This window comes from Sphingopyxis sp. 113P3, from assembly GCF_001278035.1.
GTDB lineage: Bacteria > Pseudomonadota > Alphaproteobacteria > Sphingomonadales > Sphingomonadaceae > Sphingopyxis.
In genome coordinates, this window is record NZ_CP009452.1 from 4,212,401 (window position 1) to 4,267,099 (window position 54,699).

60 protein-coding genes and 1 tRNA gene (2 of these 61 only partly in view) are annotated in these 54,699 nt (G+C 64.7%); 31 read left to right on the forward strand and 30 right to left on the reverse strand.

Annotated elements, in window-relative coordinates; genetic code table 11:
* Nucleotides 1–524, reverse strand: partial view of a ParB/RepB/Spo0J family partition protein gene (locus LH20_RS20345; protein ID WP_053555792.1) — the start only. The gene continues 1,522 nt to the left of window position 1, outside the view; only the first 524 of its 2,046 coding nucleotides appear in the window; its start codon is at nt 522–524; its stop codon lies beyond the left edge, outside the window.
* Between the two features lie 457 nt (nt 525–981).
* Here LH20_RS20345 and LH20_RS20350 point away from each other — a divergent pair, with 457 nt between their 5' ends.
* From LH20_RS20350 to LH20_RS23125, 4 genes are all read left to right on the forward strand, one after another.
* Entirely contained in the window at nt 982–1,227 is a 246-nt protein-coding gene (locus LH20_RS20350) for a FitA-like ribbon-helix-helix domain-containing protein (protein ID WP_200905405.1), read from the forward strand.
* The gene (locus LH20_RS20355; protein ID WP_053555794.1) at nt 1,224–1,646 is read left to right on the forward strand and encodes a type II toxin-antitoxin system VapC family toxin; all 423 of its coding nucleotides are present in this window, start codon (nt 1,224–1,226) and stop codon (nt 1,644–1,646) included. The genes LH20_RS20350 and LH20_RS20355 overlap by 4 nt, the downstream gene beginning before the upstream one ends.
* An 82-nt stretch (nt 1,647–1,728) precedes the next feature.
* A complete protein-coding gene (locus tag LH20_RS23120) occupies nt 1,729–1,974 on the forward strand; it encodes a hypothetical protein (protein WP_144423624.1) in 246 nt (81 codons plus the stop codon).
* Nucleotides 1,975–1,992: 18 nt separating this feature from the next.
* Entirely contained in the window at nt 1,993–3,678 is a 1,686-nt protein-coding gene (locus LH20_RS23125; protein ID WP_083455520.1) for a recombinase family protein, read from the forward strand.
* Here LH20_RS23125 and LH20_RS20370 read toward each other — a convergent pair.
* A tRNA-Arg gene (locus LH20_RS20370) sits at nt 3,649–3,725 on the reverse strand. The two genes, LH20_RS23125 and LH20_RS20370, sit on opposite strands and share 30 nt — an antisense overlap.
* A gap of 442 nt (nt 3,726–4,167) precedes the next feature.
* Between LH20_RS20370 and LH20_RS20380 the strand changes: the two genes are divergently transcribed.
* A complete protein-coding gene (locus tag LH20_RS20380) occupies nt 4,168–5,205 on the forward strand; it encodes a YeiH family protein (protein WP_053556412.1) in 1,038 nt (345 codons plus the stop codon).
* A gap of 30 nt (nt 5,206–5,235) precedes the next feature.
* Here LH20_RS20380 and LH20_RS24230 read toward each other — a convergent pair whose 3' ends face one another.
* Nucleotides 5,236–6,063: a zinc-ribbon domain-containing protein gene (locus tag LH20_RS24230; protein ID WP_053555797.1), complete on the reverse strand. Its 828-nt coding sequence runs from the start codon at nt 6,061–6,063 to the stop codon at nt 5,236–5,238.
* Nucleotides 6,064–6,229: 166 nt separating this feature from the next.
* On the opposite strand from LH20_RS24230, the gene ftsE reads away from it, so the two are divergent.
* From ftsE to LH20_RS20405, 4 genes are read left to right on the forward strand one after another with little or no spacing between them, the layout of a single operon-like run.
* On the forward strand, nt 6,230–6,958 hold the full coding sequence (gene ftsE / locus LH20_RS20390) for a cell division ATP-binding protein FtsE (RefSeq protein ID WP_200905406.1): 729 nt from the start codon (nt 6,230–6,232) through the stop codon (nt 6,956–6,958).
* Between the two features lie 4 nt (nt 6,959–6,962).
* A complete protein-coding gene (locus LH20_RS20395; RefSeq protein WP_053555799.1) occupies nt 6,963–7,868 on the forward strand; it encodes a cell division protein FtsX in 906 nt (301 codons plus the stop codon).
* On the forward strand, nt 7,865–8,395 hold the full coding sequence (locus LH20_RS20400) for a YdcF family protein (protein ID WP_053555800.1): 531 nt from the start codon (nt 7,865–7,867) through the stop codon (nt 8,393–8,395). The genes LH20_RS20395 and LH20_RS20400 overlap by 4 nt, the downstream gene beginning before the upstream one ends.
* A gap of 9 nt (nt 8,396–8,404) precedes the next feature.
* Nucleotides 8,405–9,133 (forward strand): lysophospholipid acyltransferase family protein, encoded by a 729-nt coding sequence (locus LH20_RS20405; protein ID WP_053555801.1) that lies wholly within the window; start codon nt 8,405–8,407, stop codon nt 9,131–9,133.
* Between the two features lie 72 nt (nt 9,134–9,205).
* Here LH20_RS20405 and LH20_RS20410 read toward each other — a convergent pair whose 3' ends face one another.
* Nucleotides 9,206–10,108, reverse strand: coding sequence for a prephenate/arogenate dehydrogenase family protein (locus tag LH20_RS20410; protein WP_053555802.1), 903 nt, complete (start codon nt 10,106–10,108; stop codon nt 9,206–9,208).
* An 8-nt stretch (nt 10,109–10,116) separates the two neighbouring features.
* Complete coding sequence (hisC, locus tag LH20_RS20415) at nt 10,117–11,232, reverse strand: histidinol-phosphate transaminase (protein ID WP_053555803.1); 1,116 nt, start codon at nt 11,230–11,232, stop codon at nt 10,117–10,119.
* Between the two features lie 79 nt (nt 11,233–11,311).
* On the opposite strand from hisC, the gene metX reads away from it, so the two are divergent.
* The 3 genes from metX to metW are packed head-to-tail and all read left to right on the forward strand — an operon-like array spanning nt 11,312 to nt 13,453.
* Nucleotides 11,312–12,436: a homoserine O-acetyltransferase MetX gene (gene metX, locus LH20_RS20420; RefSeq protein WP_053555804.1), complete on the forward strand. Its 1,125-nt coding sequence runs from the start codon at nt 11,312–11,314 to the stop codon at nt 12,434–12,436.
* Nucleotides 12,433–12,882 (forward strand): hypothetical protein, encoded by a 450-nt coding sequence (locus LH20_RS20425; RefSeq protein ID WP_053555805.1) that lies wholly within the window; start codon nt 12,433–12,435, stop codon nt 12,880–12,882. Before metX ends, LH20_RS20425 begins: the two co-directional genes overlap by 4 nt.
* Nucleotides 12,866–13,453, forward strand: a complete 588-nt coding sequence (metW, locus tag LH20_RS20430) for a methionine biosynthesis protein MetW (RefSeq protein ID WP_053555806.1) — start codon at nt 12,866–12,868, stop codon at nt 13,451–13,453. The genes LH20_RS20425 and metW overlap by 17 nt, the downstream gene beginning before the upstream one ends.
* Nucleotides 13,454–13,465: 12 nt before the next feature.
* Here metW and LH20_RS20435 read toward each other — a convergent pair whose 3' ends face one another.
* Nucleotides 13,466–14,119, reverse strand: a complete 654-nt coding sequence (locus tag LH20_RS20435; protein ID WP_053555807.1) for a TetR/AcrR family transcriptional regulator — start codon at nt 14,117–14,119, stop codon at nt 13,466–13,468.
* Nucleotides 14,120–14,333: 214 nt separating this feature from the next.
* On the opposite strand from LH20_RS20435, the gene LH20_RS20440 reads away from it, so the two are divergent.
* The gene (locus LH20_RS20440) at nt 14,334–16,658 is read left to right on the forward strand and encodes a TonB-dependent receptor (RefSeq protein ID WP_053555808.1); all 2,325 of its coding nucleotides are present in this window, start codon (nt 14,334–14,336) and stop codon (nt 16,656–16,658) included.
* 48 nt (nt 16,659–16,706) lie between these two features.
* Here the strand turns inward: LH20_RS20440 and LH20_RS20445 are convergent, their stop codons facing one another.
* The 5 genes from LH20_RS20445 to hemC are packed head-to-tail and all read right to left on the reverse strand — an operon-like array spanning nt 16,707 to nt 21,640.
* Nucleotides 16,707–17,840, reverse strand: a complete 1,134-nt coding sequence (locus LH20_RS20445; protein ID WP_053555809.1) for a CaiB/BaiF CoA transferase family protein — start codon at nt 17,838–17,840, stop codon at nt 16,707–16,709.
* A 1-nt stretch (nt 17,841) separates the two neighbouring features.
* Nucleotides 17,842–19,038 carry an acyl-CoA dehydrogenase gene (locus tag LH20_RS20450; RefSeq protein ID WP_053555810.1) on the reverse strand — a complete coding sequence of 399 codons (1,197 nt, stop codon included), beginning with the start codon at nt 19,036–19,038 and terminating at the stop codon, nt 17,842–17,844.
* A gap of 42 nt (nt 19,039–19,080) precedes the next feature.
* Complete coding sequence (locus LH20_RS20455) at nt 19,081–19,986, reverse strand: mitofilin family membrane protein (RefSeq protein ID WP_053555811.1); 906 nt, start codon at nt 19,984–19,986, stop codon at nt 19,081–19,083.
* 26 nt (nt 19,987–20,012) lie between these two features.
* Nucleotides 20,013–20,696, reverse strand: coding sequence for a uroporphyrinogen-III synthase (locus LH20_RS20460; protein ID WP_053555812.1), 684 nt, complete (start codon nt 20,694–20,696; stop codon nt 20,013–20,015).
* The gene (hemC, locus tag LH20_RS20465) at nt 20,693–21,640 is read right to left on the reverse strand and encodes a hydroxymethylbilane synthase (protein WP_053555813.1); all 948 of its coding nucleotides are present in this window, start codon (nt 21,638–21,640) and stop codon (nt 20,693–20,695) included. Before hemC ends, LH20_RS20460 begins: the two co-directional genes overlap by 4 nt.
* A 97-nt stretch (nt 21,641–21,737) precedes the next feature.
* Between hemC and tsaD the strand changes: the two genes are divergently transcribed.
* The 3 genes from tsaD (at nt 21,738) to LH20_RS20480 (ending at nt 25,400) form a co-directional block, all read left to right on the forward strand.
* Entirely contained in the window at nt 21,738–22,772 is a 1,035-nt protein-coding gene (tsaD, locus tag LH20_RS20470; protein WP_053555814.1) for a tRNA (adenosine(37)-N6)-threonylcarbamoyltransferase complex transferase subunit TsaD, read from the forward strand.
* Nucleotides 22,769–23,764 carry an NAD(P)H-dependent glycerol-3-phosphate dehydrogenase gene (locus tag LH20_RS20475; RefSeq protein WP_053555815.1) on the forward strand — a complete coding sequence of 332 codons (996 nt, stop codon included), beginning with the start codon at nt 22,769–22,771 and terminating at the stop codon, nt 23,762–23,764. The genes tsaD and LH20_RS20475 overlap by 4 nt, the downstream gene beginning before the upstream one ends.
* A 154-nt stretch (nt 23,765–23,918) precedes the next feature.
* Entirely contained in the window at nt 23,919–25,400 is a 1,482-nt protein-coding gene (locus tag LH20_RS20480) for a lipopolysaccharide biosynthesis protein (RefSeq protein WP_083455521.1), read from the forward strand.
* Here the strand turns inward: LH20_RS20480 and LH20_RS20485 are convergent, their stop codons facing one another.
* Entirely contained in the window at nt 25,401–25,664 is a 264-nt protein-coding gene (locus tag LH20_RS20485; protein WP_053555817.1) for a hypothetical protein, read from the reverse strand.
* Nucleotides 25,665–25,720: 56 nt separating this feature from the next.
* On the reverse strand, nt 25,721–26,719 hold the full coding sequence (locus LH20_RS20490; RefSeq protein WP_053555818.1) for an adenosine kinase: 999 nt from the start codon (nt 26,717–26,719) through the stop codon (nt 25,721–25,723).
* 107 nt (nt 26,720–26,826) lie between these two features.
* On the opposite strand from LH20_RS20490, the gene LH20_RS20495 reads away from it, so the two are divergent.
* Both LH20_RS20495 and LH20_RS20500 read left to right on the forward strand, forming a co-directional pair.
* Nucleotides 26,827–27,507, forward strand: a complete 681-nt coding sequence (locus LH20_RS20495; protein WP_053556413.1) for an EI24 domain-containing protein — start codon at nt 26,827–26,829, stop codon at nt 27,505–27,507.
* On the forward strand, nt 27,504–27,908 hold the full coding sequence (locus LH20_RS20500) for a hypothetical protein (protein ID WP_053555819.1): 405 nt from the start codon (nt 27,504–27,506) through the stop codon (nt 27,906–27,908). Before LH20_RS20495 ends, LH20_RS20500 begins: the two co-directional genes overlap by 4 nt.
* Before the next feature lie 31 nt (nt 27,909–27,939).
* On the opposite strand, the gene queG is transcribed toward LH20_RS20500, so the two are convergent.
* Entirely contained in the window at nt 27,940–28,992 is a 1,053-nt protein-coding gene (gene queG, locus LH20_RS20505) for a tRNA epoxyqueuosine(34) reductase QueG (RefSeq protein ID WP_053555820.1), read from the reverse strand.
* A gap of 65 nt (nt 28,993–29,057) precedes the next feature.
* Here queG and LH20_RS20510 point away from each other — a divergent pair, with 65 nt between their 5' ends.
* The 4 genes from LH20_RS20510 (at nt 29,058) to msrB (ending at nt 33,209) form a co-directional block, all read left to right on the forward strand.
* Nucleotides 29,058–30,008: an ABC transporter ATP-binding protein gene (locus tag LH20_RS20510; RefSeq protein ID WP_053555821.1), complete on the forward strand. Its 951-nt coding sequence runs from the start codon at nt 29,058–29,060 to the stop codon at nt 30,006–30,008.
* Nucleotides 30,005–31,273, forward strand: coding sequence for an ABC transporter permease (locus LH20_RS20515; protein WP_053555822.1), 1,269 nt, complete (start codon nt 30,005–30,007; stop codon nt 31,271–31,273). Before LH20_RS20510 ends, LH20_RS20515 begins: the two co-directional genes overlap by 4 nt.
* 148 nt (nt 31,274–31,421) lie before the next feature.
* Entirely contained in the window at nt 31,422–32,678 is a 1,257-nt protein-coding gene (locus LH20_RS20520) for a cytochrome P450 (RefSeq protein WP_053555823.1), read from the forward strand.
* Nucleotides 32,679–32,723: 45 nt separating this feature from the next.
* Nucleotides 32,724–33,209 carry a peptide-methionine (R)-S-oxide reductase MsrB gene (gene msrB / locus LH20_RS20525; RefSeq protein ID WP_053555824.1) on the forward strand — a complete coding sequence of 162 codons (486 nt, stop codon included), beginning with the start codon at nt 32,724–32,726 and terminating at the stop codon, nt 33,207–33,209.
* On the opposite strand, the gene LH20_RS20530 is transcribed toward msrB, so the two are convergent.
* The 9 genes from LH20_RS20530 to LH20_RS20570 all read right to left on the reverse strand — a co-directional run bounded on the left by LH20_RS20530 (nt 33,190) and on the right by LH20_RS20570 (nt 43,187).
* Entirely contained in the window at nt 33,190–35,010 is a 1,821-nt protein-coding gene (locus tag LH20_RS20530; protein WP_144423626.1) for a hypothetical protein, read from the reverse strand. The genes msrB and LH20_RS20530 overlap by 20 nt on opposite strands.
* Entirely contained in the window at nt 34,998–35,429 is a 432-nt protein-coding gene (locus LH20_RS20535) for a GtrA family protein (protein WP_053555826.1), read from the reverse strand. Before LH20_RS20535 ends, LH20_RS20530 begins: the two co-directional genes overlap by 13 nt.
* A gap of 6 nt (nt 35,430–35,435) precedes the next feature.
* Nucleotides 35,436–36,962 carry an NAD(P)/FAD-dependent oxidoreductase gene (locus LH20_RS20540; protein ID WP_053555827.1) on the reverse strand — a complete coding sequence of 509 codons (1,527 nt, stop codon included), beginning with the start codon at nt 36,960–36,962 and terminating at the stop codon, nt 35,436–35,438.
* A 105-nt stretch (nt 36,963–37,067) separates the two neighbouring features.
* The gene (locus tag LH20_RS20545) at nt 37,068–38,024 is read right to left on the reverse strand and encodes a ParB/RepB/Spo0J family partition protein (RefSeq protein WP_053555828.1); all 957 of its coding nucleotides are present in this window, start codon (nt 38,022–38,024) and stop codon (nt 37,068–37,070) included.
* Nucleotides 38,025–38,807 (reverse strand): ParA family protein, encoded by a 783-nt coding sequence (locus tag LH20_RS20550; protein WP_053555829.1) that lies wholly within the window; start codon nt 38,805–38,807, stop codon nt 38,025–38,027.
* 2 nt (nt 38,808–38,809) lie between these two features.
* A complete protein-coding gene (rsmG, locus tag LH20_RS20555; protein WP_321164223.1) occupies nt 38,810–39,481 on the reverse strand; it encodes a 16S rRNA (guanine(527)-N(7))-methyltransferase RsmG in 672 nt (223 codons plus the stop codon).
* 120 nt (nt 39,482–39,601) lie between these two features.
* A complete protein-coding gene (mnmG, locus tag LH20_RS20560) occupies nt 39,602–41,473 on the reverse strand; it encodes a tRNA uridine-5-carboxymethylaminomethyl(34) synthesis enzyme MnmG (RefSeq protein WP_053555830.1) in 1,872 nt (623 codons plus the stop codon).
* 89 nt (nt 41,474–41,562) lie between these two features.
* On the reverse strand, nt 41,563–42,867 hold the full coding sequence (gene mnmE, locus LH20_RS20565) for a tRNA uridine-5-carboxymethylaminomethyl(34) synthesis GTPase MnmE (RefSeq protein WP_268796122.1): 1,305 nt from the start codon (nt 42,865–42,867) through the stop codon (nt 41,563–41,565).
* Nucleotides 42,868–42,890: 23 nt separating this feature from the next.
* Nucleotides 42,891–43,187, reverse strand: coding sequence for a DUF6489 family protein (locus LH20_RS20570; protein ID WP_053555832.1), 297 nt, complete (start codon nt 43,185–43,187; stop codon nt 42,891–42,893).
* Nucleotides 43,188–43,291: 104 nt separating this feature from the next.
* Here LH20_RS20570 and LH20_RS20575 point away from each other — a divergent pair, with 104 nt between their 5' ends.
* Genes LH20_RS20575 through LH20_RS20585 form a run of 3 tightly spaced genes read left to right on the forward strand, consistent with a single transcriptional unit; the run spans nt 43,292 to nt 45,985 of the window.
* Nucleotides 43,292–43,990, forward strand: coding sequence for a dienelactone hydrolase family protein (locus LH20_RS20575; RefSeq protein ID WP_053555833.1), 699 nt, complete (start codon nt 43,292–43,294; stop codon nt 43,988–43,990).
* A 35-nt stretch (nt 43,991–44,025) separates the two neighbouring features.
* Complete coding sequence (locus tag LH20_RS20580; RefSeq protein WP_053556415.1) at nt 44,026–44,385, forward strand: nuclear transport factor 2 family protein; 360 nt, start codon at nt 44,026–44,028, stop codon at nt 44,383–44,385.
* 7 nt (nt 44,386–44,392) lie between these two features.
* Nucleotides 44,393–45,985, forward strand: coding sequence for an FMN-binding glutamate synthase family protein (locus tag LH20_RS20585; RefSeq protein ID WP_053555834.1), 1,593 nt, complete (start codon nt 44,393–44,395; stop codon nt 45,983–45,985).
* Here the strand turns inward: LH20_RS20585 and LH20_RS20590 are convergent.
* Nucleotides 45,982–46,368, reverse strand: coding sequence for a DUF1489 family protein (locus LH20_RS20590; RefSeq protein ID WP_235527050.1), 387 nt, complete (start codon nt 46,366–46,368; stop codon nt 45,982–45,984). The two genes, LH20_RS20585 and LH20_RS20590, sit on opposite strands and share 4 nt — an antisense overlap.
* Nucleotides 46,369–46,450: 82 nt before the next feature.
* A complete protein-coding gene (locus LH20_RS23130; protein WP_083455522.1) occupies nt 46,451–46,942 on the reverse strand; it encodes a MerR family transcriptional regulator in 492 nt (163 codons plus the stop codon).
* A 154-nt stretch (nt 46,943–47,096) separates the two neighbouring features.
* Here LH20_RS23130 and LH20_RS23135 point away from each other — a divergent pair, with 154 nt between their 5' ends.
* Nucleotides 47,097–47,264, forward strand: a complete 168-nt coding sequence (locus LH20_RS23135; protein ID WP_083455523.1) for a YegP family protein — start codon at nt 47,097–47,099, stop codon at nt 47,262–47,264.
* Between the two features lie 71 nt (nt 47,265–47,335).
* Here the strand turns inward: LH20_RS23135 and LH20_RS20600 are convergent, their stop codons facing one another.
* The 5 genes from LH20_RS20600 to hemE all read right to left on the reverse strand — a co-directional run bounded on the left by LH20_RS20600 (nt 47,336) and on the right by hemE (nt 51,289).
* Nucleotides 47,336–48,058 carry a TerC family protein gene (locus tag LH20_RS20600; RefSeq protein WP_083455524.1) on the reverse strand — a complete coding sequence of 241 codons (723 nt, stop codon included), beginning with the start codon at nt 48,056–48,058 and terminating at the stop codon, nt 47,336–47,338.
* Nucleotides 48,055–48,348 carry an antibiotic biosynthesis monooxygenase family protein gene (locus tag LH20_RS20605; protein ID WP_053555836.1) on the reverse strand — a complete coding sequence of 98 codons (294 nt, stop codon included), beginning with the start codon at nt 48,346–48,348 and terminating at the stop codon, nt 48,055–48,057. The genes LH20_RS20600 and LH20_RS20605 overlap by 4 nt, the downstream gene beginning before the upstream one ends.
* A 10-nt stretch (nt 48,349–48,358) precedes the next feature.
* Entirely contained in the window at nt 48,359–49,615 is a 1,257-nt protein-coding gene (gene rho / locus LH20_RS20610; RefSeq protein WP_053555837.1) for a transcription termination factor Rho, read from the reverse strand.
* 192 nt (nt 49,616–49,807) lie between these two features.
* Nucleotides 49,808–50,257, reverse strand: a complete 450-nt coding sequence (locus LH20_RS20615; RefSeq protein ID WP_442800441.1) for a CopD family protein — start codon at nt 50,255–50,257, stop codon at nt 49,808–49,810.
* A gap of 3 nt (nt 50,258–50,260) precedes the next feature.
* Nucleotides 50,261–51,289 (reverse strand): uroporphyrinogen decarboxylase, encoded by a 1,029-nt coding sequence (gene hemE, locus LH20_RS20620; protein WP_053555838.1) that lies wholly within the window; start codon nt 51,287–51,289, stop codon nt 50,261–50,263.
* 339 nt (nt 51,290–51,628) lie between these two features.
* On the opposite strand from hemE, the gene LH20_RS20625 reads away from it, so the two are divergent.
* The 5 genes in view from LH20_RS20625 to dnaQ are tightly spaced (at most 19 nt apart) and all read left to right on the forward strand, a layout consistent with a single transcriptional unit that may run on beyond the window.
* Nucleotides 51,629–52,441, forward strand: coding sequence for a pyruvate, water dikinase regulatory protein (locus LH20_RS20625; RefSeq protein WP_053555839.1), 813 nt, complete (start codon nt 51,629–51,631; stop codon nt 52,439–52,441).
* Entirely contained in the window at nt 52,438–53,037 is a 600-nt protein-coding gene (locus LH20_RS20630; protein WP_083455525.1) for a Maf family protein, read from the forward strand. Before LH20_RS20625 ends, LH20_RS20630 begins: the two co-directional genes overlap by 4 nt.
* A complete protein-coding gene (locus LH20_RS20635) occupies nt 53,034–53,849 on the forward strand; it encodes a shikimate dehydrogenase family protein (protein WP_053555840.1) in 816 nt (271 codons plus the stop codon). The genes LH20_RS20630 and LH20_RS20635 overlap by 4 nt, the downstream gene beginning before the upstream one ends.
* Nucleotides 53,846–54,469 carry a dephospho-CoA kinase gene (coaE, locus tag LH20_RS20640; protein WP_083455526.1) on the forward strand — a complete coding sequence of 208 codons (624 nt, stop codon included), beginning with the start codon at nt 53,846–53,848 and terminating at the stop codon, nt 54,467–54,469. Before LH20_RS20635 ends, coaE begins: the two co-directional genes overlap by 4 nt.
* Nucleotides 54,470–54,488: 19 nt before the next feature.
* A protein-coding gene (gene dnaQ / locus LH20_RS20645; protein WP_053555841.1) for a DNA polymerase III subunit epsilon crosses the window boundary here: on the forward strand, nt 54,489–54,699 show its start. 491 nt of this gene lie beyond the right edge of the window; 211 of the gene's 702 nt are visible here — the first part of the coding sequence; it begins with the start codon at nt 54,489–54,491; its stop codon lies beyond the right edge, outside the window.

Here is a 54,699-nt window from a genome sequence, read left to right on the forward strand (position 1 = left end):
ACCTGCAACAGCTTCGGGGAAACCGCGCCAAGGCGCAGCCGCTGCTTGACCACACCCGCCGACACGCCGAACCGCGCACCGATCTCTTCCGCGCCCCAGCCCTTGCCGTCCGCAAGCTCGCGGAAGCGCTCGAACTGGTCGGCAGGGTGCATCGGGGTACGGGTCACGTTCTCGTCCAGACTGATCTCGGACGGGTCATTGGCCGTGTCCAGCCAGCAGCGCACCGGCTCGGACTTCTTGATCTGCTTGCGCTTGGCACGCAGCAGCATCGCCAGCCTCCGGCCTTCGCCAGCGGTGACGAGATAGTAGCCGGTCGGCGTCCCGTCCTCCTTTACCTCCGGCTCCACGACAAGGTTCTGGATCAGCCCCTTGTGCTGAATCGAAGCGGACAGCGCCTCGATGGCGGCTTCTCCGTGCGGCACCTTGCGCGCATTTTTGGGGGACTTCTTGAGCTTGGCGAGCGGCACGAAAATCTCGACGGCCGACACAGCCTCGGCGGTTACGGTTTCGGTAACAGCGTTCATCACACTTCTCCTTCAAACCGCACTCGCCCCGGAATGGGGTGGGCGGCGAAGGAGCGGACCGGCAGGCCCGCCGGCGGAGCCGGGCAGCATCCGCAGGACCGGAACGCAGAGGAGGTAAGCGCGGCTTGCCGCGCGTTGCGGCCCGGCGCGGCGGGCCTAGAGGGGAGCGGCGCCCACCCCACCGACGGGGAGAGCTACAACGACGCGATCGGGCCGGCGAACGCCTCGGCCCGATCTCCGCAGCATGGAAGGACCGCAATCCGCGAGCGGATTGGCCGACCGGCGCGCCAGCGCCGCGCCGCCATGCTGATCGTCACCCGGCAGGGACGAGACCCGCAGGGGCTCGGTCGAAGCGGAGCGCAGATAGAGCGGCGGTCCCGAAGGGAGGCGCCAACTCCAATCTTGCAATTTTTTCCTTCATCGACTAATGTGCAGTCAATGACTTATGGAGTTGCATATGGCCGTCATGACGATCCGAAACATCGACGATGCGATCAAAAATCGTCTGCGGCTGCGCGCTGCGATGCACGGCCGATCAATGGAAGACGAGGCCCGCGACATCCTGCGTTCGGCGCTGTCGACGGAAATCCCGCGGCCTCGCAATCTGGGCCAGGCCATCCATGAACGCTTCGCCGAGCTGGGCGGCGTCGATCTGCCTGACCTTCCCCGTGAGCCGATCCGGGCGGTGGACTTCGGCGAATGATCGTCCTCGACACAAACGTCATTTCCGAACTGATGCGGCGCGAGCCTGACGCGAGGGTTATGGCGTGGATCGCCGAGCAGCCGATGGCGGGCGTATTCACGACGACGCTGACGCAGGCGGAAATCTTCTACGGCCTGGCGCTGCTTCCCAAGGGACGCCGCCGCGATGACCTGCTGGCGGCAGCGCGCCCGATGTTCGACGTCGATCTGGCTGGCCGCGTCCTGCCGTTCGACACCGAAGCGGCCCTTGCCTATCCCGAGATCGCCGCCGGGCGGAAACAGGGTGGCAAGCCGATCAGCCAGATTGACGCGCAGATTGCCGCCATCGTTCGGTCGCGCGGCGCGCGACTGGCGACTCGTAACGTCCGCGATTTCGCCGATTGCGGGATCACGGTCGTCGATCCGTGGGGCGAAGCATGACGCTCGCCGCCGCACGCCCCTATCTACGCTTCGCCGCGCGAGAGGCTTTGCGCGGGATGCGGATGCGGGGCAGCCTGCCGCGATGGCCCTTCCTCGCAAGCTCCGCCGCCGCACGCCTCGTCGCTGGGCCGAATGCCCGGATGACCTGCTCGATTACACCAATCGCGTCGCGCCGCGTCGGGCTTCGCGCCGGTCGCGCGAGGATGACGGGCCCATCATCGTCACCGATGACTGGCCGGAGCAGGTTCCGATCGGCGACGCGGAGTTGCGCGCGATCGAAGGCTACATGCGGCAAGAGCTGGACAAGCTGTTCGGACCATTGCCGTGAAGTGAGGAGTAAAGCGTCATGACCAGCGCCGCCTTGCGACGAAATGAGGATGAGGCGCCGGTCGTCGCGTCCGCTCGCGCCGCACTTTACCTGCGCGTCTCGACCGGCCGGCAGGCGGAGAGCGACCTGTCCATCCCCGACCAGCGCCGCCAGATCGAAGGCTACTGCCTTGCGCGCGGCTGGGAGGTTTCGGCCGAGTTCGTCGAGCCGGGCAACTCCGCGACCGACGATCGCCGGCCGGCTTTTCAAGCGATGATCGACGCCGCGATGGCCAAGCCGCCCGCCTTCACCGTCATCGTCGTCCACAGCTTCTCGCGGTTCTTCCGCGATCAATTCCAGTTCGAGTTCTACGTCCGCAAGCTGGCGAAGAACGGGGTGAAGCTCGTCTCGATCACGCAAGACCTCGGTGACGATCCGATGAGCGTGATGATGCGGCAGATCATGACGCTATTCGACGAATATCAGTCGAAGGAGAACGGCAAGCACACCCTGCGGGCGATGAAAGAGAACGCGCGGCAAGGCTTCTGGAATGGTGCTCGTGCGCCGATCGGCTATCGTGTGGTGGCTGCCGGGGAGCGCGGCGCGAAGATCAAGAAGAAGCTGGAGATCGACCCGCTCCAGGCCGAGACGGTGCGGCGCATTTATCGCATGGCGCTGAGCGGCGTCGATAACAGCGGGCCGATGGGCCTCAAATCGATCGCCGCCTGGCTCAATGAAAACAACATCCGCACCCGCGACGGCGGGCGCTGGGGCTTGGGCGCGGTGCATCAGGTTCTCACCCGCACGACCTATATCGGCCGGCACCGCTTCAACACCCGCGACCACAGAACGAGAACGCCGAAGCCGGAGAGCGAGCACGCCGTCATGGAAGTGCCGGCAATCGTCTCGGAAGCGGAGTTCGAGGCGGTGCAGCGCTCGCTCAAGGCGCGCAGTCCGAAGATGATGGCCCCGATGGCGGTGGGCGGCCCGACGCTGCTCACCGGCATCTGCTTCTGCGCGTGCTGTGGCGGCGCGATGACGCTGCGCACCGGCACCAGCAGCGCCGGCCGGGAATATCGCTATTACACCTGTTCGACGAAGGCGCGGCAGGGCGCAACCGGTTGTCCTGGCATCACCGTGCCGATGGACCGACTCAACGAGGCTGTGGTCGATCATCTCGAAGCGCGGCTGCTCGAACCGGAGCGACTCGAAGCGCTGATGGATCAGATCCTCGAACGCCGCGACGAATGGGTGAACCAGCGCCGGTTTCACGTTGCCGATCTCGAACGCCGGGCGACCGAGGCGGAAGCGAAGCTCAAACGACTCTATGACGCGATTGAAAACGGCGTCATCGACGTAAGCGACCCCTCCCTCAAAGATCGGATCGCCGAGCTGACCGCCACGCGGGACCAGGCCAAGGGCGACGCCGAGCGCGCCCTCGCGCATATCGTGAAGGTTGGCCCGACAATCACACCGGAGAGCCTGCGCGCCTTCGCGGCGGCTCTGCGCAAGAAGCTGAGGAACGGCGACGGGACGTTCGCCCGCGATCAGGTGCGTGCCGTCGCGCAGCGCGTAGAGGTGGTGAGCAAGAAGGAGGTCCGCATCCGCGGACTGCGGAGCGAGCTCCTCCGAACGCTGACCGCCGCCTCTGGCGTGGAGGCGGCGGTGCTAGGCGTTCGTGCCTTTGAACCGAAATGGCGCACCCGACAGGATTCGAACCTGTGACCTTCGCCTTCGGAGGGCGACACTCTATCCAGCTGAGCTACGGGTGCTTCGCGGCGGTGCCTAGCCGGTCGAACGGTCATTGGTCAACGGATTCGATGCGGGATGGTTCGACTGCTCGGTTCGCGACTGCGCCACTCTGCCGTTACCCTTCGTACTCTATGATACTACGCAGTATGCTTACGTCATGCTTACGTGAAGCGATTTCACCAGACTGGTTCGCTGCAACGACGCAACAATCTTGAAGAAAATCAATAATTTATGGAGATTTTGAGGCGCGATTTTGAGGCTTGACCTCTGCCTTCGGAGGGCAGCGCTCTATCCAGCTGAGCTACGGGTGCCGCTAGAGCGCGCCTCTAGCAAGCCCGGATGGCGCCAGCAATCGAATAAAGAACCCGATTGCGCATTGCGTATCGAGGGCAGGATGTGCGAAGCGCGGCCGCGCCGAACCCTGGGGGACTGTGCGTGGCAAATTCCGAACAGCGCTGGCCGATGGCAGCCGACCTCTATGGAGAGCTGCAGCTCGAGACGGCACGTCCGGCTTCGCGGCGCTGGCGCGACTTTCTGCCCGGCGGGCTTGTTGCCGCAATCGCTGCGCTCGCAGCCGCATGGCTCGCCGATCATTATGCTGTGCCAATCGTCCTAATGGGCCTGCTCATCGGCCTTGCCCTTTCCTTTCTGTCGCAGGACCGGCGCACGCACGCGGGACTCGATCTGATGTCGCAGACCGCGCTGCGCCTCGGCATCGTCCTCGTCGGCGCGCGAATCACCGCCTCGCAGCTCTCCGAGCTTGGCCCGCTCCCCTTCGTGCTGCTCATCCTCATCATGCTGACCGTGATCGTCGCCACACTCGCAAGCGCGCGATGGTTCCGGCAGCACCGCCACGCCGCGCTGCTCGCCGGCGGGGCGACCGCGATCTGCGGTGCCTCGGCCGCACTCGCGCTCTATTCGCTAATCGGGGACAAACGCGTCGACCAGGCGCGCTTCACGCTGACCCTTGTGGGTATCACCGTCGCGAGCGCGCTTGCGATGACGCTCTACCCGGTCCTCGCGGCGCAGCTCGGCCTGTCAGACACCCAGGCAGGCTTCCTGATCGGCGCCTCGATCCACGATGTCGCGCAGGCGATCGGCGGCGGTTTCTCCTTCTCACAGCAAGCTGGCGAGGTGGCGACAATCGTCAAGCTGACGCGCGTGGCGCTGTTGGCGCCGATGCTGATGCTTCTTGGTCTCTGGCTCGGCCGCAGCGGCGAGACGGCGGCAGAAAAGGCACGCATTCCGCTGCGTCTTCCGTGGTTCATCCTGGGCTTCCTCGCTCTCGCCGCGATCAATTCCGTGGTGCCCCTGCCCGAACCGCTACGGGACGGGGCCGCGACGATTGCGCAGGCACTGCTGCTCCTCGCGATTGTCGCCACCGCGATGAAGGCGCGGCTGCATCTGCTCGTGGATCAGGGCTGGCGCAGTTTCGCGCCGATCATCGTCGCGACGGTGACCAGCTTCGCGCTGTCCCTCGCTGCCGCATTGAGCCTTTGACGCCCTGACGTCACGGTAACATCGGGGACCTTAGCCTTTTGGCAGCGCCCAGCTCACCGTCAGCTGCGTCGCCCGGCGCGGAATATCGAGCTTTGCTTCGCTGAAATTGACTTTCTCGTTCGGCGGCAGCGTCCGCACGGGCGGCTTGATCGTCCAACTATAGACGATCGTTCCCTGCGCATCGCGCAGCTCAGCAAGGATGGGCGGAACGCGCTGCTCGCGGTCGGTCGGGTTGATGATCACCCCCGACGCTGCAAAATAGATGGTGCCGTCGGCGAGTTCGCGATGATCCTGATTGGGCGGGAGCTCGATGACAAGGTCGGGTTCATCGATCGTGCCGGGCAGCCCGAGACCCTGCGCCCAGCTCGGTAGACCGAAGTAGAGGAGCGCACCCGTCGCGCCGACCATCAGCACGGCCGCGCCCGCGGCGATCATCGTCCATCGTTTCGCGGGATTGCGGCGCGGCCGGCGGAAGGGGAGCGGCTCTTCGGCAGCCAAGGGGGGTACCGGCCTGGGTGCCGGTTCCGACGCGGCGGCAAAGGCCTCAGGCGGAGGGGGCGGGGAGGCGACGACCTCGTCAGTGTTTGCCGCAGCGGGCGGCACTGGAGGCGGGGCGACCGGCGCCGGCGAGGGCCCGTCGTCGGCTCCTTGCGCCGGACCGGGACCAGGCACCGGGGCACGCGCAGCGTCGGGCGCTGGCGCAGTTGGAGGGGGCGGCGGAACGGCCCCGGCGGCGGCTGCAGGCTCCTGGAACCAGCTGTGACGGCAATTGGCACAGCGTACGGTGCGGCCATTGGGTCCAATCGCCGTATCGGGCACAACATAGCGGGTATGGCAGGACGGACAGGCGAGGATCATGACCCCCTCTAAACACGCTGCACCCCACGCTGGCAAGCGCCGCGTCGCCCTGGCGGGCGGATAGGCGCTTGTCCTCGCCGAAGAGCCGTGTAACAGCCAAGGACATGAGCGTGGAGGCTCCCCTGTTTTTCCGCCCGGCGGCGCGGCGCTGGCTGCGGCTGACGTCATGACGGACGCAGCCGCTCCCCGTCCAGGCGGGCCGATGGTCGAGTTCGACAGTGTCGGTCTGCGCTATGGCCCCGATGCCGAGATCCTGTCCGACATCAGCTTCAATCTGCAGCCGGGAAGCTTCTACTTCCTTACAGGGCCATCGGGTGCGGGAAAGACGTCGCTCCTCAAGATGCTCTACCTTGCGCAGCGGCCGAGCCGCGGGATCGTGCGGCTGTTCGGCGAAGACCTGGTCGCCATGCCGCGTCACCGCCTCCCCGGGTTTCGTCGGCGCATCGGCGTCGTCTTTCAGGATTTCCGCCTGATCCCCCATCTCTCGGCGCGCGACAATATCGCACTGCCGCTACGCATCGCCGGGGTGAGCGAAGAGGATCTGTCAGGCCCGGTCGGCGAGATGCTGAGCTGGATCGGGCTCAGCGAGCGTGCCGACGCGCGCCCCGCGACGCTTTCGGGCGGTGAGCAGCAGCGTGTCGCGATCGCGCGCGCGGTGATTGCGCGCCCTCAATTGCTCGTCGCCGACGAGCCTACCGGTAACGTCGACCCAGACATGGCCATGCGGCTTTTAGGATTGTTCGAGGCCCTCAACCGCCTCGGCACCACCGTCGTCGTCGCAACGCACGACATCCACCTGATCAGCCGCATCGACAATGCGCAGATGATGCGGCTGGAAAAGGGACGGCTCGCCGATCCGACTGGCGCGCTGCGCTATCCGCCGAACCGCGCGTGACGTCATGATCATCCCGCGCGTCCCCATCCAGCACCGCCGCCTGCTCCCTGACCGCCGCCTGTCAGGACAGACCCCCTGGGTGATCGCGATCCTGATGATGCTGACGCTGCTCGCAGCCGCTGCCGGCATCGGGCTTGCCCGCTCGGCCAATGCGATCGGTGACGCGATCGCGGGGCGGGTGACGGTGCAGATTGTCACCGCCAATCCGGTGACCCGTGCCGAGCAAGCCTCCGCGCTCCGCCGCGCCGCCGCCGCCCAGCCTTACGTTCGCACCGCGCGGGCAGTCGAGCAGGCCGAATTGCTTGCAACGCTCGGCCAATGGTTTGGCGGCGAGAATGGCGAGGATCCCGTCCTCAAGTCGCTGCCCCTGCCCGCCCTCGTCGACGTCGATTTCGTGGGCGGCGAGCGTGCCGGCCAGCTCAACCAGTTGCGCGCGCTGGTCGCCCAGACAGCGCCGGGCGCCAGGATCATCCCGCACGCCGAGTGGCTCGGACCGGTCGCGCGGCTGATCCGCTCGCTCGCCTGGGTTGCAGGTGCGCTGGTGGTACTGATGATTCTCGCCAGCGCAGCGGTTGTCATCATGACCGCGCGCGCGGCGCTCGGGACCCATTTTGCAACGATCGAGATGCTGCACCTGATCGGCGCGACCGACCGGCAGATCGCGCGACTGTTCCAGCGCCGTATCGCAATCGACACCGCTTATGGCATCGCGCTCGGCACTGCGGTAGCGGCGGCGATATTGCTGCTCATCGCCTGGCAATGGGCGAGGGTGACCGCGGGGCTGGCCGCCACCGCGTCACTGGGGGCCGCAGGCTGGGCGCTCTTGCTGGCGCTGCCGCTATTGGCTATCGCGCTGGCTGCTTTGACGGCGCGCCAGACGCTGCTCGCCGCGCTCAAGAAGATTTTATGATCAAGCGCCTGATTTCGCTCCTCTTCCTCGTCTGGGTGCTCGGCTTCGCCTGGTTCGCGCTGCTGCCGCCGATGCCGGCGCCGCCGCAGAAGACCGACGCGATTGTCGTGCTGACCGGCGGACCGGGGCGGATCGACCGCGCTCTCGAGCTGCTGGAGACGGGACAGGCAAAGCGGCTCTTGATCAGCGGTGTCGCGCGCGAGGTGAAACCGCGCGAACTCGCCGCGGAATATGAGCGGCCCCAAAAGCTCTTCGATTGCTGCATCGCGCTTGGCTTCGAGGCCGAGGATACGCGCTCCAACGCCACCGAGGTCGCGAGCTGGGTTGCGCGGCGCAACTACAAGACGGTGCGGCTCGTCACGACGGACTGGCACATGCGCCGCGCCCAATATGAGATCGGTCGCGCGGTGGGCGACGCGGTGACCATAATTCCCGACGCGGTGCGCAGCCGTCCGACCTTCTCGACCCTGTTTCGCGAATATCACAAATATCTCGCGGGACTGGCGGGCGGTCTCCTAGGGCTGTAAGCCCCGCCCGTGCACTATACTCTCGCCCTTTTCCGCTCCATCCTGTTCTGGCTCGCCTTCTTCCTCGCCAGCACCATCTGCTCGATCGGCGCCGTCGTCGCGTTGCCGATTTCGCACCTCGCGACGCGCGCATTCGTGCGGGGCTGGGCTGCCTTCCACCGGCTCATATGCCGGGGTATCCTGGGGCACCGGATCGTTGTCGAAGGCGCGATGCCCGACACACCTGTCCTCTATGTCTTCAAGCATGAGGGGGCGTTCGAAACAATCGAACAGCCCTTGCTGTTCCGCTGGCCCGCGGTGTTTGCAAAGGAGGAGCTCTTCTCGATACCAGTCTGGGGGCAGGCGGCACGCTTCTATGGTCTCATCCCGGTCGATCGCGACGGCGGGGGCAAGGCGATGCGCGCCATGCTCGCCGCCGCAAGGGCAGCGCTCAACGCGGGCCGCCCGCTCGTGCTCTTCGCGGAAGGCACGCGCGTCCCGCATGGGCTCGCGCCGCCCCTCCGCGCCGGCTTTGCCGGTATGTACCGCTTGCTCGGCGTGCCGGTGATCCCGGTCGCGGTGGACAGCGGCATCGCCTACCCGCCCCACCGCTGGGTCAAATGGCCTGGCACGATCACCTACAAAATCGGCGACACGATCCCTGCGGGTCTTCCCCGCGAAGAGGCCGAGGCGCGCGTCTGGCGCGCGATCAACGCGCTCAATCCGCCCGAGGCGCTGGAGCAGCCGGCTTCATCATAATTCCGTTCGCGTTGAAAAGGGCGGGGATCCCGCATGGTTTCCCGGCACCTTCTGCTCCGCACGCGCGGGTTTCTAATGCTTCCGGCCGAAGTCGGGCGCCGGATCATCCTGACCTTCGGCGATAATCGAACGACGGATCGCCCGCGTTCGCGTGAACCACGCCTCAAGCTTGTCGCCGTCGCCGCGACGGATGGCCTGCTGAAGCACGGTCAGGTCTTCGTTGAAGCGCTGCAGCGTTGCAAGCACCGCGTCCTTATTGGCGAGAAAAACGTCGCGCCACATCACAGGGTCACTCGCCGCGATGCGCGTGAAATCGCGAAACCCACCCGCGGAATATTTGATCACTTCGCTCTCGGTCACTTCCTCAAGCTCGCTCGCGGTACCGACGATCGTATAAGCGATCAGGTGCGGCAAATGGCTCGTCACGGCAAGCACCATGTCGTGATGTTCGGCGTCCATCGTGTCGACGGTCGCGCCGAGTGCTTGCCAGAAGCCGGTCAGCGCGGCGACAGCATCCACCGGCGCGTCGGGGGCGGGGGTGATAATGCACCAGCGCCCTTCGAACAGCGTCGCAAAGCCCGCGGCGGGGCCGCTGTTTTCAGTCCCCGCGACCGGGTGCGCCGGGATAACCAGGTGACCAGGCAGCGCCGCGCGCAGCGCCGCACCCACTCCTGCCTTCGATGAGCCGACGTCCGAGACGATCGCGCTTTGCGCAAGCCCCGGCGCCATGGCGCGTGCCGCATCGGCCATACCGCCAACCGGCACGGCCAGAATCACAAGGTCGGCGTCCCTCACCGCATCGGCTGCATCGTCTGCAATACGGTCACAAAAGCCGAGCAAGCGCGCCTCGCCCCTCACCTCGGCGCTGACATCGTGGCCGGTCACTGCCACACCCGGCAACCGAGCCTTGACCGCGCGTGCGATCGAGGAGCCGATCAGCCCGAGCCCTATGACTGCAAGACGTTCGATCGCCATCGCCGCAGTCAGCCCGCAAGCGCGGCGCGGATCGCCGCCGCCAGCCCTCGCGTCTCTTCCTCGGTGCCGATCGTCATGCGCAGCGCATGTGGCAGCCCCTGCCCCGGCAGCCAGCGTACGATATAGCCCGCGTCCATCAGGCGATTATACACCGTCTCGGCGCTCACGCTGCCCTCGAACAGCACGAGCAGGAAGTTTGTCGCCGACGGTACGACGCGCACGCCATGATTCCCCAGCCCCTCTATCTCCCGCGCCAGCCAGGCGCGCCACCGGGCATTATGCTCGCGGCTGCGGATTACAAAATCATCATCGCCGAGCGCTGCGACCGCCGCTGCCTGTCCGGCGCGCGTGACATTGAAGGGGAGGCGAATGCGGTGCAGTGACGAAATCACGTCCGAAGACGCATAGCCCCACCCGATCCGCTCGGCGGCGAGGCCGTGAATCTTCGAAAAGGTCCGGGTGACAAAGACGTTCGGCTCTGTCTTCGCCAGTTCGAGGCCGCCGTCGTCCTGGTCGGGCGCGAGATATTCTGCATAGGCCTGGTCGATCACGAACAGCACATCCTTGGGCAGGCCCGCATGGAGCCGCGCTACCTCCTCGCGCGTCGCGAGGGTCCCGGTCGGATTGTTCGGATTGGCAAGATAGACGACGCGTGTCTTGTCGGTCACCGCGGCGAGGAGCGCGTCGACATCGGTCGCATAGTCGCGATCCTCGGCCTCGACGGGGGTTGCGCCGACCCGCCGGGCCGCGATCTCGTAGACCGCAAATCCATAACGCACATAGAGAATCTCGTCGCCCGCGCCGGCGTAGGTCCCGGCGGCAAGGTGCAGCAGTTCGTCCGACCCGTTGCCGCAGATGATGCGCGACGGATCGAGCCCGAACTTGGCGGCAATCGCTTCGCGCAGATGGTTGGATCCCGGGTCGGGATAGCGCGATAGAGCATCGGCGGCGCCCTGCGCTGCCGCGAAGGCTGCGCGCGCCGCATCGCTGGTGCCGAGCGAGTTTTCGTTCGCGCTGAGCTTGATCAACGGCCGCCCGTCGGCGCCCGCGGACTTGCCGGGAACATAGGGAGCGATGCCGCTGATCCACGGCTTCGGTGTGAGCGTCGGGGTCACGTTGGTCATGCCGCGCCGTTTAGCGGCTGCACCGCCCGAGTCCAGCACGTTGACAGCGCCCCACTGCGCGCTTAGCCCCGCGCGAGCGATGGCGAGCCTGCTTCACGAGATCCAGCATCACGGCGTGACGATCAACGCACCGCTGGCGCTCGACAGCGGCCAGTCGCTGCCCTCCGTAACGATTGCCTATCAAAGCTACGGCACGCTCGCGCCGGACAAATCGAACGCGGTGCTGGTCTGCCACGCGCTCACCGGCGACCAATATGTCGCGAGCAATCATCCCGCGACCGGCAAGCCCGGCTGGTGGGCGCGTATGGTTGGGCCGGGCAAGCCCGTCGACACGGACCGCTTTTTCGTGATCTGCGCCAATGTGCTCGGCAGCTGCATGGGGTCGAGCGGCCCGGCGAGTCCCGATGCTCTGACCGGTGCGCCGCTCGGCATGGCATTTCCGGTGATTACGATCGGCGACATGGTGCGTGCACAGGCCATGCTGCTCGACCATCTCGGCATCGCCCGGCTTCATGCCGTCATCGGCGGTTCGATGGGCGGAATGCAGACGCTTGCCTGGGCCTCGGCCTATCCCGAACGGCTTGCCTCGGCGATCGTTATCGCCAGCGCGGCGCGTCATTCGGCGCAGAATATCGCGTTTCACGAAGTGGGGCGACAGGCGATCATGGCCGATCCAGACTGGCAGGACGGCCAATATTATGGCGGTACGCGCGGGCCGACGAAGGGCCTCGCTGTCGCGCGGATGGCGGCGCACATCACCTATTTGTCCGAAGCGGGGCTGACCGAGAAATTCGGTCGCCGCCTGCAGGCCCGCGATGCGAAGAGCTTCGGTTTCGACGCGGATTTCCAGATCGAATCCTATCTCAGACATCAGGGGCTCGCATTTACCGATCGCTTTGACGCAAACGCCTATCTCTACATCACCCGCGCGATGGATTATTTCGACCTCGCAGAAGCGCATGATGGCCAGCTCGCGAACGCCTTTGCGGGTGCTAAAGATGTACGTTTCACCCTGGTAAGCTTCGACACCGACTGGCTCTACCCCACCGCCGAATCGCGCCGCATCGTCCAGGCGCTGCAAAGCGTCGGCGCGGCGGCGAGCTTCGTCGAGCTGTCGGCGCCCTTCGGCCATGACAGCTTCCTTCTCGAGGTTCCTGCGCTCGACGCGATAGTGGCGGGGTCTCTTGAGGCAGGCCTCGCGTGACCGATAGCTCGCGCCTGTCCTTCGCACCTGTGGGCATGCAGGTTGATGCAATCCATGACGTTCTGACGCAAAGCGATCGGGCCGAGGATATCGCCCCCGCAGTCGCCGAAGGTGCCGTTGCCGGTTCGCTCTGCATCGGCGCCTTTGCACCGACTGGCGAAGAGATCGGTGTGGCCCGCGTCATCACCCACCGGGCGAGCGTCGCTTCTCTCGCTGACCGCTATGTACTCGGGACCCGTCGCGGGCACAGTCTTGCAGCGCACATGGTGACAGCGCTCCACGATCACGCCGAACGTCAGGGGTTGCGGCGCGGGATGCTTCCCGCCCGGGACGCCCACACTCTTCATTCCTCGCTCGGATGGACACCTCTTGAGGATAGCAAGCCCTTCATGCAGAGGCATGTCCCCGACGTTCACAAGCGGCAGACCGATGAAGCTGCGTCCTGACCTTGCAATCATCGCAGACGCGGTCCCTGGGGCGTCACGCGTGCTCGACGTCGGCTGCGGCGACGGCGAACTGATGGCCGCGCTCCGCGAAAAGGGTGTCGATGCGCGCGGGCTGGAGATCGATCCCGCCAATGTCACAGCAGCAATCGCCCGCGGTCAGTCGGTCGTTCAAGGCGACGCCAACCACGATCTGGCCGACTATCCCGACAACGCCTTCGACTATGCCATTCTCTCACAGACGCTCCAAACGACCGAGCGACCCGATCGCGTCGTAGATGAACTGCTTCGCATCGCGCCCCGCGCTTTTGTCAGTTTTCCCAATTTTGCGCACTGGCGCGTGCGGCTTGCCCTGCTGTGGAACGGCCGGATGCCGGTAACCCGGCTGCTTCCCGTCGCCTGGTATGAAACCCCGAACATCCACCATGTCACGGTAAGCGATTTTCGGGACCTGGTGCGCGCACGCGGCATCGCAGTCGAGCGCGCCTGGTATCTCTCGGGTGACCGCCCCACGAGCGACGCGGCGGCAAGCTGGCGCGCCGAACACGCAATATTCCTGATCGCGCGGGGCTGATGCCGCCGTTGCCTAGCGATCGCTCGGCCTCAATCCCTTCGCCAGCAAGTCATTCGCGGTCCGTGCAACCTCAACAATGTCGGCGTCAGCGTCCCACAAGCCATAACGCATGCCCAGAAAGACGTTCATTCCGGCAATCGCCCAGGCGTGAATCTCGCCGACGTCGGAGCGGATTTCGCCGCGCGCGGCGCCCGCGTCCAGCCGCTGGCGAATGCGCTCGACGGTCGTTTCATAGTGGCGGCGATAGCTCGCGTAATCGACGAACTCGGCCTCGTCGATGATACGGTAAATTTCGCGATGTTCGCGAACGAAACCCAGAAAGGATTCAAGGCCTATGCGCTCAGCGGCAATTTCGTCGGGAGCGGTCTGGACGATTGGCGTCACATGGTCGCGCAGCTGCTCGCTCATATAGCGGACAAGCGCCTGAAAGATTTCCTCCTTGGAATCGAAATAGGTATAGAAGCTGCCGAGCGCAGTGCCCGCCCGCCGCGTGATCGCGCTGATTGACGCTTCGTGAAAGCCGCGCTCGCCAAATTCGACGGCGGCCGCGTCAAGGAGCTTGCGCAGGGTTCTCCGCCCGCGATCCGTTCGCGGGGTCTTGTCGCGTGTGCCGGCGGCGTCCGGTGCCGATCGCTCCTCTGCCGCCGCTCTGTTCGGCTCATCCATCGCGCCATTCCCTCTTGCCGCCCCTGCCTCAATCGTGGCATTTTCGCACCACTGGCAAGCAAAAAGCGCCGGAACCAAGTTCGAAGTTGAAACTTGGTTCACCTTTCATTATTGACCCTGCCGCGGCTTGGCAAGACCAGGTCCGCGAAAAGATCATGCCATTAACGGCAAATGGGGGGTGGCGAGAGGTCACCCGTGACATGGGAGACTCATCATGCGTCCTTTCGCCCGCCAGATGCGCCGCGCGATCCTCGCCACAACGACGATGTCGATGCTCGCGTTCGCGCCCGCTGCCTTCGCACAGGAGGATCCAGGAGCGATCAGCGACGATGCAGGCGAAATCATCGTCACGGCGCGCCGCCGCGACGAGAGGCTGGTCGACGTGCCGATCGCGGTGACCGCCATTTCAGGCGATACACTCGCCAAGGCCGGCGCGCTCGACATCACCGACATCGCCAACATGGCCCCGAATACGACGCTCGAAAATTCGCGCGGCACCAACTCGACCCTCACCGCCTTCATCCGGGGCGTTGGCCAGCAAGATCCGGTGCCGGGCTTTGAAGCAGGGATCGGCATCTATCTCGACGACGTCTATCTCAACCGTCCGCAAGCAGCTGTGCTCGACATCTACGACGTCGAACGAATCGAGGTCCTGCGGGGTCCGCAGGGCACGCTTTACGGGCGCAATACAATCGGCGGTGCGGTCAAATATGTGACGCGACGCCTCGACCCCGACACCCCTGAGCTGCGCATCCGCGGCACGCTGGGCACCTTCAAGCAGGCCGACCTCGTCGTGACGGCCAGCGCGCCGGTCAGCGACCTGATCCGCGTCGGTGGCTCGGTCGCGCGCCTGTCGCGCGGTGGCTTCGGTGATAATCTCAATATTCCGGGGCTTGAAAACTACAACAAGGACGTATGGGCGGGCCGCGCTTCGATTGAAATGGGGGGCCACGGAGCGCCCGTCTTCATTCGCATTTCGGGTGACTACACGCGCGACAAGTCGGACCCGCGCAACGGGCACCGCCTGATCCCCGGCCTTATCTCTGGCGCGCCCGTCCTCGACAATGTCTATGACACCCGTGCCGGGCTCAACGACCCGAAGCAGGATGTGAAGGCCTATGGCCTCGCCATGAACGTCTCTGCCGAGCTGAGCGACAATCTGACGCTGCGTTCGATCAGTGCGTGGCGCAAGGATACGAGCTTCACGCCGATCGATTTCGATGCGCTGCCAGCCGTCGACGTCGACGTGCCCGCGGTTTATCGCAACGAGCAGCTCAGTCAGGAATTTCAGCTCCTGTACGACAGTGACCGGCTTCACGGTCTCGTCGGCTTCTATTATCTCGATGCCCGCGCCGCGACGTCGTTCGATGTGCTTCTGGGTCTGACCGGCGCGACGATCGGACTTCCGGGACTCAACGGATATACGGCGGGCGACGTGCGGACCGACACCTGGTCGGTGTTCGGCGACTTCACCTTCGATTTCACCGACAGTCTCAGCCTGTCGGTCGGAGGGCGCTATACAAACGACAAGCGCGACGCCTTCGTTTACAAGGCGAACCGGATCACGGGTCTGTCTCCCGAATTCGGCGGCACTCTCGATCCCATCGCCATCGCGGTCGCTACCGATTTCCGGGGCCAGCGCACCTTCAAGGAATTCACACCGCGCGCATCGCTGAGCTTCAAGCCCGACGCCGACAATTTGATCTACGCCTCCTATTCGAAAGGATTCAAGGGCGGCGGCTTCGATCCCCGCGGCTCGGGAACCTCGGCGCCGATCAGCGATGCCAGCGTCGGGCGGACCTATGCCGATATCTACAACTTCCTCGCCTTCGACCCGGAAAAGGTCGACAGTTACGAGATTGGCTACAAGGGATCGCTGCTTGACCGCCGGCTGACGCTCAGCCTCGCCGGCTTCTACATGGACTATAAGGACGTGCAGATACCAGGCTCGGTCGGGTGTGTGGTCGGCGGGGTTCAAAGCTTCTGCGGTATCACCACCAACGCCGCAAAGGCACGCCTCCAGGGTTTCGAAGCCGAAGCCAGTGCCGTGCTCGCCCGCGATTTCGCGGGGGCGGGTTCGGCGGTCCGCTTCAACGGATCGGTCGGCTTCATCGACGCAAAATACAAGCGCTTCATCGGCCCGACCGGCGTCGATGTCTCGGATGAGCGAACCTTCCAGAACACGCCCAAGTGGACCGCCGCCGGCACAATCGCCGCGACGATCCCGGCGATGGGCGGCATGGTCGATGCCTCGACCGGTCTCACCTATCGCAGCCTCACCCACCAGTTCGAAGTGCCGATCCCGGCGCTCGACCAGCCGGGCTATGTGCTATGGGACGCAAGCCTCGTCTGGACCGCCGACAGCGGCGACTATTCGATCGGCCTCCACGGCAAGAACCTCGCGAACAAGCATTATATCACGTCGGGTTATAATTATCAGAATGCCGCGGGCGGCTCGACGCTCGGTCTTGAAGGCGTGCTCACCGCTTTCTACGGCAACCCGCGTCAGGTCTTCGTGACGGGTACCATGAAATTCTGAGGACCCGCGTCCGAAAAAGGGGAAGGGGCGCCGGTTGTGCGCCCCTTTTTATTCCCCGAGCGGCGGCGCCCCGCGCGCGGCGATCATTCGCTCGCCGTCGATGACAATCGGGCTCGCGACAGCGTCGATTGCCGCACCTTCGGGGCGAAAGCGCATGCCGCGCGCCACCACCTGCGGATCAGCGAAGACGCCGGCGAGATCGTTGATCGGCCCCGCCGGCACGCCCTCGGCGTCAAGCGCGAGCGAAAGCGGCTGCGCGTCCCAGGCGGCAATCTTTGCCGCCAGCATCGGGATCAGGGTAGAGCGGTTCTCAAGCCGCGCTGCATTGGTCGCAAAGCGTGGGTCCGTGCCCCATTCGGGCATGCCCAGGATCGTGCAAAGCTTGCGGTACTGACTGTCATTGCCCACCGCGATGACAAGCTGCCCATCGGCCGTCGCAAAGACCTGATAGGGGACGACATTGGCATGTCCGCTGCCCATCCGCTTTGGCACGACCCCGCTCGCCAGATAGTTGGCGGCCTGATTGGCGAGCACCGCGACCTGGCTGTCGAGGAGGGCCATGTCGATATGGGCCCCTGCCCCCATGACGTCACGACGCCGCAGCGCGGCAAGGATGGCAACGGTCGAATAGAGGCCGGTGAAGATGTCGGCATAGGCGATGCCGGCCTTCTGCGGCGGCCCATCGGGCTCGCCGGTGAGCGACATGAATCCGCTCATCGCCTGGACGATATAGTCGTAGCCGGCACGGTGCGCATAAGGGCCGGTCTGGCCAAAACCCGTGACCGAACAGACGATCAGCTGCGGAAAGTCGGCGCGAAGCCGCGCGGGGTCGAGGCCATATTTGGCGAGCCCCCCCACCTTGTAATTTTCGATAACGACGTCGGCGTCTGCGAGCAGCTCGCGCAGCGCGGTCTGCCCCGCGCCGGTCGCGATGTCGATCGCGATGCTTCGCTTGCCGCGGTTGCAGCTGTGATAATAGGCGGCGCCCAGATCTTCGCCCGCCGCGCCCGTCACAAAAGGCGGGCCCCAATGGCGCGTATCGTCGCCCACCTCCGGCCGCTCGATCTTGATCACCTCGGCACCGAGGTCAGCGAGCAATTGTCCGCACCAGGGGCCCGCGAGCACGCGGGCAAGTTCAATGACGCGCAGGCCCTCGAGCGGCCGCGAAACCGACTGGTTCATATCAGGAAAAGGCGCTGATGCCGGTGATCGCGCGGCCGAGGATCAGCGCGTGGACGTCGTGCGTGCCCTCATAGGTGTTCACCGTCTCGAGATTCACGGCGTGGCGGATCACATGATATTCGGCCGCGATGCCGTTGCCGCCATGCATGTCGCGCGCGGTCCGCGCGATATCGAGCGCCTTGCCGCAATTGTTGCGCTTCAAGAGGCTGATCCGATCGGGGGCAAGCCGCCCCTCGTCGATCAACCGCCCCACGCGCAGCGCGGCCTCGGTGCCGAGCGCGATCTCGGTGAGCATGTTTGCAAGCTTGAGCTGCACGATCTGGTTCGCCGCAAGCGGCCGCCCGAACTGCTTGCGCTCAAGTGTGTAACTGCGAGCTGCTTCATAGCAGAATTCTGCGGCACCCATAGCGCCCCAGCCGATGCCGTAGCGCGCACGATTGAGGCAGCCAAATGGGCCCTTCAACCCTGACACATTGGGGAGCAACGCGTCTTCACCGACCTCAACCCCGTCCATCACGATTTCGCCGGTGATCGATGCGCGCAACGAAACCTTGCCCTCGATCTTTGGGGCCGCCAGACCCTTCATTCCCTTCTCGAGGAGGAATCCGCGGATCGCACCATCATGGGCGTCGGATTTCGCCCAGACGACAAAAACGTCCGCGATCGGCGAATTGGTAATCCACATCTTCGCGCCCTTGAGGCGGTAGCCGCCTTCGATCTTCTCTGCGCGCGTTCGCATCCCCGCGGGGTCGCTGCCCGCATCGGGCTCGGTAAGACCAAAGCAGCCGACCAGCTCGCCCGAAGCGAGGCCTGGCAGGAAGCGACGTTTCTGCTCCTCGCTGCCATAGGCGTTGATCGGGTGCATCACGAGGCTGCTTTGCACCGAGCAGGCCGAACGATAACCTGAATCGACGCGCTCGACTTCGCGTGCGATCAGCCCGTAGCTGACATAATTGAGCCCGGCTCCACCATATTCAGGATCGATGGTCGCGCCGAGCAGGCCGAGTTGTCCCATTTCGCGCATGATCTCGCGGTCGAAACGCTCCTCGAGGAAGGCAGAGGTGACGCGGGGCAGCAGCGCGCCTTGCGCATAACCACGCGCGGTGTCGCGCACCATCCTTTCTTCCTCAGAGAGCTCGGCTTCGAGCGCCAGCGGGTCGAACGGGTCGAGCGCCTCGATGCGCTGCGGATCGGCCATCGGATCGGCTTTCTTCAAAAGCGCGGCCCAGCGATCGGGCTGCTAGGGAGTGGTCGCGCCCTTGCGGGCGATCGCGGCAGCGGGGCTGTCGCGTGGCTCCAATATCGCTGCGGTCTCGATGAGGTCAAGCGCGCGCCGCGCCTCGTGATAGCGGCGCGCATCGATCAGCCACTCGCTCGCTGCTTCCGCCCCGGGGAGCGCCTGAACCTCCTCGATCGCCTTGTCGACCTGCCCCGCTCCCAGATATCGGCGCGCGCGTTCGATGCGCTCGGACGCGCGCGGCGACGGAGCGCCCGCCGGGCGCACGACGAACAATTCGCTGAGTTCGCGCCTGAAACCGGTCCACAGACTGCCGCTGCTCTCGCCATTGCGGCCAACGAGCTGCGGGGCGAGCGCATCGAGTTCGCTGCGCAGTTGCTCGAGGGTAATCGGGTCGCGCGAGGTATCGATGATCGTCTTTACCGCATTGGGCTGGTCATCTCCAAAGCGCAGCCGCAGCTGCGCCTCAAGATAGCCGAGCGACAGACCGCGGTCGAGTGCCCGGCGCGCAGCAAATGCGATCAGCAACCCCTCGGCGCGCGTCGCGTTCCCTGACGCCGACGCCGCTTCAAGCGTGATGCGCGACAGCCGCGTTTCAAGCTCCGCCACCCGTACCGACAGGGCGCTCGCACTATCCACCGGAGCCACGACCATTGCGGGCTCGGCGGGCCGCGCCGCCGGTGCCGCACTATCTTCGGGTGACACAGCGCTGCCTGGCACCGGCGCGGGCGCCACCTTAATGGCGGGCGCCGGCCCGCTGCCTGGCAGCAGGCGCGTCATCGCCCATCCGCCGCCGACAATGCCGATCACCAGGACCAGCATGGCGCCGATCGCTAAACTACGGAACGAAGGACTCTTTCCGCGAGCGCCCTCGTCGGTGCGGACGCTTTTGTCGCTGTCGATTGCCATATCTCTCTTTCGAACGACCCCATTTTTCAGCCTTTGTGGCACAAAGCACAGGCGAGTGCCAACATTGCCGCGTCATCGGGTCGCTCTGCAACTGCGACATTGCTCCATCCTGCCCCCGCCGCAGCCGCCGCCTTGCAGCTGATCGCCCCGAGCGTCAGATGCGCGCGTCTACCCGGCACGAGGTCGGCGATCCGTTCAGCACCGCGCCGGCTGTGCGCGAGAAGGACCGCGGGCGCGGTGATCAAGGCCGGCCAGTCGTCGGGCGGCGCTACGGCATCGGCCGCATAGCAGGCAATCGCGCTAATCGCAGCACCGCGCGCGTCGAAGCGCGTCCGATCGCGCCCGCAAAGCCAAAGAATCCGCTCTATTCCGCGTGACGTCATGGCATCGATCAATGTCTGCCCGTCGGTTGCGCCAACTTCTACGACGCTGAGACCCGCCGCGCGCGCGGCCTCAGCCGTCGCCGCGCCGACCGCATGGACGGGCAGCACCGCCAGCCTTGCCAGACCGTCGCCTCCGAGCCGGGCCGCCTGCGCGCTCGTCAGCAGCAGCGCGTCGAAGTGAGCGGGATCGGGCGCGGTCCAGGCGAGCGGGTGCACCGCAAAGAGCGGACAATGCCGCGCGTCGAGCCCGACCGCGCGCGCGCGAGACACCGTCGCTGCTCCACCAGGATCGGGGCGCGTGACAATGAGCGGCAGCCCTTTGCTCATGGCGCGAACAGGCGCCGGACAGATTCAGGGGCTTCGGCGAGCAGCCGGCGCGCAAGTACCGCCGCGGCCTCGCTGTCGCCGATAAGGGCATGATCCGCCACATGGTCGGCGCCGTCGACCGAGAAAATCTCGCCGTCGAGCCGGAGCGTGCCGTCGTTCAGGAAGCGCGCATGCGCCGCAACCGGCGAACGGCAGTCGCCGCCCAGCGCGGCGAGAAAGGCGCGCTCCGCCATCACCGCGGCATGCGTCCGCGCGTCGTCCACCGCCGCGACCAGCGCGTGCACCCGTCCATCGTCCGAGCGGCATTCGATCCCGATCGCCCCCTGCGATGCAGCGGGAAGCAGGAGCGCTGCATCCTGCACAACGCCGATGTCGTGCAGTCCGAGCCGATCGAGCCCCGCCGCCGCGAGGAGGGTCGCATCGGCCTCGCCTGCCGCGAGTTTGGCGAGTCGTGTCGCCACATTGCCGCGCAGCAGCACCGTTTCGAGGTCCGCGCGCAGCCGCTTGACCTGTGCGGCGCGGCGCGGGCTACTCGTTCCCAGTTTCGCTCCGGGTGGCAGGTCCGCGATCGTCGAGGCCACGAGCCCCTCGCGAACCACGAGCCGGTCGCGCGGGTCGGCGCGGGGCAGTATCGCCGCCAGCCTGAAGCGCGCGTCGCGGAGCGTTTCGACATCCTTCAGACTATGCACCGCGACATCGATAACGCCGGTATCAAGCATCGCGTCGAGCTCGCGGGTCCACAAGGCTTTGCCACCGACCTCCGCCAGCGCGCGGTCCTGAATCTTGTCCCCGGTTGCCGTGATCGGCACGATGACGAGCGCCGCAGCATCTAGCCCGTGCGCCGAGCGGAGCGCCGTCGCCGCCATGGTTGCCTGCGCCATCGCTAGCGGCGAGGCGCGCGTGCCGATACGCAGCGGCGCGTCGAGGGTTGGAATCTCGGTCATGCGCCGCTGCTAGGCGCTGCGCGGGCGAAAGGGAAGATGGCGCACGCGCAACCCCGCTTGCTCCCCGGCGTCCCGCGCGAGTAAGGGGGCAGAGCAAATGACCTTGATCCTCGGCCTGGAATCGAGCTGCGACGAAACCGCGGCAGCGCTCGTCGACAGCGAGCGGCGCGTCCTTGCGCACCGCGTCGCAGGACAGGAGGCCGAGCACAGACCCTATGGCGGCGTCGTCCCCGAGATTGCGGCGCGCGCCCATGTCGACCGCCTCGCACCGCTCATCGAGGGGGTGCTCACCGACGCAGGCGTTTCACTCGCCGATGTCGATGCGATCGCGGCGACGGCGGGGCCGGGGCTGATCGGCGGAGTGATGGTCGGCCTCGTCACAGGCAAGGCGCTCGCCCACGCGGCGGGCAAGCCCTTGGTTGCCGTCAATCATCTTGAGGGACACGCGCTTTCGCCGCGTCTCATCGACGCCAGCCTTGCGTTTCCCTATCTGCTACTGCTCGTCTCGGGCGGGCATTGCCAGCTCCTTCTCGTCCGCGGCGTCGGCGATTACCGGCGTCTCGCGACAACGATCGACGATGCCGCCGGCGAGGCGTTCGACAAGACTGCCAAACTGCTCGGTCTCGGTTATCCGGGTGGTCCGGCGATTGAACGCGTTGCGGCGGCCGGAGACCCGCACGCGGTGGCTTTGCCGCGCCCTCTCGTCGGCAGCAGCGAGCCCCATTTCTCCTTTGCTGGGCTCAAGAGTGCGGTTGCGCGCGCAGCTGCAGCGGGCGAGCACAGCATCCCCGACCTTGCCGCTTCCTTCCAGCAGGCCGTGGTCGACTGCCTTGTCGACCGCTCCCGCATCGCCCTTTCAGCCTGTCCCGAGGCGAGCGCTTTTGTCGTCGCAGGCGGCGTCGCGGCCAATGGCGCGGTCCGCTCCGCACTGACCGAACTTGCCGCTCGCTTCGACAAACCCTTTGTCGCACCGCCGCTGTGGCTCTGCACTGACAATGGCGCGATGATTGCCTGGGCGGGTGCCGAGCGGCTCGCCGCGGGTCTCACCGATCCCCTGTCGGTCGCAGCTCGGCCGCGCTGGCCGCTCGACGACACGGCGGAGCCGGTTCGCGGAGCGGGAGTGAAAGCATGACGTCATCCTTCGTTCGCTTCGGCGTGGTCGGCGGCGGTGCGTGGGGAACCGCGCTTGCTCAGCTCCTTGCCGCGGACGGCGCGCCGGTTCGCCTCTGGGCGCGCGAGGAAGAGGTCGTCCAGGCGATTAACACACAGCACCGAAATCCGCTTTTCTTGCCCGACGCGCCGCTCGCGCCCTCGCTGACCGCAACCGCGAACCTCGCCGATCTGAAAGATCTGGACGCGCTGCTCGTCGTCGTTCCCGTCCCCTATTTGCGCGCCGTTCTCGGCTCGCTGCCTCCGGACAATTCACCGCTGGTTTTTTGCAGCAAGGGCATGGAGGCAGAGAGCTTCGCCTTCCCCGTCGACCTGGCACGCGATGCCTTCCCGGCCCGCCCGCGTGCGGTGTTGTCGGGGCCGACCTTTGCGCACGAAGTTGCAGCCGGGCTGCCAACCGCGATAACGCTCGCCGCTGACGATCTCGCACTTGCCGAAGCGCTCGCCCACGCGCTCGCGCGACCGCATTTTCGGCCCTATGCTTCGACTGACGTGATCGGCGCCGAGATCGGCGGAGCCGTCAAGAATATCCTCGCGATCGCCTGCGGCATCGTCGACGGGGCCGGATTGGGCCTCAACGCGCGCGCGGCCCTGATCAGCCGCGGTTTCGCTGAAATGACGCGTTTTGGCCTCGCACGCGGCGCCCAGGCCGAAACGCTCGCGGGACTGGCCGGACTTGGCGATCTCGTGCTCACCTGCACCTCGTCCAACTCGCGCAACTTTGCGCTCGGCCAAGGCCTTGGACGCGGCCAGTCCGCCGCAGAGCTCATGGCGGATCGCCGCACCGTTGCCGAAGGCGCGTTCAGCGCGCCAGTTGTGGCTGCAGCAGCGCGCGCAGGGGGCATCGACATGCCGATTACCGATGCGGTCGCGCGCCTCGTCGCGGGCGAAACCAGCGTCGCCGATGCGGTTCAGGCGCTGCTCAGCCGGCCGCTGCGACGCGAAGGCGCGTGAGACATACCCCATCCCTGTTCGCGCGCGCACGATTGCCTGCATCGCCGAGGCGCGCTAGACTCTGCGGCGGGGATGAGCAGAAGGGGCGCGAGGCTTGAGCCAGACGGACAGCGCAGCCGCGCCCTCCCCCTCCCATTCCACGCCTGATCAGCCCATGCACGACGCCGATGCGGCCGCGCTTGCCAAGGGTGGCCGCACCAATTTCTTCGGCTTCGTTCTGCGTCTCGTCGCGCGCCTGCCCTTCCTGTACGTGGCCGGCCGCTGGTACGGTGCTGATCTGGTGGGCCGGTTCGCTTTTGCGGTGCTCGTCATCGAGCTGGTCGCGCAGGTTGCGACGCTCGGCCTCAAACGTGGCCTTGCAGAACAATTGAGTGCCCCCGGCGCGGACCCGCGCATCGTCGTATGGGACGGAATGTTCGTCGCATTCCTCGCCTCGGCGCTCGGTTCGGCGATCCTCTTCCTCCTGCCGCACCTCATGTATCCTGCAGGCGACGTCAGCGAGACTGATCGCTGGATGGCACTGCTTGTCTTTGCCATCGCGGGCACCGAAATCGCGCTGGCCGCCTGCGCCTATCGCTTCGACATCGGCGCGACAGTGCGCGCGCGCGCGATCGTCGAGCCTTGGGCGATCAGCATCGCGGCGGTCGGCTTCTGGTTCGTGTCCGTGCACGACGGGCTGATGCTCTCCTACGCCGCGGCGATGGTCGCGGCGTTCCTGACGGCTTTGTGGCCGATGATCCGCCACTATGGCGGTCCCGGAGTCTGGCGCCCGCATCCCGCGCATCTGATCGGGCTCGCACGCCGCAACGCGCCGCTCGCCGCCGCCGATGCCATCGAGTGGGGAACGCGCCGCCTCGATCTCTTCATCCTCGGCCAGTTCACCTCGCCGACCATCTATGGCATCTATTATATGGCGCAGCAGGTTGCCTCGCTGCCGCAAAAGCTCAAGACAAGCTTCGAGCCGATCCTCGGCCCCGTCATCACGCGCAGCCTCGCGGAGAAGCGCTTTGCCGCGGTCGCCGCCCAGGTCAGCCAGGTCGGCTTCTGGATCATAGCCGCGCAGGCAGGGGTAGCGCTTGCGCTCGGCATCCCAGGCGAGGCGGTAATGGGCCTCGTCGGGCCCGAATTCGTCGTTGGTACCGGAGCGCTCGCATTCCTGCTCGCCGCCGAAGTCGTTGCCGCGACCGCGGTGGTGAGCGAAGCCGCGCTTGTCTATGTCGCGCGCCACCGGAACCTTCTGATCAGCCTTGCGACCCTCGCGCTCCAGGCAGCGCTAAGCGTGGGCCTGATTTTCGCCGCGCGGTCGATGGAGATGCCACCAATCTATTATGCGGGCGCAGTGGCGCTCGCGCTCATGCTGGCGCTGGGATTTGCTTCGGTTGCGAAGGCGTGGCTTCTCGCGCGCATCCTGAAAGCGCCGGTAAACAGCCTGCGCTGGGCGCTCGTCTGGGCGACTGCGGGCGCGGCGGTTCTTGGTTGGGGCGCAACCCAGCTCCCCGAATGGGCCGAGTTGCTGCTCGGCGTACCCTTCATTCTCGGCGTCTATGCCTGGTTGATCTGGACACGTGGGTTCGGCCCGGCCGACCGCGCACTTTTCCGAAAACATCCCGAAGGGGTTCAGGACGCCGCCGGATGATTATCGGTCGCGGAGCGCGTCCGAAGCGGCCTCCCCCACATTCTGCGCGGCATCGCCCACTTTCTGGGCCGCATCACTGATCGCCCCGGTTTCGGCCCGTTCGTTGCCCAGAAACTGAAAGGCGACAAACGCTGCAACCACAATCGCGACGAGCAGGATGAGCATCATCCCGAAACTGCCGCCGCGTCGCGGCTCGCGATCGACGATCGTCGTGGTGTGCGTCGTCCCGTCGGGGTCGCGCGTGCTATGGATTTCATCGGCCATTTGCATTCTCCTCGTGCCGTTTGCGGCATAGGACGCGCGAAGGCCGGGCCGGGTTCCTATCCGAGACGAGCGGCGACTTGCGCCTTGAGGTCGCTCTGAGCACGCGGGCCGACCTGCGCGATAATCTCACGCGCGCATACCGCGCCCATGGTCAGACAATCGGCGATGCTGCGTCCCTCGGCCTGCCCCGCAAGGAAGCCCGCAGCGAAAAGGTCACCGGCCCCGGTCGTGTCGACCACTGTGTCGATTGGCTCGGCGCCCACCTCGGAGCGGACGCCGTCCATGATCGCGATCGCCCCCTTTTCGCTCCGCGTCACGGCGAGCAAGGGCACCTCGGCAGCGACCTTGGCGACCGCGGCTTCGAAATCCTCCTCCCCGGCGAGTGCCTTGATCTCGACTTCATTCGCAAAAAGAATGTCGAACAGCCCCTCACCGATCAGCGCGCGAAAATCCTCGCCGTGCCTGTCGATGATGAAGGCGTCGGAAAGCGTGAAAGCGACCTTGCGTCCGGCCCCGCGCGCGACCTCAATCGCGCGGCGCATCGCGGCTCGCGACAGCGGCGGGTCCCAAAGATAGCCCTCGAGATAAAGGGTGTCGGAATCGGCGATAACCGCCTCATCGATCATCGCCTGGTCGAGCAGGTGGCTCGCGCCCAGAAAGGTGTTCATCGTCCGCTGCCCGTCGGGGGTCACCAGAATCAGGCAGCGCGCGGTCGGCGCGCCGCTGCTGAGCGGCGGCGTCTCAAAGGCGACGCCGAGGGCGCGCAGATCATGGGTGAAGACATGACCGAGCTGATCGTCGGCGACCTGTCCGATGAAAGCGCAGCGACGGCCGAGCGCGGCCATTCCCGCAAGGGTGTTCGCTGCCGAGCCCCCGGACATTTCGACCGCCGGGCCCATCGCGGCATAGAGGCGGGTCGCCTCCGCCGCGTCGATCAGCCGCATCGAACCTTTGGTCAGGCCCTCGGCCTCGATCAGCGCATCCTCGGCGCGGGCGATGACGTCGACGATGGCATTGCCGATGGCAACGACGTCGAATCGGGCGGTGGAGGCCATGAAAAATCCTGTGATGTTGGGAAAAGCTGCCGCGCCTTAATCGGCGGCGCCCGCCAAGGCAAGCGCGGCGCTTGACGCGCGCCGCAGCCCCCAGCATCCCGGCCCCCATGACCAGCGCCCTTCACGCCCTGCTCCTCGCGCTCCGCGACCTGCCAAGCCCACGCGTGCTCCGGATCCTCGCCGCGAGCCTGGCGCTCACCCTCTTGATCCTCCTTGCCGCGGGCGCGGCGATATTCTTCGCTTCGCGCTCGGCGCTCTCGCGCGGGCAATGGCTTGCCGGCGCGAACCTCGACATGGCCGGGATCGTCATTCTCCTCGCACTGATCGGCGCAAGCTGGCTTCTGTTCCGCGCGGCCGCTATCGCTGTCATCGGCCTGTTCGCAGACGGTATCGTTGCCGATATCGAGACACGCCATTATCCCGCCGCGGCGCGGCGCGCAGTCGATGTCGACTGGCGGCGCAACGCTGTCCTTGCGTTCGCCTCGCTGATGCGGCTGATCCTCGGCAATCTCGCGGCGCTGCCCTTCTACATTCTGCTTCTCGTTACCGGTATCGGCACGCCGATTCTCGCGCTGGCGGTCAACGCGTTGCTGCTCGGGCGCGATCTCGAGGCGATGGTCCTGGCGCGCCACCCCGGCCAGCCGCGGTTCGACCGCACTGCACGCTGGTCGCTCGGGCTGCTGTCCGCCGCAGCTTTCCTGATACCCGTCGTCAATTTCTTGGCCCCCATCATCGCCGCCGCTATGGCCGTGCACATGCTTCATCTGGGGAAGAGGGACGACAAATGATCCGGCACCAGCATCTGGGACCCGCCGCCGCAATCGCGCTGCTGCTCGCCGGCTGCGCCGGTCCCGCGATACCGCGCCCCGCGCCCCCGGGCTCGGCCGCCCCTCGACCAGCCCCCCAGGGGCCCGCACCGGCGCCGATTACGGCACCGCGCGTCGTGCAGCACAACAGTCTGATCGGTCACGACGCCGACTCTGCAATCTCCCTGTTCGGCAAGCCACGGCTCGACGTCACCGAAGGTGCCGGACGCAAACTTCAGTTCGCGGGCGAAGCCTGTATCCTCGACGTCTATTATTATGCCCCCAGGCAGGGTGCGAAGCCGCTCGCGACCCATGTGGATGCCCGGGCGCCCGACGGCCGTGACGCAAACATCGACGGCTGCATTTCGGCGCTGAGGCGCTGAGGCGCCCATCGAAAGCGGCGACCGTGTGACGTCATTCCGCCAGCTGGGTGAGCGCCCATGCAGCCGCGTCGGCCACCATTTCCGATTCGTCACCGGCGAGCGCGGCCAGCCGAGCGCGGAAGCGCCCGTTACCGCTGTTCCCCGCCGCGATCGCCGCATTGCGGACCATGCGATTGCGTCCAATGCGCTTGATAGGCGACCCTGCGAACACCTGGCGGAATCCCGCATCATCGAGTTCGAGCAAGTCGGCGAGCGCAGGCGCAGCAAGCTCGGCGCGGGGCAGGAAGGCGCGGTGGCAATGCGCGGTATGGGCGAACTTGTTCCACGGGCAGACCGCGAGGCAATCGTCACAGCCATAGACCCGGTTGCCAATCGCACGCCGCAGCTCCACCGGAATCGGCCCGTCGTGCTCGATCGTGAGGTAGGAAATGCAGCGGCGCGCATCGAGCTGGTAGGGTGCGGGAAAGGCCAGCGTCGGACACGCATCCTGACACGCGTGGCAGCTGCCGCAGCGATCACGACCCGGCGGCGCCGGGGCGAGGTCAAGCGTGGTGTAGATCGCACCAAGAAACAGCCAGCTGCCATGTTCGCGGCTGACGAGATTGGTGTGCTTGCCTTGCCAGCCCAGCCCCGCCGCCGCTGCGAGCGGTTTTTCCATCACGGGCGCTGTATCTACGAACACCTTGACGTCGGTGCCGGGGGCTTCGGCGACGAGCCAGCGGGCGACCGCTTTTAGCGCCTTCTTGACCGTGTCATGATAGTCGCTCCCCTGGGCGTAGACCGAAATCCGCCCGCGATCGGGATGCCCTGCAAGCGCCAAAGGATCACCCCCGGGCGCATAGCTCATGCCGAGGGCGATCACCGACCGCACCTCGGGCCACAGTCCCTTGGGCGACCCCCGCTGGCCGGCGCGGCTTTCCATCCAGATCATGCCGCCATGCCGACCCTCGGCAAGCCATTGGTTCAGCCGTTCGGCGCTCTCGCTGGTGGCATCGGCGCGCGTAATGCCGAACGCCGCGAAACCATGCGCACGCGCGAACGCTTCGAGCCGCTGTTCGAGAGGGGGCAAGGGTTCGGCAACCATTGGCGCTCTATACGCGAGCTGCCTCGCCGTGCCATAGCTTGCGCGAGATCAGTGGGAAACGGCATTTGATCGATCTAAGCGTCGAGGCGAAGGGCCTCACCAAATATTTCGGTGCTTTCAGGGCCGTCGACAATGTCAGCCTCGAGGTGCCGACGGGCACGATATACGGCGTGCTGGGACCCAATGGCGCGGGCAAGACCACCAGTCTGCGCATGATGCTAGGCATCGTCGACCCCGACGCGGGCGAAAGCCGGCTGCTCGGCGGCCGGACCCCGCAAATGGTGCGCCACCGCGTCGGCTACCTCCCCGAGGAACGCGGCCTCTACCCCGGCATGAAGGCGCGCGAGGCGATAGCCTTTATGGGCGCATTGCGCGGACTCGATTGGGCCGAGGGACGGCGGCGCGCCGCGGACTTCATGTCTGAACTCAGCCTCGAACGCGTGATCGACGAGAAGATCCGCAAGATGTCGAAGGGGATGGCGCAGATGGTCCAGCTCATCGGCTCGATCGTTCACGCCCCCGACCTGATCGTCCTCGACGAGCCATTTTCGGGACTCGACCCGGTGAATCAGGAACGGCTCGAAATGCTGGTTCGCCGCGAGCGCGATCGCGGCGCGACCATCCTCTTCTCCACCCATGTCATGGCGCACGCGGAACGGCTATGCGACCGCATTGCCATCATCGCGCGGTCGGCAGGGCGGTTCGAAGGGACGGTAGACGCGGCGCGCGCTTTGCTGCCGATGCAGGTGCGTTATACACCGCGCACCGACGACCCTGCGCTTGCCCGAATTCTGCCCGTAGGGGCGGAACGACGCGGCGAAGCATGGCAGTTTCCGATCGAAGACGATGCGGTGGAACCCCTGCTCGCGCGCATTACCGCGAGCGGCCACGGTGTCGCCGGTCTCTCGATCGTCCGCCCCGCGCTTCACGACGCCTTTGTCCATATCGTGCGGCAGGTCGATGCGGGATTCGACGCCGATCCCGAGACCGACGCGATCGAGGAATCCGCAGCATGACGCCGCTTCTCCGCAACATCTTCGTGGTTGCGCGGCGCGACTTTCTGTCGATCGTCGCGACGCCAACCTTCCTGCTCTTCCTGCTTGCCCCGCTTTTCATGATTGGCATGGGCGCGCTCGGCGGCTTCGGCGCCTCGCAGCTCGCCGACAGTGCGCGCGGCGCGGGCCGCGTCGTTGCGGTCGTCGATCCAGGCGATGTCGAGGCGCTGCGCGAAGCCGACGCCCGCCTGCGCGATGCGCTCCCCGGTGGCAAACCCGCAACGCTCGAGCTGCGCGTTGCAACATCCGGCGTGGATCCGGTCACGATCGCGCAGGAGAAAGGCCGCGACACCTACGCTGTCATGATCGGCCCCCTCGCCGCTCCGCGCATTGTCGAGCGTGAAGCGAACAGCCGGTCGGGACGCTATCTTGCGCTCCTCGCGACCGAGGTGCTGCGCGCGCGAGCTGCGGGGCCCATTGCCCCCGCAGCGCCGCATTTCGAAAGCCTGACCCGCGGCGGCACCAGCATCGCAGCGCAGCAGTCGATCGGCTTTGGCGCCGTCTTCGTCATTTTTCTTTTGACCCTGCTCCTCGCCGGTCAGTCGGTCGGCATGCTCGCCGAGGAAAAGGGCAACAAGGTGATCGAGATTCTTGCCGCCGCGGTTCCTCTCGAGAGCGTTTTCCTCGGCAAGCTCATCGGGCTGCTCGGCGTAGCGATTCTGTTCATCGCCTTCTGGATGGCAATGGCCATCGGCGCCGGGCTCGTCATGTTGACGCAGATCGACCCCGCCGCCGCCGCGCAGGCAGGGGCATCGGCGCCGCAACTGGTACTCGCGGTGGCACCAGCGACGGGCTGGCCCTTCTTCATCCTGGCCGCCTTCCTCTATTTCGTGATGGCCTTCCTGCTACTTGGCGCGGTTTTTCTCGGCGTGGGCGCGCAGGCCGCGACGGTGCGCGAGATCCAGATGCTCAGTCTGCCGATCACCATCTTTCAGGTCGCAATGTTGAGCTTGTCGAGCGCCGCCGCCAACGCGCCGGGAAGCAGACTTGCAACGATTGCCCAGCTTATCCCCTTCTCCTCGCCGCTCGCGATGGCAGCGCGCGCCGCGACGGACGATGCGAAGGCCGTGCACTTGCTCGCGCTCGGCTGGCAGGCGATCTGGGTCGCGCTCGTAGTCTATGTCTCGGTGCGCCTCTTCCGCTCGGGTGTCCTGAGCGGGCGCCGCGACTGGCGATTCTGGAAACGCACAAAGGGTGTGGCGGCCGATACGGCGGCCCGTCGGTAGCTGTGAAATCAAGCCCGTCGTCGCCGCTGTGCGACGGGTAGAGCAAAGCGCCAGTCGAGGAGCCAGCGCGTCGTTGACAAAGCTGTAAATAGTGGCATTCTGCAACTCATATAGGCCGCATCAGACGGCCCCCGAGAGGAGCTGCCCGATGGCCACCCAAATTCGCGTTGCGCCAGAAAACCCTGATCCGTTGGACGTTTCCCGCGCCGAGCTGTGGAGCGAGGACCGCTGGCAGGAGCCGATGGCCCGGCTGCGCGCCGAATCACCAATCCACTATTGCGAGGATTCGAAGTTCGGACCCTATTGGTCGGTGACAACCTACAAGCCCATCCAGCATGTCGAGGCGCTGCCCAAGATATTCTCCTCTTCATGGGAATATGGCGGCATCACCGTCGCGGGTGACGGAATCGAGCATCTGCAGGAGGGAGAAGTCCCGATGCCGATGTTTATCGCAATGGACCCGCCGCAACACACCGCCCAGCGCCGGACCGTCGCCCCTGCGTTCGGCCCATCGGAAATCGAGCGAATGCGCGCCGATACGCTTGCGCGTACCTCGGCAGTGCTCGACACGCTTCCCATTGGCGAAGCCTTTGACTGGGTCGAGAAACTCTCGATCGAGCTTACGACACAGATGCTCGCCATCCTCTTCGACTTCCCGTGGGAGGAACGGCACAAGCTCACCGCCTGGTCCGATGCGCTTGGCGATATCGAGAGCTTCAACACCCTCGAGCTTCGGCAGAAGCGGCTCGCAATCGCCTATGAAATGGGGGCGGCGTTCAAGGAACTCTGGGACCGCAAAGCAAAGGCGCCGGGTCCGCACGATCTTATTTCGATCATGCTCCAGTCTGACGCGATGAGCCACATGAGCCATGAGGAATTCATGGGGAATCTCATCCTCCTCATAGTTGGCGGCAACGATACGACGCGCAATTCGATGTCGGCCTATGCCTATGGCCTCCATTGCTTCCCCGAGGAGCGCGCAAAGCTAGAGGCCAATCACGATCCCGAACTCGCGGTCAATGCGATGCACGAGATCATCCGCTGGCAAACCCCGCTCGCCCACATGCGGCGTACCGCGACAGAAGATACCGAACTATTCGGTCACCAGATAAAAAAGCGCGACAAGATCGCGCTGTGGTACGCCTCGGCGAACCGCGACGAGAGCATCTTCCCGGATGGCGACCGGATCATCGTCGACCGTGAAAACGCGCGGCGCCACCTCGCGTTCGGCTACGGAATCCACCGCTGCGTCGGCGCACGCGTCGCAGAGCTTCAGCTCACCGCGCTGATTTCCGAAATGCAGCGGCGCCGGTTGCGGGTGAACGTCGTAGGCGAGCCCGAGCGCGTGCACGCAAGTTTCGTGCATGGCTATCGCCATTTGCCGGTGGTCCTCGAACAATATTGATGCGCAAGCTGAAACCTCGCGCGATCTGCTTCCGTATCAACAGCTATGATCGAACGACGCTATCTTCTCGCAGGCCTCGTGCTCGGTGGCGGTCTCATCGGCGCACCGATGCTTTTCGCCAAGTCGAAGCGCCCGCTCGCGGAGCCCGGCTGGCGCCTGCCTGACGCCGAGTGGAAAAGACGGCTCACCCCCTTCCAGTACAAGGTGCTGCGCGAGGCCGCGACCGAACGCCCGTTCAGCAGCCCGCTCAACGATGAGCACCGCGCCGGAATCTTCTCCTGCGCCGGTTGCGCGTTGCCGCTCTATTCGAGCCGCACGAAGTTCGACAGCGGGACCGGCTGGCCAAGCTTCTGGGCGCCGCTCAAGGGCGCAATAAAGACCGCGACTGACTATGAACTTGGCTACCCCCGCACCGAAGTGCATTGCCGCCGGTGCAGCGGACACCTCGGCCATGTCTTCAATGACGGGCCGAAGCCCACAGGCAAGCGTTACTGCATGAATGGCGCCGCGCTCAGTTTCCGGCCGGGCTGAGGGGGGGAAGGACGCGATAGACCGCAAAGCCGCCGCGGGAGAGCGCGGGTTCGGGGTGTAGCCATTCGACCTTCTCGCCCCGGGCCAAAAGAGCCGCCAACCCCGCCGGATTTGCTGCCGACAGATTGTCGATTTCGGGTAGATGCGCACAAAGCGTGAGCCAGGTTGCGCCGCTCGCCCGTACGATCGGCTCAGCGATTTCGGGCCGCGACACATAGGCTTTGATGACGCGGTTCATCGCGACATGATTGCGATGATGACCCGTAGCGACGACGCTATGGGGCGTCCAAACCAGCAGCGCGGGTCCGATATCCAGCGGGGCGAAGAGCAGCGCCGGCCTTTCATGCGCGAGCGGTGCCAGCATCCCCGGATCCGGGCATGTCAGACCCTCGGCTCGTTGGGGTTCCGGGCGTGTGATCGCTTCGGCAAGCGAAGATGCCAGCAGCGCTTCACAAGTCGGGAGCGCCGCCAGCACGAGAATAGCACCGGCCACGCGGCGCGGTGCACTCCGCAGACTCCGGCTCCAGCTCCAAATCGCAAGCAGCATCGCTGCGGATCCGGGCACCAGAAAGGCGTGGGCGACTGCAGATGTTCGAAAGACAAGCATCGAGAGCAGCCCGCCACCCAACGCAGCAAAGCTCAGCGAGAACCAATTCTCGGCCATCCATCCGCCGGGCGCTCGTCGCCAGGCCCACAGCGTTGCACCAAGACCTATCAGCATCGGGATAGTGAACAGGGCGGCGCTGGCGGGACTCTGGCGCCAGACAGGCTGCCCTTCGACAACGAGATTGTACCAATATGTGCGAACCAGCGGTTCCAGCTCTCCGAATGGACCGCTGCGGCATGCGTGTCCCAACATCAGGAATACCCCCGCCGCGGCCAGCCCCGCGAGGGTTAGTCCCATGCCGCGCCGCACCCATGTCGCGCGCAAGGCTGCTGGTCCCTTCAGCCAGAGAAGCAGCACAGCTCCCGCTGTCGCAACGCCTGCAAGATAGGGGCGAGTAAAAGCGTCACAATGGACCTCGAACAAAGCCGGCGGTCCGCGGAAAACGACAAGCCACACAGGCGGAAGGATCACAAGTCCAACCGCGAACCCGGCAAGGCGTGGTGCCTTCTCCGGGTCTCGGAGCCATGCATACGCAAACAGAGCGCCAAAGAGCACCAGATAGGGCAAGCCTTCGAGCGAGATTTCAACATGCGCCGTGATCACCAACGCAGCAGCAAGTCCGCGGCGAAAGCTCGCTTCTCCCAGCGCGAGCCATAGCATCCCGACCGACAGCAAGAGCTGCCAATTGTGGTGGTCGATGCGGAGCGGCGCGAAATAGTGAAGGATGGTAACACTCGTCGCGGCGACGACCAGCCCCGCCACGAGCAACCGCCGATCGCCGAGTTGGGCGAGGATACGGCCAAACAGCCAGAACAGCGGAAGCATCCACAGCGGCGGATAAATGGCGACTGCCCAGCGTTCTCCCATTTCGGGGCCGAGCAAGCGTGTCAGCAGCCAGACGAGCGCCCCAATCTGCGCGTCGATAAAGCGAGACCAATGCATCGCCCCGCCCCCGCTGCCCGGATCGACGCGATATTGCGTGATGTCCCACCAGCCCTGTCCCGCCATCAGATCGCGGACCTGCGCGAGGCGCATATAATCGTCGGCATCGCGCAGTCCGAGCGCAGCGATCGCCTCGCGGTAGATGAAGAGGGAAATCAGCGCGACGAGAGCCCCGGCCAGAAACGCGAGGCTGTTCCAACCGCGACGACCGACAAGCGGCGTCAAGAATGCCGCACGCGTCAACCGGGACACCGATTACCCACAGGAAAAACTAGCGTCTTGCGCAAGAGATAGGTGGTGAGGAAGCTCACGGCGATCGCCGTCAATTTTGACAGGCGCGCGTCGATTCCCGCCGCTTCGCCAGCCGAGACGAGCAGGACGGTAATCGCAAGACCCGCAAGGGCGGAGCCAAGGAAAAGTGCCTTTTGCCGCACCCGCTCCATGCCCGCTGTGCACGCACCCTTGACGAAGACGAGGCGCGAGCTGATCAGCCAGTGAATGCCTATCCCCGTGGCATAGCTTGTGGCCGATGCTGCTGCCGGGGGCCAGTCAGCGGTGAGGAGGACAAGAAACAGCACCATGTCGCCCGCGAGTGCGACCACGCTAGCGCCGAGATAACGCAGGAAGGTCCATTGCAGCCATTGACGGAGCGGGGGGAACGGGGCTGACATCACGCGTCACGCCGCCTTGCCCACTCGCGCGGGGACCTCGCGCACCGACGCTAGCGCGGCGCGCTCGCCTTCGCTGCCGCTCTCGTGATATTCGGCGTCCTCGTTGACGCCCCAGATGTCGTAGATGCGCGCTCCGGCGGTAATATTGCGTACTGTCAGCATCGCAGTCATCATCGCGTGATCCTGGTTGTTGTATCGGTGCATGCCGTTGCGTCCGACCAGGTGAAGCGTCGGGTAGCGCGTCTCAAGCTCCTCCCGCATCGCCGCGACATGCGCCGCATAGTCGTCGTCATAGACCGGATATGCCTTCTCCTGGCGCACCACCGCGCCCCCGACTACGTCGGCGGGGTCGCAGAGGCCGAGGATTGCCATTTCCTTGGTCGCGAGCGCTATCAGATCCTCGTCGCTCGACGACCAGAGCCCGTCGCCTTCGAAACAGAAATATTCGAGGCCGACACAGGCAATCGCCGGGTCGGGTACCATTTCGGGGGACCAGCTGCGAAAATTCTGCACGCGGCCGACCTTCACCTTGCTGTCGTGGATATAGATCCAGTTGTCGGGGAAGAGATCCTCCGAGCGGATCTTGAGCGCGACGGTCAAAAAGTCGCGGTATTTAAGGTTAGGCGCTGCGGTCAGCGCGCTGGCAGGGAGGGGATGAATGCGCGCGGCGAGCTCGCGCATCGGTGCCGAGCTGATGACATGTCCCGCGTCGATCACGACATCACCGTCGGGTCCCGTTGCGGTCATCCGCCAACGCCCGCTCTTCTGGTCCTGCGTCAGCTGCTTGAAGCTGTGCCCCATGAGCACATGATTCCCGCCTGCCCGCACCTTTTCGGCCGCGGCCTCCCACATCATACCGGGGCCGAGCCGCGGATAGCGAAAGGTTTCAAGCAAGGTCTTGGTCGCCATGCCGTCGTTCGGCGCCCTGTTGAGCCCCAGGCTGCGCTTCAACCCGTCGAGCACCGCTGCCCCGAGGCTGAGCCCCTTGATGCGCTGCGCTGCCCAGTCGGCCGACATCTCGTCGCACGGCATGCCCCACACCTTCTCGGTATAGGTTTTGAAAAAGATCGAATAAAGCTTGTGCCCGAACTGGTTGACCGTCCAGTCCTCGAAACTGCGCACCTTCTTTTTCGGCAGCAACTTCGATTTGGCGTAGCTCGCCATGCAAAGCGCCGAGCGCAGGATGCCAAGGTTCCATAGAGCCTCGAACGCGCGCAGCGGATAGGAATAGAATTTACCCTCGTAATAAATACGGCTCATCCGCGGCCGCTGAATGAAATCATCGGGTAGAATCTCGTTCCAGAGATCAACCACCTCTTGAGATTTAGAGAAAAAACGGTGGCCTCCAATGTCGAAGCGAAAACCATTGTGCTCAACTGTACGGCTTATTCCGCCGACATAGACAGGGTCCTTCTCGATCACCGTGACGCGGTATCCCTGCCGGGTCAGCAGATAGGCAGCGGTGAGGCCCGCGGGCCCCGCGCCGATGATCGCGACATCCGCGCTCGTCGGACGGCTTTGAGTATCAGGCATCGAGAATTCTCCACGCAGCAAGACGATTGCCTGCCCGTGTGGAGCAGCGGACCTAAAAACTGGTTAACAGGACGGTAGGAAATCTGCCGCGCCCGGAGAATCGGGTCAGATCGACTCGCCCGACAGGCGCTGACAAATCATGTCGAGCTGGTCGAGCGATGCAAATTTCAGCGTCAGCGCGCCCCTGCCGCCCCCGCCATACTGAATGGCAACGCCGATTCCCAGAAGCTCGGACAGATGGCGCTCGACCGCGACGATGTCAGGGTCACGCCCTCCGTCGATACCCTTGCGTTCAGTGCCGCCCTTGCGTTGGCCGCTCTTTCCGGCACGTACCAGAGCCTCGACCGCGCGTACCGACAGCCCCTCACGCACCACTTTGTGCGCAATCTCTTCGGCGTCAGCCACGCCGATCAGCGCGCGCGCATGCCCCATCGCAAGACTGCCGTCACTGACGAGAGCCTGTACATTGCGCGGAAGGTCGAGCAGACGCATAAGATTGGCGACGTGGCTGCGCGATTTGCCGACGAGCTTCGCCAGCGCCTCCTGGCTATGGCCAAAATCCTCGATGAGCTTGCGATATGCGCTCGCTTCCTCGATCGCACTTAGATCCTCGCGCTGAATATTTTCAACGAGTGCGATTTCATAGGTCGCGGCATCGTCCAGATCGCGCACAAGCGCTGGGATTTGGTGCAGTCCCGCACGCTGAGCCGCGCGCCAGCGCCGCTCACCGGCGACGAGCTGATAGCCCTCACCCCCAGGGGCGCGGCGGACGATGATCGGCTGGAGAAGACCGCGCGCGCTGATCGAGTCCGCAAGTTCCGCTATCGCCGCCTCGTCGAAATGACGGCGCGGCTGGCCGGGTAGCGGACGGATCGTACCAACCGCAATATGCTGGACGGCATCGCCCGAGGGTGCGGGCACGGTCTTTACGGCAGCGCCGGGGCTTGCAAGAACCGGTGACTCGACCGCGACGTCACCGAAGAGTGCATTCAATCCGCGACCCAGTCCGGACGGGCGCTTACGCGCCGGTGCGTTGGCATTTTCGTCTTTATTGTCAGTCATTTAAGCGGCCTTACGGACATTGGGCAGGCGGCCGAGAAGTTCGCGCGCGAGCGCGATATAGGCGGCCGATCCCGCGCAGCGATGGTCGTATATCAGCGCCGGCAGTCCGTGACTCGGCGCCTCGGACAGTCGGACGTTGCGCGGAATCACCGTGTCGAACACCACCGGGCCCAATACTTCGCGAACATCGTCCGAAACCTGATCAGTGAGCCGGTTCCGCCGGTCGAACATGGTGAGCGCAACGCCCAGGATGAAAAGCTGGGGGTTGAAGCGGCCCCGAACCCGCTCGACCGTGGTGAGCAGCTGGCTCAGTCCCTCGAGCGCGAAAAATTCGCATTGCAGCGGGACGAGCAGCGATTCGGCGGCAATCAGCGCATTAAGCGTGAGCATGCCGAGCGAAGGCGGACAGTCGATCAAACATATATCCCACTGCCCTGCTTCGGCGGCCTCCAGGGCCTGCTGCAGCCGATGGAGGCGGTCCTGAAACTCGATGAGTTCAATCTCGGCGCCCGACAGATCGACCGTTGCCGGAACGATATCGAGCCGCGGAATCGCCGTCGCGACGCGGCATTCGGCCACGCTGGCGTCGCCGCGCAGCAAGTCATAGCTCGACAATTCGCGCTGGGACTGGCTAATTCCAAGCCCGGTCGAGGCATTTCCCTGCGGGTCGAGATCGATGATCAGCGTGCGCCACCCCGTCGCCGCGAGCGCCGTGGCGAGGTTGATCGCCGTTGTCGTCTTGCCGACCCCGCCCTTCTGGTTCGCCACGGCAATGCGAATCATCGCTATCCTCGCTGTTTCGCCACGATGCGACCGCGCCCTACCAGAATCTGGCTCTCCGCGTCGGTGTGGCTCTGTTCCACGTGAAACATCTTCTGCCATGCCGGAGACAGAGATGCCAGTTCCTTAACCGCGTTTCGGCCCTTGGGGAGCAGCCATTGCGTCGACTCGGTGGAAAAACGCGCGGATAAGGCGATCAATCGATCGAGCGGAGCAAATGCACGCGCGCTGATCGTACCGGCCGCGCGCGTTTCAAGGCGCTCGAGCGGCGCTTCAGCGACCTCGACGTCGCCGAGACCCAGCTCTGCCACGACGTCCCGGAGGAATTCGCAGCGCCGCTTTCGCGCCTCGACAAGCAGGGTCGGCCGCTCACTCAAAATAGCCGCGACGACCCCCGGCAACCCTGGCCCGCTGCCGAGATCCATCCACAGTCCCTCGCCTTCCTGGCCGACCGCGACCAGCTGCGCGCTGTCGGCAATGTGCCGTACCCAAAGATGCGGGATTGTCGACGCCGCGACCAAATTCTGGCGTCCATTCTCAGCCACCAGCATGGCCGCGAAGCGCTCGAGCTTCTCCCACTGCGCCGGAGCCGGAGCGAACGTCCTCTCGATCCAGGCTCTGGCATCGGCCTCTGTTTTCAGTATCGCCACCATCAATCCCGCACCGATCTTCGACAATTGGAACTGGCCTCCTGGAGCGGGCGCTGCGCAGGTGCAAGCAGTCCTTCCCGAACGCCCTAACTTCGCAGGTCGTCGACGGCGTTCCCGGCGATAAGCCCGGCCCCGCCCCCCTTGGACTCAAGCCGCGCGCCGCCGACTGTGTACCATGATCGCCGTCAGCGCTGCGGGGGTAATGCCATCGATCCGCGCCGCTTGCCCCAGCGTTTCGGGGCGCGCTTTCGTCAGACGTTCGACCATCTCGCGCGAAAGCCCGCCGATCGATGCGTAATCAAGGTCAATATCGAGCAATATTGCCTCATTTGCAGCGAGGGCACGCAGCTCTGCCTCCTGCCGCGCGATATAAGGCGCATAATGCGCATCCTCGGCGATCTCGGACAGAATATCCGGGTCGAACGCAGCGAGCTCGGGCGCCAGTGTCGTGAGCGCGCCCATCGTCACCCCGTGGAAGCGCAGGAGATCGATCCGCCGCCGCGCCGCGCCGTCACCAGGCAGAGCGATTCCGAGCAACGCATAATCGGCCGTATGGGCCGCCACATTGAGCTGAGCTTCGGCTGCTTCGCGCGCGGCCGTGCGCGCTTCGAATTTCGCCGCGGTCGCCGGGCGCACCAGACCAAGCGCAATCCCGCGCGGCGTCAGGCGCGTTGCTGCATTGTCGGCGCGCAACCGCAATCGATATTCGGCGCGCGCAGTGAGCATCCGGTAGGGCTCCGTCACGCCCTGCAGCACAAGGTCGTCGACCATCACGCCGATATAGGATTCGCTGCGATCAAGGATCAGAGGCTCGCGGCACTGAACGCTGAGCGCGGCATTCGTACCAGCGACCAGACCCTGCGCCGCTGCTTCTTCATAGCCGGTGGTGCCATTGATCTGCCCTGCGCACCACAGCCCGGGTAGCGCCCGAACCTGGAGCGTCCGGTCGAGCGCGCGCGGGTCGATATGATCATATTCGACCGCATAGCCTGGGACGACCATCTCGACCGTCTCGAGACCCTCGATTGTACGCAGCATTTCAAGCTGGACATCGGCGGGGAGCGACGTCGACACGCCGTTCGGGTATACGAGATGCGTGCCCAGCCCCTCGGGCTCGAGAAAAATCTGATGACCGTCGCGGTCGGCGAAACGGTGAATCTTGTCCTCGATCGATGGGCAATACCGTGGTCCCGCAGCGCCGATCGCACCGGTGAACAGCGGCGAGCGGTCGAGGTTTGCGGCGATGATTGCGTGTGTCTGGGTGTTGGTCCGCGTGATCGCGCAGAAAATCTGCGGCACGCTGCGGCCCTCGTTCCACGTGGAAAAGGTCCAGCGCGCGCCCTCGGCGCTGTCGGAGGGCTGCTCGGCAAGCCGGACCCAGTCTATCGTGCGCCCGTCAAGCCGCGGCGGCGTGCCAGTCTTGAGCCGTCCCATTGGCAGTTTCGCCGCGCGTAGCTGCACCGCGAGCCGGTGCGCGCCGGCCTCGCCGATGCGGCCGCCCTCGATCCGTTCTTCGCCGCGAAACATCGTTCCGGCGAGAAATGTGCCGGTGGCGAGAACGACCGCACCAGCCCTGATCGTCGTCCCGTCACCCAGTTCCACACCCTCGACACGGGCTTCGTCCCCGGACAGCTCGAGCGCCGCCACTTCGCCCGCGATGACCGTAATATGGGATTCGGCGGCAAGAAGGGACTGGATCGCGTCTCGATAGAGCCGGCGATCGGCCTGAATCCGCGGCCCTTGAACTGCCGAGCCCTTTGAGGCGTTGAGCATCCGGTAATGGATTGCGGCAGCATCCGCCGCGCGTGCCATCCAGCCGTCGAGCGCATCGACTTCGCGCACCAGATGCCCTTTTCCCAGGCCACCAATGGCCGGATTGCACGACATGGTTCCGATCATTTTCGGGTCGAAACTGACGAGCGCGACCCGCGCACCGAGACGCGCAGCGGCGGCCGCGGCCTCAGTCCCGGCGTGCCCGCCGCCGACCACGACGACATCGAAGGTTGCGCTGCTTTGCATGATGGCGGCGCCCTTATACGAAAGAGCGCGCCGAATCTACTGCGACAGTCCGATGTTTCACGTGAAACACGGCGGATGCCGTGTGGCGGTCACTTGCCGATGCAGAAGCGCCCGAAGAGTGCATCGAGCATATCTTCGACACCAGCCCGCCCGGTGATCCGGTCAAGAGCCCCCGCGGCGAGCCTCAGCCGTTCGGCAAGCAGTATCAAGTCATTGGTCTCGCGCGAACCAGCCTCAACCGAGAGCCAGCGCTGCGCCTCGGCAAGCGCGGCGCGCTGACGCGTCCGCAGTGCCGCCTCTCCCTCGCGCGGCAGCAGCGTCCTCGCCATCTCGACGATGTAGCGATGGAGCTTGTCCATCCCCTCGCCCGTCGCCGCCGACAAGGTCAGGTCACATCGCGCTGCTTCGGCTTCGCGCGCAGCATCGCCCCGCCAGCGATCCGACTGCGCCGCGATCAGTATCGTGCGCGGGTGGTCGGGCGCTGCATCGGGGGGACCCAGCCACAGCACGATGTCAGCCGCCGCGATCGCCGCTTCCGCCCGTTCGATTCCGATCGCCTCGATCGCACCGGCTCCTTCGCCGCGCAGCCCCGCCGTGTCGGAAAAGCGCATCGCGATCCCGTCGAGCGCCAACGGGGTCTCGATCACGTCGCGCGTCGTCCCGGCCACCGGCGAAACGATCGCAAGCTCGCGTTGGACCAAAGCATTGATTAACGTCGATTTTCCCGCGTTGGGCGGCCCTGCGATAACGACGGACAGGCCCTCTGAAATGACCTCAGCCGCCGGCCGCGCCAGCCATTCCGCGAGTTCTGCCGAAACTTCCGCCATCCCCCCAACCACTCGCTGCGCGGCGCCATCATAGACTTCGACATCGTCCTCGTCGGCAAAATTGAGCTCGGCCTCGGCCCCGGCCATCAGCTCCAGCAACCGCTCCTGCCACTTCGCCACCGCACGCGACACATGCCCGCTCGCCATTCCCAGCGCCTGCACCCGCTGGCTCTCGGTCTCTGCCGCGAGCAGGTCTGCGAGGCCCTCCGCCTCGGCGAGGTCGATCCGTCCATTGAGAAAGGCACGACGCGTGAATTCACCCGCCTCGGCGCAGCGCAACCCGGGAATCGCCGCGAGCGCCGCCTCGACTGCGGCGACCACGGCCCGGCCGCCGTGGAGGTGGAATTCGGCCAGATCCTCTCCCGTCGCCGTCGCTGGCCCGGGGAACCAGAGCAACAGCGCGCGGTCGAGCGGAGCGCCATTCGGGTCACGAAGCTGCGCAAGCGATGCGCACCGCGGTGTCGGCACCCGCCCCGCCAGCGCCTGCAGCGCATCCCGCGCTCTGGGACCGCTCACGCGCACGACGCCGATGGCCGCTGGCGGGCTCCCGCTCGACAGCGCGAAAATCGTCTCGCTGCTCTTCTCGTGGGTCAGCTCTTGCGCCCCCGCGCGGGCTTGCCGCCGTCGTCACTGTCGGGCGCCTTTGCTGCGCCGCCCATCAATCCTCCGCCGAACTGCCCAAGTAGGGATTGGACGAGCCCCAGTCCGCCTTCACCCATCGGAACCCAGCTCTTGACCATCGCCTGGACCATGTCCGGGGTGATGCCCTTTGCCATCAACTCCTTGACCCGGCTCAGATAAATATCGTGCAGTGGTTCAAGGTCGGGCAGGCCGAACAGCCGACGCGCTTCCTCGGGGGTGCAATCCACCTCAATATTGAATTTCATGCGCCGTCTCCTGTCCGCGCGTGGGTGTTGGCGCTTGAGCCGCGCCCCCGGCGCCGCTAGCTTCGCGCTTTCATCGTCGATAAGCAAGAGCCAGGAGAGCCCGCATGTCCCCGACCAACACAACCATCCCCGCCCTCGAAAACGAAGGCGATATCCCGGCCTATGTCGCGCGTCCCGACGCGGATTCAGCGCGCGCGATTATCGTGATCCCCGAAATCTTCGGCGTGAATGCAGGAATCCGCAAGAAATGCGACGATTGGGCGGCCGAGGGCTATCTCGCGATCGCGCCTGACATCTTCTGGCGCTTCGCCCCCGGAGTCGAACTCAGCCCCGATGTCGAAGCCGAACTTCAGGAAGCTTTTGGATACTACGGACAATATGATGCCGACCTCGGGGTCAAGGACATCGAAGCGACTATCCGGTGGCTGCGCGACCAGGGGGCCGACCGGATCGGCTGCGTCGGTTTCTGCCTTGGCGGCCGCCTCGCTTATATGGCGGCCACGCGTACCGACATCGACGCGTCGGTTGGCTATTATGGCGTGATGATCGACACGATGCTGAACGAAGCCCATGCAATTTCAAATCCGCTGATGCTCCATATCCCGACCGAAGACCATCTGGTCGACCATGCCGCGCAGCAGAAAATCCACGAAGCGCTCGATCCGAACCCCAAGGTGACACTGCACGACTATCCCGGCCTCGATCACGGCTTCGCCGCGACGAGCGGCAACCGCCGGAACGAGGAGGGCGCCCAGCTCGCCGACGGCCGCACCCGCGCCTTCTTCGCCGAGGCGCTAGCGTGACCATCCACCCGGGACTCGCCGCCTGGCACGCCTATATGGCGGGCGGCGGCGACCCGCAGGACTTGCGCGAGCTGCTCGCCGAAGATGCGGTTTTCCATTCTCCCGTCGTCCACACGCCCCAGGAGGGTCGCGACAAGGTGTTCGCCTATCTCCATGCGGCGAGCCATGTCCTTGGGGGCGACAAATTTCGCTATCTGCGCGAGATTGCCGATGGCGGTCAGGCCTGCCTCGAGTTTCAGACCGAGCTTGAAGGCATCCAGATCAACGGCGTCGATATCATTCGCTGGAATGAGGACGGAAAAATTCAGGATTTCAAGGTGATGGTTCGCCCGCTCAAGGCCATCAACAAGGTGTGGGAGAAGATGGCGGCGATGCTCGCCGCGCAGGCGAGCTAGGCGCGCCGTGCACCGCTGGCTCGTCTTTCCAGTCCTGCTCCTCCTCGCGGCAGCCGCGGCGTGGTGGCCGCCGGCGCGCTGGACGCTGCTGTTGTGGGTGCCGCTGCTGCTCCTCGCGCTCCATGACGCGCTCCAGCGGCGGCACACGCTGCGCCGCAACTATCCGCTGATCGCCCGCATCCGCTGGCTCTTTGAGGATCTGCGACCCTTTCTCTATTCCTATATTGTCGAAAGCCCGTTTGACGGACGTCCCTTCACCCGGGCCGAGCGTGATATCGTCTATGCCCGCGCCAAGGGCGATCTCGACGCGCACCCCTTCGGGACCGAGCTCGACGTCTATTCGGACGAATATGAATGGATGAGCCACAGCATCGCGCCGGAGGTCGGCCACGACCGGACGCAGCGCGTCCAGGTCGGCACCTCCCAATGCCGGCGTCCGTACGAGGCGGCGCTGCTCAACATTTCGGCGATGAGCTTCGGGTCGCTCGGCGCGCGGGCGATCGAAGCGCTGAACCTCGGGGCAAGGCTGGGCAATTTCTACCACGACACGGGCGAAGGCGGCCTTAGCCCCTATCACCGCCTTCACGGCGGCGACGTCGTATGGGAACTGGGTAGCGGATATTTCGGATGCCGTGATGGAGGCGGCCGCTTCGACCCCGAACGCTTCCGCGACTGCGCCCAGAACGATCAGGTCAAGATGATCGAGATCAAGCTCAGCCAGGGCGCGAAACCCGGTCATGGCGGGGTGCTGCCCGGCCCCAAGGTCAGCGCCGAGATCGCCGCGACACGCGGCGTTCTCCAAGGCGAGGATTGCATTTCCCCATCGGCGCATTCGGCCTTTTCCACCCCGATCGAAATGGTCGAATGGGCCGCAAGATTGCGCGATCTTTCGGGAGGAAAGCCCGTCGGCATCAAGCTTTGTGTCGGACAGCCACACGAAATTTATGCCGTCATGAAGGCAATGCTCGAGACCGGAATCCGGCTCGATTTCATTGTCATCGACGGCGCTGAAGGCGGCACCGGCGCTGCGCCCGTCGAGTTTTCCAACCGGGTTGGCATGCCGCTGCGCGAAGGGCTGATCTTTGTGCGCAACGCGCTCGTCGGGTGCGGGCTCAAGGAGGAAATCCGCCTTGCCGCGTCGGGCAAGGTGCATTCGGGTGCAGGACTCGCGGTCAATTGCGCGCTCGGCGCGGACTGGTCGAATGCCGCACGCGCGTTCATGTTCTCGCTGGGGTGCATCCAGTCGCTCAAATGCCATACCGACCAATGCCCGACGGGCGTTGCGACGCAGGACCCCGGCCGCCAGCGCGGGCTTGTTGTTCCCGACAAGGCCGAGCGTGTCCGCCGTTTCCAGGCATCGACCGTCTCGGCGCTGTGGGACATCAGCTGCGCGATGGGACTCGATAGCCCCTGGGCGATCCGGCCGCATCACCTGCACGAACGGCTCAACTCGGCGCGTTCGGATTCGATCGATCGCATCTATAATTTCTATCCGCGCGGCGTCCTGCTCGACGATCCCGGATCGGTCGCGAGTGCACGTTACTGGGCAATGGCGCGCGCCGACAGTTTTCGCGCCGCGATCGAAGGAACGCCCGGCTAGATCAGGCTGAGTCCGGCCAACTCGCGATATAGGTCGGGCGGCAGGTCGCCGATACCGCTATCGTCGTCGATGCCCCGCGGCGCATCGGCCTCCGTCAAATAACGCCACCCCTGGTGGGCCCGCTTGGGCTGCGGATGCACGCGTTCGAGCACCCCGCGGCAAACGATGTCGATCCGCCCGTCGTCGCGGTCCTCGAAGCGCAGGATTTCAACGCGCCCGACGATCGTGTGCCGCACGATGAAGTGGAGCCGGCCCCCGACCAGCTCATCGGCACGCTTCGGCTTGAACCGCGTTGCGAAACGAATTTCGCCGCCGCGTGCGTAATTGGCGATCCGTGCCTGGAGCGCTGGATAGTCGACGCAACCGACGGCGACGCGGGTCATGTGAAGTGGCGACATATTGGCCAGATGGGAAGCCATTTCAGCTTGCCAAGCCCAAGAGGACAAAAAGCCTCCGCGCAGAATCCTAACCAGTCGCGGGGAACGCAAACTCCGGCTGCTCGACCACCTTCAACCCCATGTCACCTCGCAGCTCAGTGTGAAGATTATCCAAATCGATGATGAAAGAGAAGGTAAGCTGCCCGCTTTTACACATATCAATCAATATGTTGGGATCGCGCTTGAGGTAAACCGAATCTCCGCTAACGATGAGATATCTTACGACGCCTTCCTTATCCTCTAACGAGGCTTCATCTGCAGACCACTTCATCTTTTGAAAATTAGATAGCGACTTCTTTAGGTTAGATACGGACGCTCCTGAATCAAGAAGTCTCTTTATCGCCTTAAGAACAAGAATATCCCGGAAGTCATATCTGCGCTTTTTCCCGCGGCGCTTTCCGTCTTTTCGCGATGCAACAAACACTCCAGATCGCTGGAGATAGTCGAGCATTGCAACAGATTTGAACCCCGCAAGCTTGGCGGCCACCTTGGCTTCGCACGGCACAATAATAGTAGTCATGCTCAGAACTATGATTTGGAATTATTGAAAATCCAACAAGATTCATCACCCTTGACCCTCCATCCCACAAATTGTGTTTAAGTTATATTTGACACACAAGATGTTGTTGATGGATAAGGCCAGCGCAACTTCGCTAGAAAGGAGGAATAAACCGATGTACTTCGAAAAATATCCGCAAGCTGGCCAATGGCGCTGGCGACTGAAGGGCGCCAATCACGAGATCGTCGCCTCGGGCGAGTCATACATTTACGAGCGTGACTGCGACCATGCGATCGATCTCGTGAAGGGTACGAACAGCAACACGCCGGTCTACCGGCGCTAACGCGTACAGATCGAGGATAAGCAAAGGGCCGGGGGATGCAACATCCCCCGGCCCTATTTTTATTCAGTCGTTCAGCCGAACAACGTGCCCATGCCGACGCTGGGGTCGACCCAGCCTTCATGGATCATCTTGACCGCGACATAGAGGATCACGGCGAGACCGACATAGGCGATCCAGCGGTAGCGCTCGATATATTTGGCGATGATGTTGGCTGCGACGCCCATCAGCGCGACCGCGAAAATCAGCCCGACGATCAGAATTCCGGGATGCTCGCGCGCCGCGCCTGCGACAGCGAGGACATTGTCGAGGCTCATGCTCACATCTGCGACCGCCACCGCCCAAGCCGCGGCAGCAAAACTCTTGGCGGGTTTGAGCCCCGAATGCTCGTCACCTTCGATCTCGGGCGACCCTGCCGAATGGCTGCCCTCGCGTAGTTCGCGCCACATCTTCCAGGCGACCCAGATGAGCAATAGCCCGCCTACGAAGATCAGCCCGACGATCTGCATCAACTGGGTCACGACAAGGGCAAAAGCGATTCGCAGAACCAGCGCCGCAAGGACGCCGATCAGGATCACCTTCTTGCGCTGTTCGGCAGGCAGCCCCGCGGCAAGCGCACCGACGACGATTGCATTGTCGCCCGCAAGGACGATGTCGATCATCAGCACCTGCAGGAAAGCAGCCAGCGCAGCCGGTTCGGTGATGTTCGAAAAATCGGCGACGATATGCGCCCAGATTCCGTCAGGCCCGCCCAAGGTCTGCGCGGCGGCGGCTTGCGTCAAAATTTCCAGTATCACAACGGGTCCCCGAAATAGCTGACCTCTGGAACAGGGTCATAGAAGCGGTGCAGCAACGCCCGCCATTGCCGATAGCGATCGGATTGCCGGAAGCCATCGCGATGGTCCGCAACCGAACTCCATTCTGCCAACAACAAATAAGGCTGTCCGGTTCCGACCGGGCGGCGAATTTCGATCGAAAGAAAGCCCGGCGAAGCCTCGATCAGCGGGCGTGCCTCGGCAAAGGCTGCCTCGAACGCGGCTTCGCTTCCCACCCGAACGGGAAGCAAGGCATGCTCGACCACCGCCATCGCCGGACCCTTATTGATTCATGCTGTCGAAGAAATCCTCGTTGGTCTTCGAATCCTTGATCTTGTCGAGCAGGAATTCCATCGCGTCGACCGTGCCCATCTGCATGAGAATACGGCGAAGCACCCACATTTTGCTGAGCTTGTCCTTCTCGACAAGCAGTTCTTCCTTGCGGGTGCCCGACTTGCCCACGTCGAGCGCGGGGAAGATCCGCTTGTCGGCGACCTTGCGGTCGAGCACGATTTCGGAGTTGCCGGTGCCTTTGAACTCCTCGAAGATCACTTCATCCATGCGGCTGCCCGTATCGATCAGCGCGGTCGCGATGATCGACAGCGAACCGCCTTCCTCGATATTGCGCGCAGCACCGAAGAAGCGCTTCGGACGCTGAAGCGCGTTCGCGTCGACACCGCCGGTCAGCACCTTGCCCGACGAGGGCACAACGGTGTTGTAGGCACGGCCGAGGCGGGTGATCGAGTCGAGCAGGATCACGACGTCCTTCTTGTGTTCGACCAGACGCTTCGCCTTCTCGATCACCATTTCGGCGACCTGGACGTGGCGCGTCGCGGGTTCATCAAAGGTTGAGGAGACGACCTCGCCGTTCACGCTGCGCTGCATGTCGGTAACTTCCTCGGGACGTTCGTCGACGAGGAGAACGATCAGATAGACCTCGGGGTGATTGTCCGTGATCGCCTTGGCGATGTTCTGGAGAAGCACAGTCTTACCCGTGCGGGGCGGTGCGACGATCAGCGCGCGCTGCCCCTTGCCTTGCGGGCTGACGAGGTCGATCACCCGTGCCGACTTGTCCTTGACCGTCGGGTCGACTGTGTCGAGCGACAGCTTCTGGTTCGGGTAGAGCGGCGTGAGGTTGTCGAAATTGACACGATGACGAACGACATCCGGATCGTCAAAATTGACGCTGATCAGCCTGGTCAGCGCGAAATATCGCTCTCCATCGCGCGGCGCGCGGATCTCGCCCTCGACAGTATCGCCAGTGCGAAGCCCATATTTGCGAACCTGGTTCGGCGAGACATAGATGTCGTCGGGACCGGCGAGATAATTGGCCTCGGACGAACGCAGGAAGCCGAAGCTGTCCGGCAGGACCTCGATCGTCCCCGACCCGATGATCTCCTCGCCCTCTTCAGCGAGTTCCTTGAGGATCGAGAACATCAAATCCTGCTTGCGCAGCGTTGACGCGCCTTCGACCCCCAGATCCTCTGCCATTTCGACAAGCTGCGCGGGCGACTTCGTCTTGAGTTCTTTAAGATGCATGGATGATTCCAGGATGAAAAATTCAGGAAAAAATAAACATTATGTCATTGCACCGGAGGTGCCTATCCGACCGGGGGACGGCCGTTTCGATAGCTGCGGCGCGGGTGGCGCGCCGCCCGCGCGGGCGCGGGAGTTGATCGGCCCCTATAACCGACGCCAGTGCAAGTCAATCGGGCTGCGTCGTGGGAAGTGTCAGGGTCGAACGATCACCAATATGACAATGATCGCCGCGGCGATTCCGGGAACCTCGTTAAGCAACCGCAACCGGCTTTCGCTCAGCGGGCGTTCGCCGCGCCGCAGTTTCTTGAAATAGCCGACCAGCCATCCGTGATAGCCCGACAGCAGAAGGACGAGCAGCAATTTGCCGTGAAACCATCCCTCTGACCAAAAGCCGCCATTCACCGCAAGCATCAGCCCCAGAACCCAGACGAGAATGATCGACGGATTGAGGATGATGCGCCGCAGCCGATCCTCCCGCTCGATCCATTTCTTGTCCTCTTCGGATCCCACCGGGCATTGATGGTGATAGACAAAGAAGCGCGGCATCATGAACAGGCCCGCCATCAGAAAGATGACGAAAATCACGTGCGCCGCTTTCACCCAAAGCATCGTTACCCCCAGAAACCCGATCCAGTCCGTCATCACCTACCCGCCTCGAACGCGTCTGATCAGATGCTCGACATGGGCGATCGGCGTGTCCGGAACGATGCCGTGCCCGAGGTTGAAGATATGGGGGCGCGCGGGGAAAGCTGCAAGGATGCGATCGATCGCTGCATCGAGCGCCGCGCCACCGGCGACGAGCGCCAAGGGATCTAGATTGCCCTGCACGGGCAGGTGCGGCGGCAGCACTGCGTCGGCCCAGCCGGGATCGACCGTCTCGTCAAGCCCGATCGCAGCGACCCCCGTTTCGTTTGCATAGGCCGCCAGCTTGCCACCCGCACCTTTCGGAAAGCCGATGACCGGCGTGTCGGGGTGGAGCGCCTTCAGCCTGCGAACGATAAGAGCGTTCGGCGCGATCACCCAGCGTTCGAACTGCGCTGGACTGAGGCTCCCGGCCCAGCTGTCGAAAAGTTGAACTGCCTCAACACCATTTTCGATCTGCCCGGACAGGTAAGTCACCGTAACATCGACGATCGCGTTGATCAGAGCGTCGAAAGCGGACGGGTTGGCATAAGCGAGCCGCCGCGCGGCCGCCTGGTCCTTCGATCCCGCGCCGGCGACCATATAGGTGGCAACGGTCCAGGGACTTCCCGCAAAACCAAGGAAGCTGGTTTCGGGCGGCAGCGCCGCCGCGACGCGCGCGACGGTGGCATAGACGGGTTCGAGCCGTTGCGGTGCCGCCTCGAGCGCTTCGAGAATGCCATCGACCAGCGGCGGGGCGAGCCTGGGCCCCTCGCCCGCTTCGAACCAAAGATTCTGCCCCAGCGCATGCGGGACAACGAGAATATCCGAAAAGAGGATCGCACCATCGAAGCCGAAGCGCCGGATCGGCTGCAGCGTCACCTCGGCCGCCGCCTCGGAATCGTAGCAGAGCTCGAGGAAACCCCCCTTGGTTTCCCGCAGCGCGCGATATTCAGGCAGATAGCGTCCTGCCTGACGCATCAGCCATAGCGCGGGCCGCTCGTTCCGCACTCCGCGCAGCGTTGCCAGCAAAGTCTTCGGTGACGCCTTCACGCGGACCCTCTTTCTATCTTCATAATCATATATAGAAAATGATTGCGGTAGTTGTTGGCGGTCGAACAGCGCGGCTTTAGGCACGCACGCCGCCTTTGCCAACAGCTTGACTCTTCGATCGGCTGCCCCTTGCTACAGAGTCGCTCCCTTTCGTTCGCCTAATTCACAGCCTGTGGATAAAATTTGCCTGCTGTGGACAAAGGGTGGAACGGAATCGGCAGCGGCCGGGATGATTCATGATTGCCGATCCTGTCCCGCGGCTTGTGCTCAATTTTATCCACAGCGCTTGGCCCGCGTCTCCGCTTGCCTTTTTATGCAGTGCATCGGAAAGCTCGGAGGATGAGCCGCCTTCACCTGCACCTCATATCCGATTCCACCGGCGAGACGCTGGAAAATATTGCCAAGGCGGCGATTGCGCAGTTCGACGATGTCGAGGTGGTGCGTCATTTCTGGCCGATGGTGCGATCCGAATCCCATCTCGATCGCATCATGGCCGAGGTGCAGGCGAGCCCGGGCATGATCCTCTTCACGCTCGTCAACGGCGAGCTGCGCGCGAGCCTTGAGCGGCGGGCTGCAACTCTCAACCTGCCGACCGTTCCGGCGCTCGACGCCGTCACCGATGCGCTTTCGCGCATGCTCGGACAAGAGGCGAAGGCGCGGCCGGGGCGGCAGCATGTGCTCGACGCCGCCTACTTCGCCCGCGTGGAGGCTATCCAGTTCACCGTCGCGCACGATGACGGTATCGGCTGGGAAAATTGGGAGCAGGCCGACATTGTTCTTGCGGGGGTGTCGCGTACATCGAAGACGCCGACGAGCATCTATCTCGCCAATCGCGGCTTCAAGACCGCGAACATCCCGATCGTCCCGGAGTCACCGCCCCCCGACACGCTCTTTACGCTGAAGCGTCCCCTCGTCGTCGGGTTGACGACGGGAATCGATCGGCTTGTACAGGTGCGGCGCAACCGCCTCCTGTCGCTCAACCAGGCACCCGAGACCGCCTATGTCGACGAAGAGCGCGTCAAGGCCGAGCTCGCGTACGCGCGGCGCATGTTCGCCGACAATGGCTGGCCCGTAATCGATGTCACGCGCCGATCAATCGAGGAAACCGCCGCCGCGGTCATCAAGCTGGTCGAGGATCGGACCGCGGGATGAGCGCGCTCGTCCTCGCCTCGCAAAGCAGCGGCCGCGCCGCGATGCTCCGGGCCGCCGGGCTTGATTTCGAAACGACGGCCGCGCATGTCGACGAGGAGGCAATGACGGCGGCGCTGCTCGCCGCCCGCCACACTCCCCGCAATATTGCCGACGCGCTCGCCGAAGCGAAGGCCGTCAAGATTTCCTCGCGGCTTCCGGGCGTTACCGTGATCGGCGCCGATTCGACGCTCGCGCTCGACGACGGGACCATGCTCACGAAGCCTGAAAGCCCCGACGAAGCCGCGCAGCATCTGCGGCGAATGGCGGGGGGGCGCCACCGCCTGTTCAGCGCCGCAGTGGTCGCGCGCGACGGCGCGCCGGTGTGGCGCGCGATTGGCGAGGCGAGGCTGTGGATGCGCCCCTTGTCGGACGCCTTCATCGCGGACTATGTGAACCGCGAATGGGACAGCATCCGCTGGACCGTCGGCTGTTATGAGATCGAGGGAGCGGGCGTGCAATTGTTCGATCGGGTCGAGGGCGACCCTTGGACCATCGTCGGCATGCCGATGCTTCCGCTGCTCGCCTGGCTGCGCGCGACCGGACTCGCCCGCTCATGAACAGCCTCCCCTATGCCGAAGTGATAGGCGACCCGATCGCCCAGTCGAAATCGCCGCTGATCCATGGCTTCTGGCTCGATGCTCTCGGCCTGGCCGGGCATTACGACCGCGCACATGTGAAACCTGAGGACCTCGCCGCCTATATCGACGACCGCCGCGCCGATCCCGTCTGGCGCGGCTGCAACGTCACCATGCCGCACAAGCAGGCAATCATGGATCTGGTCGATGACCCCGGCAATATCCGGGGTACGATCGGCGCGATGAACACGGTCGTGCACCAAAGTGACGGGTCGCTGATCGGCACCAACACCGACGCTGCGGGATTCTTCGCGCCCCTCGCTGAAGTCGACCTTGCCGGTGCACCCGTCGTGGTGGTCGGAGCGGGAGGCGCCGCGCGCGCGGTCCTCTTTGCGCTCGCGCGTGCGGGCGTCGGTCCGGTTACCATGCTCGCACGCAGCCCGCTCAAGGCGATGGGCCTGCTTTCGGCCTTCGGCCTCAAGGGCCAAGCCGCGGCGCTCGATGCACCGCTGCCCCCCGCGGCGCTTCTGGTCAATGCGAGCAGTCTGGGCATGACGGGCCAGCCGGCGCTGAATCTCGACCTTGCTCCATTGCCCGAGGGGGCAATCGTGTACGACCTTGTCTATTCCCCGCTGCGCACAGGGCTGCTCCAGGCGGCCGAAGCGCGGGGTCTCGATCATGTTGACGGGCTCGACATGCTGATCGGCCAGGCCGCGCTCGCCTTCGAGCTGTTTTTCGGCCAGTCGCCGCCCGAAGGGCGCGACGATGAACTGCGCGCGTTGCTCAGCGCGTGACCCACTATAAGCGGCCCGCATCGCGGCTTCGCCGCCCCTTCATTCTCGGGCTCACCGGATCGATCGGCATGGGAAAGTCCGCGGCTGCGGCCATGTTCGAGCGCGAAGGCGTGCCCGTCTTTGACGCCGATGCCGAGGTCCATCGGCTGCAGGGACCGGGCGGCGCGCTCGTTGGCGCGATCGAGGCGCGCTTTCCCGGCACCACCGGGGCACAGGGCGTCGATCGGCAAAAGCTCGGCGCGCGCGTACTGGGAAACCGCCACGAACTCGCCGCGCTTGAGGCGATCATTCATCCAGCGGTCGCGCGCGCGCAGAAGCGCTTTCTCTCGCGTCACCGCGCGCGCGACGTTGTCGTTCTCGACATTCCCCTGCTCTTCGAAAAAGGCGGTTTTCGCCGCGTCGGGGCGGTCGCCGTGGTCTCGGCGCCGCTCTGGGTTCAACGTCGCCGCGTCCTGCGCCGACCCGGTATGAGCAAGGCAAAGTTCAAGGCAATCCGCGCGCTTCAGGTGCCCGACCGTGTCAAGCGTGCGCGCGCCGATTTCGTGATCGAAACCGGGCGCCCCAAAAGCGAGACGCATCGCCAGATTCGCGCCATCACCTCTTGTTTCCGCGCCCGATAAGGTCCAGATTGAAGCTTCGATGCGTGAGATTATTTTCGATACCGAAACGACGGGACTCGATCCTCGATCCGGACACCGGTTGGTCGAAATCGGATGTGTCGAACTGATCGACCGCCGCGAATCGGGGCGGACCTTCCACGCCTATTTCCACCCCGAACGCGACATGCCGGCGGAAGCCGAAGCCGTCCACGGCCTGTCGATCCAGTTTCTTTCCGACAAGCCGCTGTTCG

Excerpts from the sequence above, each read along its gene's own strand:
- hisC (WP_053555803.1), bottom strand. The coding sequence starts at position 11,232 with ATGACCAACGTGACCCCGACGCTCACACCGAAGCCGTGGATCAGCGGC.
- LH20_RS20380 (WP_053556412.1), top strand. The coding sequence starts at position 4,168 with ATGGCAGCCGACCTCTATGGAGAGCTGCAGCTCGAGACGGCACGTCCG.
- LH20_RS20605 (WP_053555836.1), bottom strand. The coding sequence starts at position 48,348 with ATGGCGGTGGTCGAGCATGCCTTGCTTCCCGTTCGGGTGGGAAGCGAA.
- LH20_RS20475 (WP_053555815.1), top strand. The coding sequence starts at position 22,769 with ATGACGTCATCCTTCGTTCGCTTCGGCGTGGTCGGCGGCGGTGCGTGG.
- LH20_RS20435 (WP_053555807.1), bottom strand. The coding sequence starts at position 14,119 with ATGGATGAGCCGAACAGAGCGGCGGCAGAGGAGCGATCGGCACCGGAC.
- LH20_RS20460 (WP_053555812.1), bottom strand. The coding sequence starts at position 20,696 with ATGAGCAAAGGGCTGCCGCTCATTGTCACGCGCCCCGATCCTGGTGGA.
- queG (WP_053555820.1), bottom strand. The coding sequence starts at position 28,992 with ATGGTTGCCGAACCCTTGCCCCCTCTCGAACAGCGGCTCGAAGCGTTC.
- LH20_RS23130 (WP_083455522.1), bottom strand. The coding sequence starts at position 46,942 with ATGACTACTATTATTGTGCCGTGCGAAGCCAAGGTGGCCGCCAAGCTT.
- LH20_RS20445 (WP_053555809.1), bottom strand. The coding sequence starts at position 17,840 with ATGAACCAGTCGGTTTCGCGGCCGCTCGAGGGCCTGCGCGTCATTGAA.
- LH20_RS20630 (WP_083455525.1), top strand. The coding sequence starts at position 52,438 with ATGAGCGCGCTCGTCCTCGCCTCGCAAAGCAGCGGCCGCGCCGCGATG.
- ftsE (WP_200905406.1), top strand. The coding sequence starts at position 6,230 with ATGACGGACGCAGCCGCTCCCCGTCCAGGCGGGCCGATGGTCGAGTTC.
- LH20_RS20440 (WP_053555808.1), top strand. The coding sequence starts at position 14,334 with ATGCGTCCTTTCGCCCGCCAGATGCGCCGCGCGATCCTCGCCACAACG.
- LH20_RS20535 (WP_053555826.1), bottom strand. The coding sequence starts at position 35,429 with ATGTCAGCCCCGTTCCCCCCGCTCCGTCAATGGCTGCAATGGACCTTC.
- rho (WP_053555837.1), bottom strand. The coding sequence starts at position 49,615 with ATGCATCTTAAAGAACTCAAGACGAAGTCGCCCGCGCAGCTTGTCGAA.
- LH20_RS20540 (WP_053555827.1), bottom strand. The coding sequence starts at position 36,962 with ATGCCTGATACTCAAAGCCGTCCGACGAGCGCGGATGTCGCGATCATC.
- LH20_RS23125 (WP_083455520.1), top strand. The coding sequence starts at position 1,993 with ATGACCAGCGCCGCCTTGCGACGAAATGAGGATGAGGCGCCGGTCGTC.
- LH20_RS20550 (WP_053555829.1), bottom strand. The coding sequence starts at position 38,807 with ATGATTCGCATTGCCGTGGCGAACCAGAAGGGCGGGGTCGGCAAGACG.
- LH20_RS20590 (WP_235527050.1), bottom strand. The coding sequence starts at position 46,368 with ATGACCCGCGTCGCCGTCGGTTGCGTCGACTATCCAGCGCTCCAGGCA.
- LH20_RS20455 (WP_053555811.1), bottom strand. The coding sequence starts at position 19,986 with ATGGCAATCGACAGCGACAAAAGCGTCCGCACCGACGAGGGCGCTCGC.
- LH20_RS20615 (WP_442800441.1), bottom strand. The coding sequence starts at position 50,257 with ATGACGGACTGGATCGGGTTTCTGGGGGTAACGATGCTTTGGGTGAAA.
- LH20_RS20350 (WP_200905405.1), top strand. The coding sequence starts at position 982 with ATGGCCGTCATGACGATCCGAAACATCGACGATGCGATCAAAAATCGT.
- LH20_RS20355 (WP_053555794.1), top strand. The coding sequence starts at position 1,224 with ATGATCGTCCTCGACACAAACGTCATTTCCGAACTGATGCGGCGCGAG.
- mnmG (WP_053555830.1), bottom strand. The coding sequence starts at position 41,473 with ATGCAAAGCAGCGCAACCTTCGATGTCGTCGTGGTCGGCGGCGGGCAC.
- LH20_RS20570 (WP_053555832.1), bottom strand. The coding sequence starts at position 43,187 with ATGAAATTCAATATTGAGGTGGATTGCACCCCCGAGGAAGCGCGTCGG.
- LH20_RS20515 (WP_053555822.1), top strand. The coding sequence starts at position 30,005 with ATGACGCCGCTTCTCCGCAACATCTTCGTGGTTGCGCGGCGCGACTTT.
- metW (WP_053555806.1), top strand. The coding sequence starts at position 12,866 with ATGAAGCTGCGTCCTGACCTTGCAATCATCGCAGACGCGGTCCCTGGG.
- LH20_RS23135 (WP_083455523.1), top strand. The coding sequence starts at position 47,097 with ATGTACTTCGAAAAATATCCGCAAGCTGGCCAATGGCGCTGGCGACTG.
- LH20_RS20410 (WP_053555802.1), bottom strand. The coding sequence starts at position 10,108 with ATGGCGATCGAACGTCTTGCAGTCATAGGGCTCGGGCTGATCGGCTCC.
- LH20_RS20545 (WP_053555828.1), bottom strand. The coding sequence starts at position 38,024 with ATGACTGACAATAAAGACGAAAATGCCAACGCACCGGCGCGTAAGCGC.
- LH20_RS20635 (WP_053555840.1), top strand. The coding sequence starts at position 53,034 with ATGAACAGCCTCCCCTATGCCGAAGTGATAGGCGACCCGATCGCCCAG.
- LH20_RS20625 (WP_053555839.1), top strand. The coding sequence starts at position 51,629 with ATGAGCCGCCTTCACCTGCACCTCATATCCGATTCCACCGGCGAGACG.
- LH20_RS20490 (WP_053555818.1), bottom strand. The coding sequence starts at position 26,719 with ATGGCCTCCACCGCCCGATTCGACGTCGTTGCCATCGGCAATGCCATC.
- LH20_RS23120 (WP_144423624.1), top strand. The coding sequence starts at position 1,729 with ATGGCCCTTCCTCGCAAGCTCCGCCGCCGCACGCCTCGTCGCTGGGCC.
- LH20_RS20450 (WP_053555810.1), bottom strand. The coding sequence starts at position 19,038 with ATGGCCGATCCGCAGCGCATCGAGGCGCTCGACCCGTTCGACCCGCTG.
- LH20_RS20580 (WP_053556415.1), top strand. The coding sequence starts at position 44,026 with ATGGCGGGCGGCGGCGACCCGCAGGACTTGCGCGAGCTGCTCGCCGAA.
- LH20_RS24230 (WP_053555797.1), bottom strand. The coding sequence starts at position 6,063 with ATGATCCTCGCCTGTCCGTCCTGCCATACCCGCTATGTTGTGCCCGAT.
- LH20_RS20575 (WP_053555833.1), top strand. The coding sequence starts at position 43,292 with ATGTCCCCGACCAACACAACCATCCCCGCCCTCGAAAACGAAGGCGAT.
- LH20_RS20520 (WP_053555823.1), top strand. The coding sequence starts at position 31,422 with ATGGCCACCCAAATTCGCGTTGCGCCAGAAAACCCTGATCCGTTGGAC.
- LH20_RS20485 (WP_053555817.1), bottom strand. The coding sequence starts at position 25,664 with ATGGCCGATGAAATCCATAGCACGCGCGACCCCGACGGGACGACGCAC.
- metX (WP_053555804.1), top strand. The coding sequence starts at position 11,312 with ATGGCGAGCCTGCTTCACGAGATCCAGCATCACGGCGTGACGATCAAC.
- LH20_RS20495 (WP_053556413.1), top strand. The coding sequence starts at position 26,827 with ATGACCAGCGCCCTTCACGCCCTGCTCCTCGCGCTCCGCGACCTGCCA.
- LH20_RS20400 (WP_053555800.1), top strand. The coding sequence starts at position 7,865 with ATGATCAAGCGCCTGATTTCGCTCCTCTTCCTCGTCTGGGTGCTCGGC.
- LH20_RS20480 (WP_083455521.1), top strand. The coding sequence starts at position 23,919 with ATGCACGACGCCGATGCGGCCGCGCTTGCCAAGGGTGGCCGCACCAAT.
- LH20_RS20500 (WP_053555819.1), top strand. The coding sequence starts at position 27,504 with ATGATCCGGCACCAGCATCTGGGACCCGCCGCCGCAATCGCGCTGCTG.
- msrB (WP_053555824.1), top strand. The coding sequence starts at position 32,724 with ATGATCGAACGACGCTATCTTCTCGCAGGCCTCGTGCTCGGTGGCGGT.
- hemC (WP_053555813.1), bottom strand. The coding sequence starts at position 21,640 with ATGACCGAGATTCCAACCCTCGACGCGCCGCTGCGTATCGGCACGCGC.
- tsaD (WP_053555814.1), top strand. The coding sequence starts at position 21,738 with ATGACCTTGATCCTCGGCCTGGAATCGAGCTGCGACGAAACCGCGGCA.
- LH20_RS20395 (WP_053555799.1), top strand. The coding sequence starts at position 6,963 with ATGATCATCCCGCGCGTCCCCATCCAGCACCGCCGCCTGCTCCCTGAC.